The sequence below is a fragment of the Stenotrophomonas sp. VV52 genome (genome assembly GCF_002893095.1).
Taxonomy (GTDB): domain Bacteria; phylum Pseudomonadota; class Gammaproteobacteria; order Xanthomonadales; family Xanthomonadaceae; genus Stenotrophomonas; species Stenotrophomonas aracearum.
The window spans coordinates 57672-114528 of sequence record NZ_PKQQ01000002.1 but is presented as its reverse complement, the minus strand read 5'-3'; the positions used below and the strand labels follow the sequence as shown (position 1 = coordinate 114528).

The following is a 56857-nucleotide window of genomic DNA, read 5'->3' as shown; positions in this document are numbered from 1 at the left end:
GCGGTCGAACGGGCGCGGAATCAGGTAATCGCGGCCGAAGCTCGGGGTTTCATCGCCATAGGCCGAACCCAGGTCGCTGGCTTCGCGGCGTGCCATCGCGGCGATCGCATGCACGCAGGCGATCTTCATTTCTTCGTTGATCGCGGTGGCCCCGACGTCCAGCGCACCGCGGAACAGGTACGGGAAGCACAGCACGTTGTTGATCTGGTTCGGGTAGTCCGAACGACCGGTGCCGATCAGCGCGTCCGGGCGCACGCTGCGCGCCACTTCCGGCATGATTTCCGGGGTCGGGTTGGCCAGCGCGAAGATCACCGGGTCCTTGGCCATGGTCTTGACCATGTCCGCGGTGAGGATGCCCGGGGCCGACAGGCCCAGGAAGATATCCGCGCCGTCGACGATCTCGGCCAGCGTGCGCTTGTCGGTGTCGCGCGCGTAACGTTTCTTTTCCGGATCCAGGTCGGCACGGCCGGTGTGGATCACGCCCTCGCGGTCGAAGGCCAGGATGTTCTCCGGCTTCAGGCCCAGCGAAACCAGCATGTTCACGCACGACACGCCCGCCGCGCCCATGCCGGTGGTGGCCAGCTTCACTTCCTCGATCTTCTTGCCGGTGACCACCATGGCGTTCAGCACCGCTGCACCCACGATGATCGCGGTGCCGTGCTGGTCGTCATGGAACACCGGAATGTTCATGCGCTCGCGCAGCTTGCGCTCCACCACGAAGCACTCCGGCGCCTTGATGTCTTCCAGGTTGATGCCGCCGAAGGTCGGCTCCAGCGAGGCAATGATGTCGACCAGCTTGTCCGGGTCGTTTTCATTGATTTCGATGTCGAACACATCGATGCCGGCGAACTTCTGGAACAGCACGCCCTTGCCTTCCATCACCGGCTTGCCGGCGAGCGGGCCGATGTTGCCCAGGCCCAGCACGGCAGTACCGTTGGAGATCACCGCCACCAGGTTGCCGCGCGCGGTGAGCTCGCTGGCCTGCTGCGGGTCGGCCATGATCGCTTCACAGGCGTGTGCCACGCCCGGCGAATAGGCCAACGACAGGTCGCGCTGGGTCAGCATCGGCTTGGTCGCCGTGACCTTGATCTTGCCCGGCGGCGACATGCGGTGATAGTCGAGGGCGGCCTGTTTGAAATCTTCGTTGGACATCGCTTTCTGCAGATGAATGGGCGAGAGGAACAGGGGATCATACCCCCGTTGGCGTGGGCGGACCTGTCGCTACGCTGTCGCGATGGTGCTGCGACCGCACAAAACAGGCCGTTCGCTGGCGTATGTGCTGCCAGCCTGCCGGGTTCCGATGACAGACGACATCATCAGGATACTGCATTGAAAAAAGCCGGGCCCCGCCGCCCGGGAGGACAGCGGGGCCCGGCCACACACACTCGGGGGGAGGGCGTGTAAGGGGTCAACCTCAGCGGGCCGGGGCCGGCAGCGGCGACGGCAGGTCGTCGGTGGCCAGCGGCGGCAGCTCGGCTTCGCGACCGTCCAGCGCCAGCGCCAGGCGGTCGCGGTCCAGCGCGCCTTCCCAGCGCGAGACCACCACGGTGGCCACCGCGTTGCCAATGAAGTTGGTCAGCGAGCGGCATTCGCTCATGAAGCGGTCCACGCCCAGGATCAGTGCCATGCCGGCCACCGGCACTTCCGGCACCACCGCCAGGGTAGCGGCCAGGGTGATGAAGCCCGCACCGGTCACGCCGGCGGCACCCTTGGAGCTCAGCATCGCCACCAGCAGCAGCGCGATCTGGTGGCCCAGGGTCAGTTCGGTATTGGTGGCTTGGGCGATGAACAGCGCCGCCAGGGTCATGTAGATGTTGGTGCCGTCCAGGTTGAACGAGTAACCGGTCGGAACCACCAGGCCCACCACCGACTTGCTGCAGCCGGCCTTTTCCATCTTTTCCATCAGCGACGGCAGCGCCGATTCGGAGGACGAGGTACCCAGCACCAGCAGCAGCTCGGCCTTCAGGTAGCGGGCCAGCTTGAACACCGAGAACCCGCACAGGCGGCAGACCACGCCCAGGATCACCGCCACGAACAGGAACGCGGTGAGGTAGAACGAACCCACCAGCCAGGCCAGATTGATCAGCGACCCCACCCCGTACTTGCCGATGGTGAAGGCGATGGCACCGAACGCACCGATCGGCGCGGCCTTCATCAGGATGTGCACCAGGCGGAACACCGGGGCGGTGAGGGCTTCCAGGAAGGTCAGCACCGGGCGGCCGCGCTCACCCACCAGGGCCAGCGAAATACCGAACAGCACCGCCACGAACAGCACCTGCAGGATGTTGCCATCCACGAACGCGCTGACCAGCGTGGCCGGAATGATGTCCATCACGAAGCCGGTGAGGGTCAGCTCGTGGGACTTCTCCACGTAGCTGTGCACCGCGGTCTGGTCCAGGTCGGCCGGGTTGATGTTCATGCCGGCGCCGGGCTGCACCACGTGCGCCACCACCATGCCCACGATCAGCGCCAGGGTGGAGAAGAACAGGAAGTACGCCATCGACTTGGCGAACACCCGGCCCACGGTACGCAGGTGGGTCATGCCGGCGATGCCGGTGACGATGGTCAGGAAGATCACCGGGGCGATGATCATCTTCACCAGCTTGATGAAGCCATCGCCCAGCGGCTTGAGCGACTCGGCGAAGGCCGGCTCGTAATGGCCGAGGATGGCGCCCAGCACGATCGCCACCACCACCTGGAAATACAGCTGGCGATAGAACGGCAACGGCTTGGCTGCAAGCGGGGCAGCGGTGGGAACGTGCATGGGAAACTCCGGCAGTGTCACGGGGATGCCGGCCGCAGGCGGCGGCATCGGGCGTGGTCTTTTTACGCCGGCTGCATCGCCACGCAGATAACCTATTGGTACTAGCCCCCCTGTTCAGCCAGCCCCAGTGCCTACACTGCAACGGCACCGCGCCCCCACGGCGGCGGGTGGCCGTGTCGTTCCGGGCCTTGTGGGCCCACAGTTTTCCCGCTCGCGGCCGTTCTTGTACTGCCCCACTTTTTTGAAGCCAGACCCACTCCATGCGCCTGACCCCCCTGTTTGTTGCACTGACCGCCCTTTCCGCCCCACTCGCTGCGTCCGCCGCAGATTGGGACAACTGGCCCACCAAGGTCGCCTTCAACGACGGCACCGAACTGGCCGCCACCGGCAACATCGCCTACGACCTCAACGACTTCTCCGGCAACAACGCCTTTGAAGACGACGACGCCGTGCGCCGCAAGGAATTCGGCGCCACCCTGAAGAAGAAGGGCGTGTACGACGCCATGGTGTACTACGACTTCCAGTCCGACACCTGGCTGGACGTGTTCTTCCGCTTCGAGAGCAAGGCCCTGTTCGGCAAGGACGTTGGCCGCTTCCGCTTCGGTTACATGAAGACCCCGGTGGGCCTGGACGCCAACACCTCCTCGCGCGCCGGCAGCTTCATGGAAACCGCCCTGCCCGTGCAGGCGTTCTACGCCGGCCGCCGCACCGGTGCCGAATGGGTGCTGGAGCGCCCGGCCTACCTGATGCAGGTCGGCGCCTACGGTGGCAAGGACCTGCAGGGTGACAACCCCGGCACCACCCAGGCCGTGCGCGGCGTGTGGACCCCGGTGAAGGCACCCGGCGACGTGATCCACCTCGGCTTGGCCTATTCGCAGGAAAACCCGCGCGGTTACCGCGACGGCCGCGACGTGCACCACGAAGCCAGCGCCCGCCTGCGCGCCCGCCCGGAAGCCGGCCTGACCGACATCCGCCTGGTCGATTCCGGCGCACTGGTCACCGCCGACCAGATTCGCCGTACCGGCGTGGAAGGCATCTGGATCCGTGGCCCGTTCTCGGTGCAGGCCGAAGCGCTGCGCACCACCGTCACCCGTGACGGCAAGCCGGATTACACCGGTGATGGCCAGTACGCCATGGCCAGCTGGATCGTCACCGGCGAATCGCGCACGTACAACGCCGGCGCCGTGGCCAACGTGAAGCCCGCCCACAACTACGGCGCGGTGGAACTGCTGGCCCGTTACAGCCGTATCGACCTGGACGACGCCGACGTGTTTGGCGGCCGCCAGCACGACTGGACCGTGGGTGCGAACTGGTACCTGACCAGCCACTTCAAGTTCCAGGCGAACTACGTGTGGGCCGATGCGAGCCGTCGTGGTGTGCGGACCAAGCCGGAAATCTTCGAGCTGCGTGCGCAGGTCCACTTCTGATATCCCACGGCGGGTGCACGCAACGTGCACCCGCCGGTACACCGTAAACTGACGCCATGTATCGCGTCTCCCGCTACCGCCCGCTGCTTCTGACCCTGCTGGTCATGGTGGGCGGTACGCTGCTGGCCGGCCTTGTTGCCGGCCGCTATGCGCAACAGCGCGCCCTTGCGGCCGAAAGCACCCAGGTGCGCCGCCAGCTCGACCTGTACGCGCAATCCCTGCAGCAGCGCATCGACCGCTTCGGCACCCTGCCGCAGGTGATGGCGCTGGACCCGGACCTGCAGCAGGCATTGCGCCAGCCGCTGGATGATGCCGAGCGCCACCGTCTCAACCTGAAACTGCAGCAGGCCAACAACGTAACCCGCGCTTCCACCCTCACCCTGATCGACCGCCATGGCGTGGCCGTGGCCGCCAGCAATTGGGACCAGCCCACCACCAACGTGGGCGAGGACTACAGCTACCGCCCCTACTTCCAGCAGGCCATGGAAAAGGGCAGCGGGCGGTTCTACGGCATCGGCATGACCACGGCGGTGCCGGGCTACTTCCTCTCGCAGGCGATCCGCGACACCGACGGCAGCGTGCTCGGCGTGATTGCGATCAAGATCGAACTGCGTGCGCTGGAACAGGAATGGCTGCAGAGCCCGGACATCGTGATGGCCAGCGACGCGCACGACGTGGTGTTCCTGTCCAACCACGATGACTGGCGCTACCGCCTGCTGCGCCCACTCGCCCCGGCCGAGCGCCGAGAAATGCTGGCGACCCGCCAGTACGCCGACCGCTCGCTGCAGCCGTTGCGTTCGCGCACGCTGAACCTGCTGGAGGACGGCGGCCGCATGGTGCGGCTGGAGCAACCTTCCCTGCCCCGCCCTGTGCTGTGGCAGACCTATGTACTGATCGACCCGCACTGGAAGCTGCACCTGCTGCACGACGCCGGTGCCAGCGCCGCCGTGGGCCGCAGCACCGCGCTGGCGGCGGGCGGCATCTGGCTGGCGCTGTGCTTCCTTACCCTGTTCGTGCAGCAGCGGCGCCGCCTGGCATCGCACCGCCAGCGCAGCCGGCTGGAGCTGGAAGCGGTGCTTCAGCAGCACGCACAGGAACTGCGTACCGCGCAGGACGGCATCCTGCAGGCCGCGCAGCAGGCCGACAGCGGCCTGGCCCGCAGCCTCGCCCACCTGCCGCAGGGCGTGGTGGTGATCGACAGCGAACAACGGCTGGTGGCGTGGAACGCGCGCTACCTGGAACTGTTCCGCTTCCCGCCGGACCTGATCCAGGTGGGGCGCCCGATTGCCGACGCCTTCCGCTTCAACGCCCGGCGCGGCCTGCTTGGCCCCGGTCCGATTGAAGAGGCCATCGAGCGCCGCCTGAACCACCTGCGCAGCGGCCGCCCGCACATGCGCGAGAGCGAGAAAGACGACGGCACCGTGCTGGAGATCCGCGGCAACCCGCTGCCGGACGGCGGCTTCGTCACCAGCTACGCCGACATCACCGCCTACAAGAACACCGCACGCGAACTACGCTCGCTGGCCGACGCGCTGGAACACCGCGTGGCCGAGCGCACCCGCGACCTGGACGAAGCGCGCCGCGAGGCCGAGCGGGCCAACCGCTACAAGAGTCGCTTCGTGGCCTCGGCTGTGCATGACCTGCTGCAGCCGTTGAATGCCGCGCGCATGTTCGTATCGGTACTGCGCGGCAAGTTGAGTGGCGATGCGCGAGAGCTGAGCGAGCATGTGGATGCCGCACTGGCGGCGCAGGACTCCATCCTCAACAGCCTGCTGGATATCTCGCGGCTGGAGTCGGGTACATTGCAGACGCACGTGCACGCGTTTGCGCTGTCACCGCTGCTGGAAACGCTGGCGCGCGAGTTCGGCATTGCCGCGCAGAGCCGTGGCCTGCAGCTGGACTGGGTAGACACGCGCGCCGTGGTGGTCAGCGATGAAGCGCTGCTGCGCCGCATCCTGCAGAATTTCCTTTCCAACGCACTGCGCTACACCCCGCGCGGTCGGGTGTTGATCGGCTGCCGGCGCGTGGGCGACCAGCTGCGCATTGAAGTGCACGACCAGGGCCCGGGCATTCCGGAAAGCCTGCAGGGTGAGATCTTCGAAGAGTTCCGCCGGCTGGACGATGGCGTGGACCAGGAGCGCGGCGCCGGGTTGGGGTTGGCAATCGTGGAGCGCATCGGCCGCCTGTTGGGCCACCGCATCAGCCTTCGTTCCACCTTAGGCCAAGGCAGCGTATTCGCGGTAACGGTGGCGCTGGGCGATGCGGCCGCGATTCCCGCGCCTGCGCCCGCACCCGTGGCACCCGTGGATGCGGGCGACGACAGCCCGCTGCGCCAGTGCCGGGTATGGAGCATTGACGACGACCCGCGCGTGTGCGCCGCCACCCGCGCCCTGCTGGAGCGCTGGGGCTGCGTGGTGGAGCTGGCAGATGGCCCGCAGGCCGCGCTGGAGATCGCCTCCACCTTCAACGTGCCACAGTTGTTGCTGCTGGACGTACGCATGGGCCAGTGGCATGGTCCGGACCTGTACGAGCATCTGTGCGAACTATGGCAGGCGCGCCCGCCGGTGATCCTGGTCACCGCCGAGCGCGACGACGCGCTGAAGGCGCATGCAGCAGAGAATGGCTGGGGCTTCCTCTCCAAGCCGGTCCGCCCGCCGGCGTTGCGGGCGTTGATGACGCAGTTGCTGGTGCGGCACAGGGCATAACTCCGCAGGGACCGCTTTGGTAGGGTCGCACCCCGGTCGACTGCACGTAACGGTGATACGTGCGACGAAGGCATGACCTGAAACCGAAAACGCGCTTCTCCGCCGCAGGTCATGCCCTACCGACCGCACAACCATGGTTGGCGGTCGATTGGGATGCGACCCTACCAGGCCCCGTCGGATCGGTCCATGCAGCTTCGTGGCCCATCCGGCCAGATGTCCGGAAATCGATCATGCCTCGCCAACCATGCGGCGAGGGCAGGATCGATCCAACCGACGACCATTACGCCTTTGCCATGTTGCTCACTGAGATTTGGCTTCATCCAAAGGAGCGGCTCGTGATGGAAGACGCGATTCCGAAGCGCGCGCACCTGATTCAACGCGCCGCAAACTGTGCGCCGTTTCCGTTCGTCCCGAGGACAGGCCGGAAACGCCAAGCGAAGTTCTTTCCATAGTTCGCCTTGGTAGCTTGCATTGAAGAGAGTGCACCAGAAACCGAACGTGAGCTCAGCCAGAACCTTGTCGGGAATGACTCGTTCTCGACGGGTCGTCAACTTGCTTTTGGCCTCCTCTACCGAGCGCGATAATCGGGCGAACTCGGACCGACCGCTCCACTCAACCCACCAGTCCTCCCTTCGATACAAGCAGGCAAGGCGTTCATAGAGCGCGTTACGGAGTCCAACCTCAAGCACGTTGAGCATCGGCATCATCGACTCTGCCAGGTGCAGGTTCCGGGAGTAGTCTGAAACCGCCAACACTCTGTCGCCCCCGCGAGCGACCTTGTATCGCCCGATCCTTGCGGCCGAGAAGTTGCGCTCCATCTGGTGCCAGTCCATCTTTCGCTTCACTTTGCTCCAGCAGGAGGTTCTGATAGCCTTCGCTTGCCGCCCTAGGAACACGTCCTCTCCCAGCCACCATTACTGGTGATGACACTAGGTACGTACTGGCCCCGTTCGCGGGGCCAGTCTTTTTTCAGGGTGATGCTCTCGAAGACAAGCGCGGTCGATCCGCCCAGTCATTCTGTGGGGAATGACATATCTCCACCATCAGGCGCGCCCTACGGAAAGCGCAGAACTAGTCTGACGAGACTTCTGCCGTAGAAGCGCGGTATGGATCCACAACGTGCATGACCCGCTTGGTAGGGTCGCACCCCGGTCGACTGCACGTAACGGTGATCACCGCGACAAAGGCATGACCCCAAACCGAAACGCGCTTCTCCGCCGAATGTCATGCCCTACCGACCGCACAACCATGGTCTGCGGTCGATTGGGATGCGACCCTACCGATCACATTTGTCCATCGGCATCTGTCGCGCGACGCTTCTTCTTCGGCGCATGATCGCGATACCGGTACGGCACCGGAATCGGCGTTTCATCCAGCGTCAACGTGATCCGCTTCGGCTCCACTTCCACGATCACCTTGCCACCCACCGGCAGCTCAAATCGCTCCATCCACATGCCACGCAACATCAGGCAAGGAATGCGCCCACCGTCGGGCATTGGCACACCGCCAGGGTGGCTAAGCGAGCCAATGCGCAGCGTATCGGGCGCATGCATGCCGATACGGGTCTGGGGTTGCTCGGTTGAGGGAACTTCGGAATTCGAACGACGCATTTGCCACCTCCGTGGAAGTCTCCCTCGCCGGAATGGCGAGGGAGTCGGGAGGCTGAAACCGCTCAAACACACACGGCATGACGTATTTCCGCGAGGGTGTTGTATTTCGCCACCCTCCCGACATTGGACATCCACAGCTGCGTGTTTGAGGAGTTTTCAGGCTCCGAGGCAACACCATGCGCCACGCCGCACGCAAAGTGAAATTGCTTGTTTGGAATGATATTGAGGTTTCGATAGGCACGCACTACTGAACGTCGCGATCAACACATTCCCACCGTAGCGCCGGGCTCTGCCCGGCCGAGCGGATGTGTTATGCGTGCTATGAAGCACTGGCCGCAGCTTGAGGGCAACGTGCTCTTGTTTGAGTGTCCGCGCGGATGCTCGGTGATAGCGGACGGAGAGAAGCCTGTCTTCGGTTTGGGTCATGCCCCATCGCGCTGATGAGCAAGGTCGGCGGTCGACTGGGGTGCGACCCTACCGCCGCCGCCGCCGCCGGTGCCGGTGCCGGTGCCGGTTCCGGTTCCAGTTCCGACGCCGGACGCGGCCGGGCAGAGCCCGGCGCTACGTCGGGCCGATGCGGCCAAGCGGAGTCCGATGTCACGCCGGCCTGAAGCGGACGTGTCGAGCTCGGTGTTACGTCAGGTCTGCGCCTGCGTCACCTTCGGGTTCCAACGCCTTCACCAGCACGGCGGCCTGGGTGCGGCTGTGGCATTCGAGCTTTTTGAGGATGGCGGTGACGTGCACCTTTACGGTGTTTTCGGCCAGGCCCAGTTCGTAGGCGATCTGTTTGTTGAGCAGGCCATCTGCGAGCGAGAGCAGGACGCGGAACTGCTGCGGGGTGAGCTGGGCGAGGCGGGCGGCGAGCAGGGCGTCGGATTCGGAGCGCTCTGCGGCCATGGCGGGGAACCAGAGGCTGCCGTCGAGGACGGCGGCGACGGCCTGGCCGATGGTTTCTGCCGGGGCCGATTTGGGAATGAAGCCAGCGGCACCGAACTGCTGGGCGCGGCGGATGACGCGGGGGTGGTCGTTGGAGGAGACGATCACCACCGGGATGTCCGGGTGCGAGCCTCGTACGTGGAGCAGTGAGGAGAAGCCCCGGGCGCCGGGCATGGTGAGGTCGAGGAGGACGAGTTCGATTTCGGGGTGCTGGTTCAACGCCGCTTCGAGCGACTGCGCGCTGGCGACTTCGATGACCTGGACGGCCGGGAGGGCCTGGCGCAGGGAATGGACCACGGCGGCGCGGAGTAGCGGGTGGTCGTCGGCCACGAGGATGGTGATTTCGCTCATGGGGCATTGTAGGGGGGGGGTTTGGGTTGGCGCGAAGAGCATCCACGCAGGGCGTGGATCTACCGGGGTGAATTACCTGCGAATTCGTTGATGGTCGGCGCGCAACGAAGAGCGGCCGGGCAGAGCCCGGCGCTACCGAGTCAGCGGGGCTGGGTACTGCCCTTCCAGGCGTCCAGGAACTGGCGGCGTTTCAGGCCATCCAGGTAGACCAGCAACCCCGGGCCCAGCAGGATCGGGCGGTAGCTGCGCCCCGGCGTCGGGCTGCGCTGGTTGGGGAGGATCGACATGAGCCTGGCTTCACGGGATAGCACCTGCTGGCCTCGTGGTGACAGCAGGTAATCGAGGAAGCGCCGTGCTTCGGTGGCGTTGTGGGCCGTGCGCGGAATCACGGCGGTGCGCAGGACTACCAGCGTGTAGTCCTCCGGCTCCACTATTCCCAGTGGGGCACCTGCATCAATCCGCGCCTGCGCGTACGAACCCAGCACGTTGTAGACCAGTGAGAGTTGGCCGCTGCTTACCTTGTCCAGCAACACACCCGTGCGCTCTTCCAGCTGCACCTGGTTGTCGCCGAGCGCGCCCAGCAATGCACCCGCCATGCTGCCGCGCTGGCCGTCCTGGGTGGCAAGCAGATACCCCACGCTGCTTCGTTCCACGTCGTACGTGCCCACCTTGCCGGCCAGCGGGGCATCCGGGGCGCGCAGCAGTTCCAGCAGCTGGCTGCGGGTGCGGGGGACGCGGGCGGCTGGCAGGGTGCGGGTGTTGTAGACCATCGCTACCGGTTCGTAGCTGATGCCGAAGGCTTCATGCCGCCACTGCGCCCACGCGGGCAGTGCTTCGGTCTGCGGGGAGCGGTGCGAGAGGGCGTAGCCGTCGTTGACCAGCTTGGCCTGCAGGTCCATGCCGCTGCTGATCAGCATGTCCGGGCCGTCGGGACGGTTCCGGTCGCGCAGGTACTGGGCGTACATGTCCTGGGTGATGACATCTTCGTATACAACCTCCGTGCCCGGGTACAGGCGCTGGTAGTCGGCGATGACGGTGCTGAAGACTTCGATGTCTGTCGAACCGTGGATGCGCAGTTCCGACGTGGCTGTGCCGTTGGCCGGGAAGCGCTGGATGTCGCCGGGTGCAGCCAGAGCATGGCCACTGATGAGCAGCAGGGCCATGCCCGACGGGCGCATCACCCGCGCGAGCGCGCCAGGAATGAGGGTAGTGCGCATCATGCGTGCAGCCTCGGCAAACGAATGGTGGCAACCAGCCCGCCGCCCGGGCGGTTGCTCAGGTCGATGTGGCCGCCGTGGCTATCCACTACGCGCTTGACGATGGCCAAGCCCAGCCCTGCCCCGCCCGCGGGGGCTTCTTCGCCGCGGGCGAAACGCTCGAAGACGCGCTCGGCGTCGCCGGGTGGAATGCCCGGGCCATGGTCGGCAATGGTGATGACGCAGTGCTGTGCTTCTTCGGTGAGCGCCACCTGCAGCGGGCCGTCGCCGCCGTATTTGATGGCGTTGTCGATCAGGTTCTTGATCGCTTCGCGCAGCAGCAGCGCGTCGCCCTGCACGCGGCTGGATGCCACACCTACGGCCAGCTGCACGCGCGGGGCCGGCAACGCCTGCGGCAGCGCTTCATGCAGCGCCTGGTGCACGGTTTCCACCATGTCCACCGGCGCGAAGCGCTGCAGGTTGGAACGGTGGATGACGCTGGCATCGCTGAGCAGCTGGTTGAGCAGGCGGCTCATGTGGGTGGCGTTGCGGTCGATGGCGACCAAACTGCGGTGCATGTCTTCGGGGTCTTCGTCGTCCAGTGCGAGCTGTGCCTGGGCGCGCAGCGCGGCCAACGGGGTGCGCATCTGGTGGGCGGCTTCGGCCATGAAGGCGCGCAGGGTTTCATTGCTGGTGGACAAGCGCGCCATGAAGCGATTCAAGGCGGCCACCATCTGGTCCATCTCGCGCGGCACGCGGGCGTCCAACGGGCTCAGGTCGGACGGCTCGCGCCGCGAGAGTTCGCGCTCCACCTTCACCAGCGGACGGAACGCGCGGTGTACGCCGAACGCGACCAGTGCCAACGACAGAAGCGAAAGAACCACAATGGCGATCAACGCACGGTTGACGATCTCCTGCGCCACCGCTTCGCGCGCCAAGCGGGTCTGTCCCACCTGCACCCGCACTTCAGCCTGGGCCGAGGGCGATGAAACGCGACGCGACACCACTACGAACCGAACGGTTTCCCCGCTGTACTGCGCATCGAACAACTGCGGTTCGTCGGTGGGCGTGCGTGGCGGCGGCGGCAGGTCCGGGTAACCAGTGACCGTGCGGCCCTTCGCGTCATAGACGCGGTAGAACACGCGATCATCCGGCGCCATCGCCAGCAGGTCGAGCGAGGCATAGGGAAGATCCACCTGCCACTGCGCATCCACCAGCGCCACCGAGTCGATGATGGACAAGGCGGACGACACCAGCAGATGGTCGTAGGACCGGTTGGCGGCACGCTGGCCGTAGTCGCGCGCGGCGAACAGCAACGCCACCGCGAACACCGCCAGCAGCACGCCCAGGTACAGGGTGAGCGTGCGCCGCAGCGAGCTGGGGGCGCGGGTTTCAGCCTTGGGCATCGGGCGCGCCGTCGATGGCTTCGAGCAGGTAGCCACTGCCGCGCACGGTGACGATGCGCAGCGGTGCGTCGGCCAACTTCTTTCGCAGGCGGCCGACGTAAAGCTCGATGGCATTAGGACCGGCCTCGTCGTCGAAGCCGAACAAGCCATTGCCGATCTCATCCTTGCCCACCACGTGGCCCAGCCGGCCCATCAGGATTTCCAGCAGGCGGTACTCACGGTTGGGCAGCTCGATCGGCTGCCCATCCAGGCTCACCCGATGCGAGGCGTTGTCGAACTGGAAGCCGCCAATCTGCACCACTTCGCTGGCCTGTCCGCGCGTGCGTCGCAGCAGCACGCGGCAGCGCGCCTCGAATTCGCGGAAGTCGAACGGCTTGCCCAGGTAATCATCCGCACCCACGTCCAGCGCCTGCACGCGGTCTTCAATGCCATCGCGCGCGGTCAGCATGAGTACGGGTGTGGCGTCGCCACGCTCGCGCATGCCGGCCAGCACGCGCAGGCCGTCGAGCTTGGGCAGGCCGATGTCCAGCACCACCAGGTCGAAACTCTGGTAGCGCAGCACGCTGGCGGCGGCCAGGCCGTCGCTCTGCCAATCCACCGCGTGGCCGCTGCGGCGCATGCGGCGAACGATGGCGTCGGCCAGGTCCGGATTGTCTTCGACCAGCAGGATGCGCATGGGGCAGGAATGGGGAACGTTGCGGGAATCCTAGCGCGAGCGGCGTGTTTCGTGGGTTGCGCTGCGCTGCAACAGGCGCCGACAGGTGGATGACAGCTTCCCCGCTCTAGGCTGCGCCATCGACAACCTGCGGGAATGCGCGGCCCCGGTGCCCTGCCCTCCCACGCCATGTACCTGGGAGGGTTCATGCACCACCAACTCCTGCGCTGCCGCGGGCTGGCCGCCTGCACCCTGCTGTTGGCCGCCGCCCCGCTCTGGGCCGCCGACGATACCGACGCCGACCGCCTGGTCACCGCCACCCTCGGCGGTCGCCTGCACCTGGATTTCGCCGACTTCGACAACGATTCGCGCGGCACTCCGAACAAGGACGACACCGAGATCCGCCGCGCCTGGCTGGATGTCTCGGGCAAGTTCTTCGTGGTGGACTACAAGCTGGAAGCGGACTTCTCCGGCGACCAGGTGGAAGCCAAGGACGTGTATGTCAGCCGCGACTTCAGCGGCGGCAAGCTCAGCATCGGCCAGTTCAAGCAGTTCTTCTCGCTGGACGACCGCACCGGTTCCAACTACGGCAGCTTCCTGGAGCGCGGCAATGCCGGCACCACGCTGGCGCCGCTGTACAGGCTGGGTGCCTCGTGGCAGGCCGCCAAGGACGACATGACCTGGGCGGCCAGCGCCTACAGCCTGGAAAGCATCGACGCATGGCAGGTGAAGGGCCGTGCGGCCGGCGGCCGTGCCACCTGGGCGCCGGGCGCCACCGCGGGCAACGTGCTGCACCTGGGCCTTTCGCTGGCGCACGAGCGCTACGACACCCCCGGCGCAAACGGCGTGCCGGCCCTGCGGATCCGCCCGCGCCCGGCCGGGCACCTCTCCGACAACAGCCGCCTGACGTTGATCGACTTCTCGGCTGGCCGCGACACCGACGTGAACAAGTGGTCGCTGGAGTACGCGCAGGTGCGTGGCCCGTTGAGCTGGCAGGGCGAGTTCAGTGGCGCCACCTTCGATGATGGCAGCCAGCGCGGCACGGTGCTGGCCGGCTACGGCATGCTCAGCTGGTTCGTGACCGGCGAGTCGCGCGGCTACGACCGCAAGACCGGTCGCTTCGCACGCATCAAGGACATCCGGCACAAGGCCGGCGCCTTCGAGCTGGCGCTGCGCTACGACCAGATGCGCGGCGAGCAGCACCTGTTCGGCCAGCCGGACCTGATCGACGCACGCACCGAGGCGTGGACGCTGGGCGGCAACTGGTACATGCGCCCGAACCTGCGCTTCATGCTGAACCTGATCGACAGCCGCAACCGCGATTACCTGGCGGCGGCCACCGTGGACCACACCCGCGCGGTCACCGGCCGCCTGCAGTTCGATTTCTAACCCCCCTTGCAAGGAAACCCGCAGATGATGCTGAGCATCCTCGGTTTTGGCATGGTCATTACGTTCATGTACTTGATCATGAGCAAACGACTGTCGCCGCTGGTCGCGCTGATCACCATTCCCATCCTGTTCGCGCTGGTGGGCGGGTTCGGTGCGGGTATCGACCAGATGATGCTCGACGGCATCAAGAAGATCGCGCCCACCGGCGTGATGCTGATGTTCGCCATCCTGTACTTCGGGGTGATGATCGACGCCGGCCTGTTCGATCCGCTGGTGCGGATCATCCTGCGCCTGGTCAAGGGCGACCCGATGAAGATCGTGCTCGGCACAGCGGCGCTGGCGATGCTGATCTCGCTGGATGGCGACGGCTCCACCACCTACATGATCACCGTCTCCGCCATGCTGCCGCTGTACCAGCGCCTGGGCATGAACGCGTTGAACATGACCTGCGTGACCATCCTGGCCGGCGGTGTGATGAACCTCACCCCGTGGGGCGGACCGACCGCACGCGCGGCCACGGCGCTGCACGTGGACCCGGCCGATGTGTTCGTGCCGCTGATTCCGGCGATGGTGCTGGCCTGTGCGTCGGTGCTGCTGCTGGCGTGGTACCTGGGCCTGAAGGAACGCCGCCGCCTGGGCGTGGTGAAGCTGCCGACGGGTGGCAGCTGGATGGATTCCAGCGTGTCAGACGACGGCTCGCTGCCCACCGTGGAAGATGCCGAAGACACCAAGCGCCCGAAGCTGCTGTGGGTGAACCTGGCCTTGACCCTGGCCCTGATGACCGCGCTGGTGATGGGCGTGCTGCCGATGCCGGTGCTGTTCATGGTCGGCTTTGCGATCGCACTGGTGATCAACTACCCGAACCTGGCCGAGCAGCGCCGCCGCGTGGTCAACCATGCCGGCAACGTGCTTTCGGTGGTGTCGCTGATCTTCGCAGCGGGCATCTTCACCGGCATCCTCAACAACACCGGCATGGTGGAGGCGATGTCGCGAAGCTTCCTGGCGGTCATTCCCGATGCCTGGGGCCCGTACCTGGCGGTGATCACCGCGCTGGCCTCGATGCCGTTCACCTTCTTCATGTCCAACGACGCCTTCTACTTCGGCGTGCTGCCGATCCTGTCCGAGGCGGCCGGCAACTACGGCATCACCCCCGTGGAAATGGCGCGCGCCTCGCTGGCCGGCCAGCCGGTGCATCTGCTCAGCCCGCTGGTTCCTTCGACCTACCTGCTGGTGGGCTTGGCCAAGGTTGAGTTCGCCGACCATCAGAAGTTCACCCTGAAATGGGCGGTGATGGTCTCACTGGTGCTGATGTTCGGCAGCCTGCTGTGCGCGCTGTATCCCTTCGCGGCCTGATCCTGGAGATATCGAGATGACCCTTCGCATTGCATACGTCACCAGCGGCATGGGCAGCGTGGGCACCGCCATCTGCCAGAAACTGGCCCGCAACGGCCATACGGTGGTGGCTGGCTGCGCACCGGATTCGCCACGCAAAGCCGCATGGCTGCGCGAACAGCGCGAGCTGGGCTTTGACTTCATCGCCTCCGAAGGCAACGCGGCCGACTGGCAGTCCACGGTGGCCGCCTTCGCCAAGGTGAAGGCCGAAGTCGGTGAGATCGACGTGCTGGTCAACAATGCGGGCGGCAGCCGCGACGTGCTGTTCCGGCAGATGAGCCAGGACGACTGGAACGCGGTGATGGGCTCGAACCTGCATGCGTTGTTCAACATCACCAAGCAGGTGATTGATGGCATGGCATCGCGCGGGTGGGGCCGGATCGTGAACATCGGCTCGGTGAGCGCGCACAAGGGCCAGATCGGCCAGGTGAACTTTGCCACCGCCAAGGCGGCGATGCATGGGTTCAGCCGGGCACTGGCCAATGAGGTGGCCACGCGTGGGGTGACGGTGAATACCATCTCGCCCGGGTATATCGCCAGCCAGTCGATCAGCAGCTTCCCGCCGGATGTGTTGGACCGCCTGGCCGGATCGGTGCCGATCCGGCGGTTGGGGAAGCCTGAAGAAGTGGCCAGCCTGTGTGCGTGGCTGGCTTCGGATGATGCCGCGTACGTCACTGGGGCGGATTATGCGGTGAACGGTGGGTTGCATATGTTCTGAGCGGTCACGCCCCGAACGGCCGGCCGCACCCGACCCTCGTAGTGCCGGCCGCTGGCCGGCTCCAGGCGGTATGTCGAACGAGACGTAGACCACGTGGAGCCGGCCGGCGGCCGGCACTACGTCAGAATTCCGCGCCGAAGGTCAGGAACAGTTGGCGCGGCGCGCTTGCATGAATCGCATACCGAGTTCCATTCGGGTCAGTCGGCGCAAACGAGCTCAGCTGCCCGGCATACCGCTTGTTGGTCAGGTTGGTCGCATTCAGCGCCACCTTGACGTCCCGCAGCCCCATGCCCGGCCCGAACGAGTACCCCATACCCGCATCAAACGTGGTCACGCCCGGTACCGACTGGTCGTTGGTATACGTGTAGTACCGCTTGCCGGTGTACTTGCCGCGCAGGCTGGCAAAGAAGCCATCCCGGTTCCAGCTGATCTCACTGGACACCATCTGCTGCGGCGTATCCACGGTGATCTTCCCGGCCACCGGCACCACTACACCGCCGGAGATGTAGTCATCTTCATAGGTGGTCTTGTTCCACGACACCGCGTTGTACCACTGCAGCCCTTCCACCGGCTTGAGGATGAAGGTCAGCTCCGCACCTTGGCTCTTCACCGAACCGACGTTGATGAAGCGCGTGATGCACTCCGGGCGGGTGCCCATCTCAATGCTGGTACACGGATTGAGCGATAGCAGGCGGTTGTCGAACATCACGTGGTAGGCCGCGATTGAGGCCTGGTACTTCTCGCCAAAGGTGCGGAAGCCTGCTTCCAGCGTCCGCGACTTCTCCGGCTCCAGATCATCCACGCTGGCCGCGAACGACTCCGGCGAGACCTGCAGCGGGCCGCCGCTGCCGCCACCGATGAAGGCAGCGATGTTCTCAGAGTAGGACGCGAACAGCTCATTCCTCGGACTGAGCTTGAAGCCGATACCTGCCTGCGGCAGCACCGATTCCTTCGCAGTGAGCGTGCCCGAGGCGTAGCTGGCCTCGGTGCCCGGCTTTGAAACTGCCGTCATGCGGGTGTTCGGGCTCTTGATACCCACATCCACGGTCAGGCGGTCATCCATGAAGCGCATGCGGTCCTGCACGTAGAACTGGCGCGTGCGGATGTCGTAGTCCTGGTCGAACAGGCGGCGGTTCGGGTAGTTCAGATAGCCGTCGTCCAGGAACGGGCCGGTGATGTAGTAGAAGTTGCGCTCCACGTTGTGGTCGTTGCGCTCGTACCACAGCCCCGCTTCCAGCTCGTGCAGGCCCCACTGCCAGCTCAGCGCGGCGGTGATGCCCTGCCGGTTGATGGTGTAGTTGGTGCTGCGGATGGAGATGGGCAGCGCCTGCGGCGTGCCCGGGTTGGACGGCTGGCCGGGTGCCCACCAGTGGCCCTGGCCGCGGTTCTCATGGTGGTAACCGAGCAGCTTCAGGCGGGCGGTGTCGCCCAGTGCGAAGTCGGCGTCGAGCGAGTACAGGTTGTCGTCGCGCAGCGCACGGCTCTGGTAGTACGCATCGTCGATGCTGTTGACGCCGCCGCTGAACTCACAGCGCTGCGCGTTGTACGTCGCCGGTGCGCAGTAGGCGGCCGCCAGGGCCCGGTCCCAGTCCGGTGCGTAGATGTTCCAGTCCCAGCCCAGGCCACGGGCGAGCATGCTCTTGGAGAGGTAAGCGTAGTTGGCCTGGCTGACCCGCGAGGTGGCCGCGAAGGCGCCAAAGCGATGGTCGCCCACCTGCCACACCGCCTTGGCGTTGAACTGGCGGGTAGTCTGGTTCTGGTTCGGCTCGGCCCACATGTCGGCGTCCTGGTGTACCCCGGAGACATAGGCCGAGAAGCCGTTGAGGTCGCCGGTGTCCACGCGCAGGTAGCCGCGCCGCTGGTTGTCATCGCCCACGGTGACGCTGGCACGCCCACCGAACTCGGTGGACGGGTCCTGCGAGAAGTACTGTATGGTGCCGCCCAGGTTGCTGGTGGAGGCCACGCCCAGCGAGCCGATGCCCTGCGAGAGCTCGGCGCCGGCCAGGTTCTCGGCGATCAGCGCACGCGCGATGCTCAGGCCGTTGTAGTTGCCGTAGCTGTTGTCGCCCAGCGGCAGGCCGTCGAGCGTGTAGCCCAAGCGGCTCTTGTCGAAGCCGCGCAGGCTGATGGTCTGGGATTCTTCGTTGGCGCCGAAGGCGTCGTTCGACTGCACCGACACGCCGGGCAGCCGGTCGAGGATCTTCTGTGCGCTGGTGCCAGGCGGCAACACCTGCTTGTCAGCGATGGTGATGCGCTGCACCTGACGGGTCTCGCCCTGGCCGATGACGGAGACGGCGTCCAGCGTGCGGGCGGTGGCAGCCGAGTCGACGCCAAGCGCGGCATCTACGTCGGCGGCATTTGCATTGGCAGCGCACAGCGCGATCGCCACGGCGATCGTCAGGGGTCGGTTGAGCATGAGGGTCCGTTGCAAGATGGAGATGGCCTGCGGGGTGCAGGTGCGTCGCCATGGTGCTAGCGGAAGATTAAAGGATTCTTACGTGCGAACTCGGGTGTTCCAAATTGCGACATTGATCAAGGAACGTTGAAACTGAGTCGGTCAGCGCGCCAGGTCGCGCGGTAAAAGCTCTATCCGCAGGTATTCCAAGTGATGTTGAAGAAGCTGCACCAGTTGCTCCTTTAGCAGACCAATGAGTGCATCTGTATTCACCAACATCGCGTGCGAGCCGTCTCGTCGAACATCGGAGACACCCTCAAGCCATCGAACTGAATCGCCCAGGCAGGCACCATCCTCACCGGATGTCCACTTTCGCCCACAAGCGGACATCGGCAACACCAAACTTCACGCGCAGGCCAGGCGTACTGCTATCTAGATGCGACATGCACCGCGGCATGCCGAGCTAGCTTATCCACCTGCTGAAGCGTCAAACCGACGATTGCTCGGCCGCGAAGAGCAATCGGACCAGATCCAATGGTTAGAGTGTTTGGCGAAATGGGTGCCGTGAAAGAGTGAAATCAGTCACGTACAGAGAACCTGCGGGCACTGAGCCAAGAATGTTCGCGCTAGGGTTGCTACCCTCCGTGTGGGGTCCAGGGCGATCCCACCACTCGGTTAATTATGGAGGAAACACCGATGATGCTTGCTCCGCTGGTTCTAGTTCTAGCTTCGGCCCACGGGCTTATGGCCGTGCCCCCAGGTGGGACGAACGCAGAAGCTGACGCCGCCGCTAAATCTTACATGGCTAATAGCGGTGTATCGCTGGAGGTGGCAAGAAGACGGCTGCAAATCGAGTCCGAACTTCCCCCCTATATTGACGCACTGCGGTCGCGCTATCGTGATCGAGTTGCGTTCATATCGGTTGAATCGTCCCCCGATCAACACATCCTTGTTGGGCTCAAGGGTGCTGCGATGGAGAGTCGACAACAAATCACTGTGTCAGGATCACTAGTTGGGGTGGAGTTCGAACCGGGCTACCTCTACACCGAGCAAGAGTTCAAGGCGGTGTTGAGCAAGTCCATTTCCAGAATCACGGAGTTGATACCGCGAGCCACCGGAATCATTGGTCGCCCCGAGCTCGGAATGATTCAAGTTCGAATAAGCGGCGGGGATGTTGACGAGTACAAGGATGCCGTCGAGGATATCCAACGTGCGACGAAGCTGAAGGTGGAACTTATCCCTGGCGCCTCAGTCCCGCGCAACCTGGCCTACACCGCCGGCGGCGGAATACTTCAAGCTAACGGCAGAACATGCACTACCGGCTTCGCCGTGATGCATAAGACAACACTGGAGAAGGGGATTATCACCGCAGCGCATTGCGACGATCAATTGATCTATAGCAACTACAGTCAGACCGTAGGTGGTCCGCAAGTGCTATTTCCCCTGAACTTCAAAAGCGGGATCATGGATGCCAACCATGACGTCCAGTGGCATGCGCTGCCCGCAGGAAACCCTGTTATCAGTTGGCGCCCAGAAACACGCGCTTGGCTAGTTTCCCATTTAATGCATGTAGCCAGCCGCCCTCGGACAATGCTCGCAGGGGGAGCGTCAGATGGGGTGCACGAGAGAAGTACCGGCGTCCACCAATGACGCGTATAAATGCCGGCGCATGTCTGCTTTCGGCCAAGAGCGGACATCCAAACGAACGGGTACAGCATTGCGCGTAGCGGCAACTCATTCCGCCGCCAGCTGATCCATCCGTATGCGATTGGCGAACAAGGAGAACGCCAGCATCCCCGCCAACCCATTCGCACGACTCACCCAGTGCGGCAACCAGCGCGGTGGCCGCAGGATGCCCTCTTCGAACAGCGGCGCAAAATCAATTGCATCGGTTAGCGACATCTTCCCCGCGAACAGCCAACGGCAATTCTGCAGGCGGTCCTCAGCCAGCATGTGACGGAAGAAGGTATGCACCGAGACCAGACCACGCAGGTAAACGGTGTCCTTCGTAAACGCCGCGCCACCCGTAGCCGGCACGCCACGGAACACGCGCTGCGCGGACGCAAAGCTCTCTTCGTTGCTCTGCCCCGCATCGCAGAAATAGCGGAACACCTGGATGAAGTCCGCGCCTTCGCGCGCCATCGCAATGGCTTCGGTACGCAGGCTGATGCGCTTGAGCCGCTCGATATCGATGCTGCCGGTGATCTGTTCGGCAAACGTCGCCAAGCCTTCCTGGGTAGCGGTCACGCGCGGCGAGGACAGCGCAAGACTGGGCAGGTGCGGCTGTTCACGCCCATTGAGCGCGGTAAGCGAATGCACCAGCGCTTCGTGATGGAAGAGTTGCGCACGGTCGTAGGCGCTGAAGCGCGCACTGGTGCGCAGGCGGATGCGGGTGGGACCGGCGGCCGCCTTGGAGATCAGTTCCGGGTCCAGCTGCACGCTGATGATGCGCGATTCGAAGAAGGCGTCCAGGTCGCTCTGCAATTGCAGCTGCAGCGCGGTCGCCGAAACCGGTACCTGCTCCTCCGGAGCCAGCAGCTCGTGATCCAGCTCCTGCGCGATCTGGATGAAATGCCGGGCCGCCTCGCGCGTGCTGGGGCCGTTGCCGGGCAACGGCTGCTCGGGTGATCCGAAGAGCTCTACCGAATAGCGGTCCACTTCAGCGGTACCCAGCGATTCCAGCAGGCCGGCGGCCAGGTCCCAGCTGTGGGCCGAACGCTGGATGTACAGCCCCAGCGGGTGGCTGAGGTCGCACTGGGCGCTGAGCGCGGCCAGTTCGCGGCGGGTGTCGGTGAAATCGAGCTTTGGATATTCCAGCACCGGCAGTACCGGTTGCCCACGCGCAACACTGGCGAGAAACGGGGCCTGGAGCGCGGCTGGCCAGCTGGTCAACGTCAGCAGGCGGATGCCGCCAACCGCCTCCACCAGCCGGGCGTCCAGCGCCGTGTGGTGGGCTACGTCACGGTCCATGGTCATGGGCGCGCTGTTCATACAGAGACAGTAGCAGGGTCGGCGCGGGGTGGGCAGGGTACGCGGGCGGCTCGTGCGTCCGGACGGGCGCACTCCGTGCGGGAAGCGTCAGCTCTGGGGCACCAGCTTCCGGTCAAGGTCCGGCCTTCAGGGCCTTGCTACGCGGGGCGCCGCTTGCCAAAGAGGGCTGGATCGAGCGCGATGGCGTGCCTTACCAGGTGGTCAGAGAGCCCATTGATGGGATATTCGACGGCACCGTCACTTTCCAGACCTTCGTGCACAGCCCCAAAGCCGACTCCATCAAGAAGATGCGCGAAGAGTCCCTGTGCGCAGGAACTAACGGGCAGTCCGCGCCCGGCGTGACGGAGCTCATCAACCGCGTTGAAGACATGCTGGCGGCCGAGCCAGACAGAGCTGAGGCCGGCACCTTCGATGTGGAGCGGTGGGTGGGCGACTGGATCCAGCGGCCGCAGCCGGCCCTGGGCGGTCGGGCCCCGGCCGAGGTAATGGACACCCCCGCCGGTCGCGACTCGGTCATGCGGCTATTGAGCGCCATCCAAAGCGGCGCCTACCAATGACGCCAGGCGTTACCGCTTCTTGGTCGGGCGCCACTGGGCGCCCTTGCTCACGTGCTTGCGTTCAATCGCCTGCTGCGCCTGGCGCACTGCCAGCTTGGCAGCGGCCGCCGCCACTTCTTCCTTCAGCTTGAAGTAGTTCAGCAGCCGCTCTTCGTCCAGCTCGCCGGAGTCGATGGCCGCGCGCACGGCGCAGCCGGGCTCGCGCTGGTGGGCGCAGTCGCGGAAGCGGCACTGTTCGGCCAGCGCTTCGACGTCGGCAAAGCCCACTTCGCCCAGCGCTTCTTCACCGGTGGGCTTGAGCTCGCGCATGCCGGGGGTGTCGATCAGGCAGGCGCCGGAGGGCATTGGAATCAGCGCGCGGTGGGTGGTGGTGTGGCGGCCCTTGGAGTCGTTGCCGCGCACTTCGGCGGTCTTCATCAGCTCGTAGCCGAGCAGCGTATTGGTCAGGGTCGACTTGCCGGTGCCGGAGGAACCGACCAGGACCACGGTCTGGCCGGCGCCCAGCCATGGCAGAAGCGCGCTGGCGCTGGCCGGGTCGCGGCCGTTGATGGCCAGCAGCGGGATGTCCTGTGCAGCCAGCTCTTCGAGCACGGCCAGGGCATCTTCGCTGTATTCGGTCTGGTCGGCCTTGGTCAGCACCACCACCGGGCGCGCGCCACCGCCGCCGACCAGCATCAGGTAGCGCTCGATCCGGCGCGGGTTGAAGTCCGAATCCAGCCCGCAGACGATGAACACGGTATCGATGTTGGCCGCGATCACCTGCTGGTGGTAATGCTCGCCCGCTGCACCGCGCTTGATTGCGGTACGGCGGGGCAGCAGCGCCACGATCAGGTTGCCTTCCAGCAGCACCCAGTCGCCCACCGCCGCACGTTCGTGGCTGGGGAAGCGCGGGCGCTGCCATTCGGCGGGCGATTCGGTCTTGATCGCCGCGCCCGGGGCGTCGGCCACCACGTAGCCGGTCCGGTGCTGTTCGACCACCCGGCCCGGGCGGGCCTGCGGGTGGGCGTCGAACAGGGCCTGCCAGGCCGGCAGCTCGGGGGCGCCTGCCCAGGGCCAGCCCATGGTCTGCAGGGCGCGGAAGTCGATCGGTTCGCTCATGGCCCCATTCTAGGCGAAGGGCTGCAACCGCACCGCAGCATTTCCGCTACCATGCGATTTCCATGCCCGAAACCACGGCCCAGTCATGTCAACGCCCCCGCTGAAGCCGCTTGCTACCCGCGAGCGCCTGTCCGAAGTCCGCTACGAGATCCGGGGCGAACTGGCGCGGCGAGCGCGGGAGCTGGAGGCACAGGGGCGCAAGCTGATCAAGCTGAACATCGGCAACCCGGGCAACTTCGGGTTCCGCGCGCCGGAGCACCTGCAGCGCGCCATTGCCGACGACATGGGCCGCACCGACCCCTACACCCACCAGCAGGGCCTGCCCGAGGCACGCGAGGCGATTGCCGCCGCGTATGCCCGCCGTGGCGCCCCCGACGCGCACCCGGACCGGGTGTTCATCGGCAACGGGGTGAGCGAGCTGATCGACCTGTCGCTGCGCGCCCTGCTCAACCCCGGCGACGAAGTGCTTGTGCCCTCGCCCGACTACCCGCTGTGGTCGGCGGCGACCATCCTCAACGACGGCCGCCCGGTGTACTACCGCTGCGCGCCGGAGAACAACTTCCAGCCGGACCCGGTGGAGATCGAATCGCTGGTGTCCTCGCGCACCCGCGCGATCGTGCTGATCAACCCGAACAACCCCAGCGGCGCCAGCTACCCGCGCGAGCTGCTGGAGCGCATTGTCGCCGTTGCGGCCAAGCACAACCTGCTGCTGATGGTCGATGAGATCTACGACCAGATCCTGTACGACGGCGCGCAGTTCCAGCCGGTGGCCCCACTGGCCGGCGAGCACCCGTGCATCACCTTCAGCGGCCTGAGCAAGGTGCATCGCGCCTGCGGCTGGCGCGTGGGCTGGGCGATGCTGTCCGGCGCCGCCGAGCGCCTGGGCGAGTTCCGCGCGGCGATGGACCTGCTCAGCGCGCTGCGCCTGTGTGCGAACGTGCCGGGCCAGTACGCCATCGATGCGGCGGTGAACGGGCCGGACACGGTGTCGGTGCTGTGCGCGCCCGGTGGCCGCCTGTATGAAACCCGGCGTGCGGTGATCGAGGCCTGCAACGCCAGCGAGCACCTTTCGCTGGTGGCGCCGGCCGGTGCGCTGTATGCGTTCCCGGCGGTGGTGGGCGACGCGGCGCGCAGTTTCGACGACCACGATTTCGCACTCGACCTGATGAACCAGGAAGGCGTGCTGGTGGTGCCGGGCTCGAGCTTCAACGTGCCCTACCGCCACCACTTCCGCGTGACCCTGCTGCCGGAGGCCGAGGTGATGCGCGATGTGTTCGCGCGCATCGACCGGGCGCTGGCGCGCCGCGCTGAAGCCAATACCAAGGTAGTGCCCCTCAAGCCGCGCAGTGCGGTGGCCTGAGGTGGCGGTTTCCTACCTGGCGCTGGGCGATTCGTACACCATCGGTGAAGGCGTGGCCCCGGCGGGGCGTTGGCCGGTGCAGCTGGCCACGGCGCTGCAGGAGGCCGGTCACGTGGTGGCCGAGCCGCAGATCATCGCCACCACCGGCTGGACCACCGACGAGCTGGATGCAGGCATCGATGCCGCCGCACCGCAGGGTCCGTTCGGCTTCGTCAGCCTGCTGATCGGGGTCAACGACCAGTATCGCGGACGCAGCGTGGACGACTACCGCCCGCGCTTCACCGCGCTGCTGCAGCGCGCGATCGCGTTTGCTGAAGACCGCCCCAAGCGCGTGCTGGTGCTGTCGATTCCGGACTGGGGTGTGACTCCATTCGCACGAGACAACAAGCGTGATCCCGCGCAGATCGCACGCGAGCTGGACGCCTACAATGCCGCCGCGAAGGCGATCTGCGCCGACCATGGCGTGGCCTTCGTGGACATCACGCCCGTCAGCCGCGAACGCGGTGCCGAACCGGCGATGCTGGTCGAAGACGGCCTGCATCCGTCCGCCGCGATGTACACCGAATGGACGCGCCTGGCCTTGCCAGTGGCGCGCAACCTCTTGGACAACGGAGCAGCACGCTGAGCACGGACGCATCACCACTGGCCAGGAAACAGGCCCACCGCATCGCCGAGGCGTACCGCCCGGCGCACCGCTTCGGCAACCGCCGCGATTACTACTACAGCCGCGGCAAGCTCGGCAGCGACCCGCTGTACCCGGGCGTGCTGGCGGCGCTGGCACCGTGTTCGCGCCCGCTGCTGGACATCGGCTGCGGGCTGGGCCTGCTGGCCCATGTGCTGCGCCAGCATGACCGCAGCCAGCCGTATCTGGGCGTGGATATCGATGCCGACAAGATTGCCCGCGCGCAGCGCGCCGGTGCGCGTGCGGCGCTGGCCGAGGCGCGTTTCGACTGCGTGGACGCCAGTGCTGCCCTGCCCGACCACCACGGCAGCGTGGCCCTGCTGGATGTGCTGCAGTACCTGCCGGCCGAGGCCCAACCGGTGTTGCTGCGCGATGCAGCAGCGCGCGTTGCGCCCGGTGGCCGACTGGTGATCCGCACCACGCTGGCCGACAACAGCGGCCGCGACCGCACCACCCGCGTCACCGACATGCTGGCCCATCTGGTGGGCTGGATGGGCACGCGCCCGCGCCATTATCCGGACGCAGCCAGCGTGCGTGCACCGCTGGAAGCGGCCGGGCTGCAGCTGCAGATGACGCCGCTGTATGGCAATACGCCGTTCAACAACTGGTTGGTGGTTGCCGTGCGCGGGGAGATCGCATGACCAGGACCGGGCCCCGCCATTCCGCGCTGGGTGTTGCCGCACTGGTGGTGAGCCTGGTGGCCCTGGTGCTGTTTGCGGTCACCGCGCACGTAGCGCACCTGCCCCGCTACGCGGACATGCAGGACGTGCCGGTCGCGGTGCTGGTGATGCTGTTCGTCAGCCTGGGCGTGACCATCGTGGGCCTGCTGCTGGGCATCGGCTGCGCGCTGCAGCACCAGCGCCGCCGGGTCACCGGCGTGCTGGCGCTGGGCCTGTCGATCACCCTGCTGTGGGCGCAGGCCTCGCTGGGCAGCTGGGTTCACCAGCAGTGGGAGCAGGCGCATCCGGCAGCACTGCCTGCAGACCGCGCTTCTGCATCGCCTGCAACACCGCTTCAATGATCGCGAGGTTGTGACCGTGCGCAGCGCCTTCATGCAGCAGCACGATCGCGCCGGGTTTCAGGTCAGTCACAACGCGGTCAACGACCTGCTGCGGCTGGCAGTCCACGCCGTCGAAGCCGCGCGCGCTCCAGCCGACCCGGGTCAGGTCCCAGCGCTTCAGCGCCGGGGCGACGAACGGGTTGGTCATGCCTACCACCGAGCGGTACCAGCGCGGCGGGCTGCCGGCGATGTCGGTCAGGGTCTGCTGGCAGCGGGCGATTTCGTCGGCCATCGTCGCCGGGCCCAGCCGCCAGAACCGGGTCTGCGGGTGGCTGTGGCTGTGGTTGCCCAGGTCATGGCCACGCGCCAGCACCTGGCGCACCAGTGCCGGCTGGGCGGCGGCGCGCTCGCCGACCATGAAGAAGGTGGCCTTGGCCTGGTAGCGGTCGAGCAGGTCCAGCACCGCCGGGGTCTCGGCCGAAGGGCCGTCATCGAGGGTCAGCCATACGTGCGGCGCCGGCCCGGGCAGGCGGCTCAGCACCGGCGCGTAGAAACGGCTGTTGGGCAGGAACACCGGCACCATGAACAGCGCGTGCGAGGCCACCATCAGCGGCAGGCCGACGGCCCAGCCCCAGGCCCACCAGGCCAGTACCACCAGCATCTGGGAGGCCACCAGCCAGGGGAGCCAGCGCCACGGGCGGCGGGGAATGCGATGCAACGTTTCCGGGACAGTCATGCCCCATGATGCCATGCGGCGTAGAATGAGCGGTTCGAAACTCCGGACCCTGAACGCCATGTCCCTTGATCCCGCCCTGCGCTCGCGCATCGAATCCATCCTCACCGCCAACCGCGTCGTGCTGTTCATGAAGGGCCAGCCGACCATGCCGCAGTGCGGGTTCTCGGCCAAGGCCGTGGGCGCGCTGCAGGACCTGGGCGTGGAGTTCGCCCACGTCAACGTGCTGGCCGACGCCGAGATCCGCGAAGGCATCAAGGCCTACGGCGACTGGCCGACGATCCCGCAGCTGTACATCGAAGGCGAACTGGTTGGCGGCAGCGACATCATCCTGCAGATGGCCAGCAGCGGTGAGCTGAGCAGCGTGCTCGGCCTGGCCGCCCCGGACCGCACCCCGCCGCGCATCACCGTGACCCCGGCCGCCGTGGAAATGCTGCGCGGCGCGCTGGCCGACGCCCCCGGCGCCGCCCTGCAGCTGGGCATCGACGCGCAGTTCCAGCCGAACTTCCAGCTGGCCCCGCACGACGACAACGCCATCGCTGCCGAGTCCAACGGCCTGCGCGTGCAGTTCGACCTGGCCAGCGCGCGCCGCGCCGAAGGCATCACCATCGACTGGGTGGACGACATCCGCGGCAAGGGCCTGGCCATCGACAACCCGAACGCGCCGAAGGCCGTGCAGGAGCTGTCGGTGCGCGACGCCGACGACCAGCGCCGCGCCGGCAGCGTGACCATCGTGGACGTGCGCCCGGCCGACGAGCGCGCCATCGCCGCCATCGACGGTGCGTTCGAAACCTTCGACGGCGATAACCGCGCCCGCCTGGAAGCCCTGCCCAAGGACACCCCGCTGGCCTTCCTGTGCCACCACGGTGGCCGCAGCGCGCAGGCCGCCGAGCAGTTCCGTGCGCTGGGCTTCAGCAAGGTTTACAACATCACCGGCGGCATCGACGCCTGGTCGGATGCGGTGGACAACAGCGTGCCGAAGTATTGATCGCACAACGCGGAAAAAAAACGCCGGCAGTGCCGGCGTTTTTTTTGGGCGATCCGCCGCAGCGTAGTGACACGCCATGCGTGTCAACGCGCCAACGAATCAGCCGGCAAACCCACCCTCAGCCAGGAAATCCAGTTCCTCCGCCGTAGGCATCCGCCCAAGCACCGCATTCCGATGCGGAAACCGCCCGAAGCGCCGGATGATGTCGCGGTGCAGCTCGGCGTACTGCAGGTACTCCTTGTCGCCGAGCACATCGAACATCGCCACGGACCGCTCCTGGTCCTGCGGATCTTCCGAATGTTCGAACGGCAGGTAGATGAAAGCGCGCAGCTTCGGCACCAGTTCCAGGTCCAGCCCCTCTTCCACCGCGCGCATGGCGTAGTGGCGGGCCAGCCCGTCGGTGGCGTAGGAATGGGCGGTGTCGCGGAAGCAGTTGCGGGGGAACTGGTCGAGCAGGATCATCAGCGCCAGCGCGCCCTCGGACGTGGCCAGCCAATGCTCACGCGCACGCTTTGCCGCCGCGAAGTGCTCCTCCTGGAACATCTCGCGGAAACGCGCATCGAACGCGTCATCGCGCGCGAACCATTTCTCCGGTCCCGCGTCGCGCCAGAACTCCACGATGTTTGCCGCCACGTCCATTCACTGCCCCTGCGGGCGGCGCGCCATCCCGGCGTCCACCCCTGCCAATGCCATCACTCGTCAAAGCGCAGGTGTCGGACCGACTTGCCGTTGCGCCGTATAAGCTTAAGCGCCTCGATGCCGATCTGGATATGGTTTTCGACGAACTGCGAGCTGACCTTGGCGTCGGACGCCTCGGTCTTGACCCCGTCCGGGATCATCGGCTGGTCCGAGACCAGCAGCAGCGCCCCGATCGGGATGTGGTTGGCGAAACCGGCCGCGAACAGGGTGGCCGTTTCCATGTCGATGGCCATGCAGCGCATCAGCCGCAGGCGCTCCTTGAACGCCTCGTCGTGCTCCCAGACCCGCCGGTTGGTGGTGTAGACGGTGCCGGTCCAGTAGTCGTGGCCGAGGTCGCGGATGGTGGTGGACACCGCCCGCTGCAGCGCGAAGGCCGGCAGCGCCGGCACTTCCGGCGGCAGGTAGTCACTGGAGGTACCCTCACCGCGGATCGCGGCGATCGGCAGGATCAGGTCGCCCAGCTGGTTCTTGCGCTTCAGCCCCCCGCACTTGCCGAGGAACAGCACCGCCTTGGGCATCACCGCCGAGAGCAGGTCCATCACGATGGCCGCGTTGGGGCTGCCCATGCCGAAGTTGATGAGCGTGATGCCGTCGTGGGTCACGCTCGCCATCGGCCGGTCCAGGCCCTGCACCGGCGCGCCGGTGAGGTGGGAAAACACGTGCAGGTAGCCACTGAAGTTGGTCAGCAGCACGTGCGGGCCGAACTGGTCCAAGGGCACGCCGGTGTAGCGCGGCAGCCAGTTCTCGACGATTTCCTGCTTGTTCTTCATTGCCCGGTTCCGTTCCGCCTCTGTATTCGTGGGCCAATTGTCATGGGCTTGAACGAATAAGCAAGCCGGAAACGGTCGCACCGTGCGCTTGGTCACTTGGCAACGCCTCGCCCAGCGGCTAGCGTCGCGGAACGATCTTTCACGCTGCATCGGGGACAACATGCGTACACGATTGACCGTCGGGCTGGGCCTGGCGTTGTTTGCACTGGCCGCGCCCTCGGCGCCGGCCGCATCGCGCTTCACCCAAGACCCCTACCCCAGCACCTACGCGCCGATTCCTTCGGCCCCGGTGCTGATCCGCAATGCCACCGTGCTCACCGGCACCGGGCAGCGCCTGGAACGCACCGACCTGCTGCTGCGCGACGGCCGCGTCGCCGCGCTGGGCACCGCGCTGGAAGCCCCGGCCGGCGCGGTGCAGGTGGACGCCAGCGGCAAGTGGGTCACCCCCGGCATCATCGACGTGCACTCGCACCTGGGCGTGTACCCCAGCCCCAGCGTGGGCGCGCATGCCGACGGCAATGAAATGACCGCACCGGTCACTGCCAACGTATGGGCCGAACATTCGGTGTGGCCGCAGGACCCCGGCTTTGCCGCGGCGCTGGCCGGCGGGGTGACCTCGCTGCAGATCCTGCCCGGCTCGGCCAACCTGGTCGGCGGGCGCGGGGTGACCTTGAAGAACGTGCCGGCCACCACCTACCAGGCAATGAAGTTCCCGGGCGCGCCGTGGGGCATGAAGATGGCCTGCGGCGAGAACCCCAAGCGCGTGTACGGCAGCGGCAAGGGCGTGGCGCCGCAGACCCGCATGGGCAGCGTGGCCGGGTACCGCGCGGCCTTCATCGACGCCAGCGAGTACCTTGCCAAGAACTCCCCGAAGACGGTCAAGAAGAAGCGCTGGTTCAGCGGCAGCGACAAGGGCGACAGCGCCGGCGACAGCGGCGGCAAGCGCGACCTCAAGCTGGACACGCTGGCCGGGGTGATCGACGGCGACATCCGCGTGCACATCCACTGCTACCGCGCCGATGAAATGGCCACCATGCTCGACCTGGCCAAGGAATTCGGCTTCAAGGTCGCCGCGTTCCACCACGCCACCGAGGCCTACAAGCTGTCCGACCGGCTGGCGGCCGAAGGCGTATGCGGTGCGCTGTGGGCCGACTGGTGGGGCTTCAAGATGGAAGCCTTCGACGGCATCCAGGACAACATCGCGCTGGTCGACCGCCCGGCCAACAGCTGCGCGATCGTGCACTCCGATTCGCCCGAGGGCATCCAGCGCCTCAACCAGGAAGCGGCCAAGGTGATCGCCAATGCGCGCCGTGCCGGCATGCCGATCACGCCCGAACACGCCATCGCCTGGCTGACCATGAACCCGGCAAAATCGATGGGCATCGAGCAACAGACCGGCAGCCTGGAGGTGGGCAAGATGGGCGACGTGGTGATCTGGAACGGCAGTCCCTTCAGTTCCTACGCACTGGCCGAGAAGGTCTATATCGACGGCCACCAGGTGTACGACCGCCAGGACGCACGCCGGCAGCCGCTGTCGGACTTCATGCTCGGCCAGGAGGCCCGCCCATGAGCGCGCGTTCGAAGGCTTCACTGCTGGCGCTGGCGCTGCTGGCGGCGGCACCGGCCAGCTGGGCGCAGGACCTGCTGGTGCGCAATGCCACGGTGCACACCGCCACGGCGCGCGGCAGCCTGGAGCACAGCGACGTGCTGGTCCAGGGCGGGGTGATCCGCGCGGTCGGCACCGGCCTGGCCGCGCCGGCCGGGGTGACCGTGGTGGAGGCCAACGGCCGCCCGCTGACCCCGGCGCTGTTCGGCGGCATCACCGACATCGGCATCGAAGAGGTGTCCGGCGAGTCGACCACGGTAGACAGCACGCTGAAGCTGGAAGACCAGCCGCTGCGTCCGGAATTCGATGTGACCCTGGCCTACAACCCGTCGTCGGTGCTGATTCCGGTCGCGCGGCTGGACGGCATCGGCTTTACCGCGCTGGGTGCGAACAGCGGCGGCGGCTTCGTCGCCGGCCAGGGCGGGGTGATGCGCCTGGACGGCAGCGCCGACCCGATCGGGCCGCTGGCGCTGTACCTGCGGCTGGGCTCTTCGGCCGCCGAACTCACCGGCAACTCGCGCGCCGCGCAGTGGATGCTGCTGGAGCAGATGGTGAGCGAAGCGCGCGGCCGGGTCCCGGTCGATTCGCCGCATGCCCTGCTCACGCCGGCCGGGCGCGCCACGCTGGCCCGCTACCTGGCCGGCCAGGGACGCCTGGTGGTCGAAGTGGACCGCGCCGCCGACATCCGCCAGCTGCTGCGCTGGGCCGCGCGCGAGAAGGTGAAGATCGCCATCGCCGGCGGCGCTGAAGCCTGGCGGGTGGCCCCGCAGTTGGCGCAGGCCGGGGTGCCGGTGTTCGTCGACGCGCTGGGCAACCTGCCGGCCAGCTTCGACCAGCTGGGCGCCACGCTGGAAAACGCCGCACGCCTGCGCGCCGCCGGCGTGCCGGTCAGCTTCACCCAGCGCGACGACCCCTCGCACAACGCGCGCAAGATGCGCCAGCTGGCCGGCAACGCGGTGGCCAACGGCCTGCCCTGGCAGGACGGCCTGGCCGGGCTGACCCGGGTGCCGGCACAGGCGCTGGGGGTGGGCGACAAGGTGGGCAGCATCGAGCCGGGCAAGCTGGCCGACCTGGTGCTGTGGGAAGGCGACCCGCTGGACGTGGGCCACTATGCCGAGCAGGTCTGGCTGGGTGGCCGGGCCATGCCGATGCGCTCGCGCCAGACCGAGCTGCGCGACCGCTACGCGGCGCCGGCCGGGAGCGAACCGCGGGCATACTCACGCTAAGGTGGGGTGGCGATGCCGGGCAGAATCCGGCATCGCCGAAGCTGACCCGCGCGGTCAGGTAAGCGGACGCGTTTTGAGATAGCTTTCACATTTTCGAACGGACACCCTGCCTGGAGGGGGCAAACAGGATGCGCATCGGAATCGTGGTCGACTCTGCCTGTGATCTACCGCAGGACTTCATCCAGCAACACAACATCGTGGTGCTGCGCATTACCGTCCGGATCGGCGAGGCCGTGCTGGCCGACCACCGCGACGAGCAGGCGACCTTGAGTTTCCTGCATGCCCACGTTGCCGAGAACGGCGCCGAGGCCGAAACCATTCCCTTCAGCGTCGCGCAGATCCGCGACCTGTTCCTGGGCAAGCTGGTGATCGATTACGACCATGTGTTCTGCATGACGATCACCAAGACCCGCAGCCCGATCTATGACAACGCGATGCAGGCCAGCTTCGCGATCCTCAACGACTACAAGCCGGTGCGCCAGGCGGCCGGTTACAACTCGCCGTTCGCGCTGCGCGTGCTGGACACCCAGAACCTGTTCGCCGCCCAGGGCATCACCGCGGTGGAAGCGGTGCGCCTGCGCGACAGCGGTGCCGGCGTGCAGCAGATCCGCGAGCGGCTGGAGCAGCTGTCGCAGAACGTGCACGGCTACATGGTCACCCGCGACCTGTACTACCTGCGCGCCCGCGCCCGCCACAAGGGCGACCGCAGCGTGGGCCTGATCAGCGCCGCACTGGGTAGCGCGCTGGACATCAAGCCGGTGCTGCACGGCTTCCGTGGCGAAACCGGGCCGGTGGCCAAGATCAAGGGCTTCGACAACGCGGTGCAGAAGCTGTTCGAGTTCGTCGGCCAGCGGGTCCGGGCCGGGCTGCTCTCGCCGACCGTCTGCGTCAGCTATGGCGGTGAACTGGCCGACCTGCAGACGCTGCCGGGCTACGCCGGCCTGCGCGAGACCTGCAAGGCGCACGGGGTGGAGCTGTACGAGACGGTGATGAGCCTGACCGGCATGGTCAACGTGGGCAAGGGCGCGGTGACGGTCGGGTTTGCCGACGAGCCGCATACGTTTACGGCTTGATCCGCCCTGCCCTGCACATCGATTCCACCTCGGTTCTGGCAGTCTTGCGCGACTCAAGGAGACCATCATGTCGTCAGTAGTGCAGTACAGCATCAGCCTGCCGGACCCCGCCAAGGCGCGCGGCAGCGACACCGACCTTTCGTTCCACTCCCAGGGCGCCGCCGGATTCGCCGAGGAGCTGCAGGAGGCCCTGCGCTCCACTGCGCTGTTCGAGCGCTGGCGTGCGAAGCAGCCCGACCCGGATGCGGTGGAGCTGCAGTGGGGCGCCACCGACCCCGATGCCACCGTCACCGGTGAGCAGAAGGACCTGCGCGTCAACCTGACCGTCAAGACGAAGATCGACAGCGACGTGTTCAAGCAGCGCCTGCGCCTGCTCGCCGGCCATCATTGGGAAATGCGCGACGTGCGTTGAGGCGTCACCGCCTGACGGTCAGCCGGCCGTCAGGCATTTCACGGATTCTGCGCAGCGCGCTCCGGCATGGTGAGGACGAACCCATTCCGGATGACCCGATGCTGCTGCGACTGCCTGCTTCCGTTTCCCTGCTTGCCCTGGCCCTCGCTGCCGCTTCGCCGGTGATGGCGCAGGCCCCTGCCGCGCTTCCTGCGCCCATTGCAGAGGAGGCCACGCTCGCTACCGGCCCACGTTCGGACCTGCACGCGCAGGTGCTGCTGGATCGCGCGCAGTTCTCGCCCGGGCAGATCGATGGCGTGCTGGGCTCGAACCAGAAGCGCGCGGTGGCGGGATTCCAGGCCGCGAAAGGGCTGAAGGTCAGCGGTGAGCTGGACGATGCCACCTGGCAGGCATTGCAGCCCGACGCTGCGGGGCCGCTCGCGACCTACACGCTGACTGCGGAAGACGTGGCCGGGCCGTTCCTGCCGGTGCCGAAGAAGCCTGCCGACCAGGCGAAGATGACAGCGCTGGGCTATGCCTCGGTCGCCGAGTCGCTGGGCGAGCGGTTCCATGCCGATCCCAAGCTGCTGCAGACCCTCAACCCGGGCGTGGACCTGGGCAAGGCCGGCAGCCAGATCCAGGTGCCGAACATTGCGCCGACGGCGTTGCCGAAGGCGGCCAAGCTGGTGATCGACAAGTCCGATTCGACGCTGCGCCTGTACGACGCGGCGGGCAAGGTGTACGCACAGGTGCCGGTGTCTTCGGGCAGCCAGCACGATCCGCTGCCGATCGGCGAGTGGAAGATCCTGGGCATCTCGCGCGATCCGCCGTTCCACTACAACCCGAAGCTGTTCTGGGATGCGAAGAAGGGCGATAAAAAGGCGACGATTCCGCCGGGTCCGAACAATCCCGTGGGTCCGGTGTGGATTGATATTTCCAAACCGCATTACGGCCTGCACGGTACGCCGGAGCCGGGCCACGTGGGCAAGACTGAATCGCACGGCTGCGTGCGCATGACCAACTGGGATGCCCTTCGGGTCGCCGACGCGGTGGACGCGTCGGTGCCCGTCATCATGCAGGAGTAAACGACAATGCTGACGCGACTGCTGGCGCTGGGCGTGGTGATCGGGGTGGCCGGGTGGTGGTTGCTGGCTTCGGACACCGGTACGCCGTCCGAGGTTGCAGGCGGCCGGGCAGAGCCCGGCGCTACCTCGGGGGTGCCCGTGGCGTCGGAACCCACCCCGCCGGTAGAGCCGGGCTCTGCCCGGCTGGCCGTAGCCCCGGACCCCCACCCGGTAGAGCCGGGCCCTGCCCGGCTGGCGGTGACCCCTGATGCGCCGAAAGGCAGCCAGGCAGGGCCTGGCTCTACCGGGGCCGGGACCACACCCGCGCCCGGGACCGCCGCTGTGGCCGCAGCCCCCGCCAACGCCGTAGCGCCGTCGGCGCTGCTGCTTCCCGTGCAGGGCATCACCGCCGCACAGCTGCAGGACACCTTCACCGACGCGCGCAGCGAGGGCCGGGTGCATGACGCCATCGATATCCTCGCTGCCGAGGGCACCCCGGTGCTGGCGGTGGCCGACGGCACGGTGGAAAAACTGTTCGACAGCGAGCGCGGCGGCCTGACCGTCTACCAGTTCGAGCCCAGCGGCAAGTACTGCTACTACTACGCCCATCTGCAGCGCTACGCCGACGGGTTGGCCGAGAAGAAAACGATCAAGCGCGGCGAGGTGATCGGCTACGTCGGCCACACCGGCAACGCCAGCCCCGACGCCCCGCACCTGCACTTCGAGATCCACCGCCTGGGTCCGGAAAAGCAGTGGTGGAAGGGCGAGTCGCTCAACCCCTACCCGGTCCTGCGCGGCACCCAGGCCCTGCCCTGAACCCGCGCCCATGGGCCCTGGCTGAACCGGCCGGGCCCCGGCGATTGGCCCGGCCGCCGCGAAGGTGCGAGAATCGCCGCCCCTTTCCTTGCTGGCCGGCGTCCTGGCGCCGCCCCCTGACCGAGACTACGTGAAGACCCCCGAAAGCCTGCAGGCGCTGATCGAAGACGGCGTCATCGACGAGGTGCTGCGGCCGCTGAAGAGCGGCAAGGAAGCAGCCGTGTACGTGGTGCGCAGCGGCGACGATGTGCGCTGCGCGAAGGTCTACAAGGACATGGCGCAGCGCAGCTTCCAGCAGCGCACGCAGTACCAGGAAGGCCGCAAGGTGCGCGGCAGCCGCGAGGCGCGCGCCGTGGGCAAGGCCAGCAAGTACGGCCGCAAGCAGCAGGAAACAGCGTGGAAGAACACCGAAGTGGACGCGCTGTACCAGCTGCGCGACGCCGGGGTGCGCGTGCCGGTGCCGTACGGCTATTTCCACGGCGTACTGGTGATGGAGCTGGTGACCGATGCCGAAGGGTTCTCCGCCGCGCGCTTGGGCGAAGTGGAGCTGGACCCGGACCAGGCCCGTGAGTTCCACCAGATCCTGGTGCGGCAGGTGGTGCTGATGCTGTGCTGCGGCCTGATCCACGGCGACCTGTCGCCGTACAACGTGCTGGTGGGCCCGGACGGCCCGGTGGTGATCGATTTCCCGCAGGTGGTCAGCGCCGGTGGCAACAACGCCGCGCGCAGCATGCTGCTGCGCGATGTGAACAACCTGACCGCCTATCTGGGCCGGTCGGCGCCGGAGCTGCTGGACACCTGGTATGGCGAGGAAATGTGGGCGCTGTTCGAGGCCGGCGACCTGCGGCCGGACAGCGAACTGACCGGCACCTTCGTGCATGACGAATCGACCATCGACCTGGACAGCGTGCGCCATGCGATCAATGACGCGCGCGAGGAAGCGTTGATCCGCCAGCAAGGTCGGGAAGCCGCGGAAGAAATGGACGATTGATTGTCCACCGGCGTCGGTTGGGCTGCGTGGGACACGCATGGCGTGTCGCTACGCGATGGGCGACGTAGTGACACGCCATGCGTGTCACGTACAGGCCGACAGAATCAACCGTGCAACGCCTTGGCGTGATACGCGATGTGTTCACCAATGAAGCTGCTGATGAAGTAATAACTGTGGTCATACCCAGGCTGCAGTCGCAGCTGCAGAGGATGCCCCACCGCCGTACACGCCGCCTGAAGCCACTGCGGCTGCAGCTGGCTGTCCAGGAACTCATCGCCGGCCCCCTGGTCGACCAGCAGCGGCAATTTCTCCGCCGCCTTGGCCACCAGCTCACTCGCATCCCACTGCGCCCAGCCGGCGCGATCTTCGCCCAGGTACGCCGAGAACGCCTTCTGCCCCCACGGCACCCGGGTCGGGGCCACGATCGGCGAGAACGCCGAGACGCTGCTGTAGCGCCCCGGGTTGCGCAGCGCGATCACCAGCGCGCCATGCCCGCCCATCGAGTGCCCGCTGATGCTGCGTGCATCGGTCGCCGGCAGGTGCGCTTCGATCAGCGCGGGCAGCTCCTCCACGATGTAGTCGTACATGCGGTAGTGCGCCGCCCACGGCTGCTCGGTGGCATTGAGGTAGAACCCCGCCCCCTTGCCCAGGTCGTAGCCTTCCGCGTCGGCCACATCGTCACCGCGCGGGCTGGTATCCGGCGCGACCAGGATCACCCCGTGCTCGGCGGCATAGCGCTGCGCACCGGCCTTGGTGATGAAGTTCTGCTCGGTGCAGGTCAGCCCGCTCAGCCAGTACAGCACCGGCAGTTTCTGCGTGGTGGCCTGCGGCGGCAGGTATACCGCCACCTTCATCTCGCAGCCCAGCACCGCCGAGCGGTGCTGGTACACGTCCTGCCAGCCGCCGAAGGCGGCGCGGTGTTCAATGCGTTCCATGGAAGGCTCCGCCGGGATCAGTAGTGGACGACCGAACGGATCGACTTGCCTTCATGCATCAGGTCGAAGGCGTCGTTGATCTGTTCCAGTTCCATGGTGTGGGTGACGAACGGTGCCAGCTCGATGTCGCCCTTCATCGCGTCTTCGACCATGCCCGGCAGCTGGCTGCGCCCCTTGACGCCACCGAACGCGGTGCCTTTCCACGACCGCCCGGTGACCAGCTGGAACGGCCGGGTGGAGATCTCCTGGCCCGAACCGGCCACGCCGATGATCACCGACTGGCCCCAGCCGCGGTGCGCGCATTCCAGCGCCGCACGCATCACGTTGACGTTGCCGATGCACTCGAAGGTGTGGTCCACGCCCCAGGTGGTCTGCTCGACGATGACCTGCTGGATCGGCTTGTCGAAGTCCTTCGGGTTGATGCAGTCGGTGGCGCCGAACTGTTTGGCCAGCTCGAACTTGGACGGGTTGGTGTCGATCGCGAAGATGCGGCCGGCCTTGGCCTGGCGCGCGCCCTGGATCACCGCCAGGCCGATGCCGCCGAGCCCGAACACGGCCACCGAATCGCCTTCCTGCACCTTGGCGGTGTTGTGCACCGCGCCGATGCCGGTGGTCACGCCGCAGCCCAGCAGGCACACGTGTTCCGGGTTGGCCTCCGGGTTGATCTTGGCCAGCGAGACTTCGGCGACCACGGTGTATTCGCTGAAGGTGGAGCAGCCCATGTAGTGGTAGATCGGCTGGCCGTTGTAGCTGAAGCGGGTGGTGCCATCGGGCATCACGCCCTTGCCCTGGGTGGCGCGCACCGCCACGCACAGGTTGGTCTTGCCCGAGGTACAGAACAGGCACTCGCCGCACTCGGCGGTGTACAGCGGAATCACGTGGTCGCCCGGCTTGACGCTGGTCACGCCCTCGCCCACTTCCACCACGATGCCGGCACCCTCATGGCCGAGCACGGCCGGGAACAGGCCTTCCGGATCGTCGCCGGACAGGGTGAAGGCGTCGGTATGGCAGACGCCGGTGTGGGTGATGCGCACCAGCACTTCGCCCTTCTGCGGCGGGGCAACGTCGATCTCGACGATCTTCAGCGGTTCGCCAGCGGCGAAGGCAACAGCGGCACGGGATTTCATCGGGAATACTCCAATACAGGGAACAGGATGCTTATTTCAGGTAGGAACGGATCAGCGCGCTCATGTCGCGCACGCGCTCGGCGCGCTGGTCGTCGGACTGGGCCGGCTGGCCGAATTCCTCGCGCAGGTGGGCTTCCATCACTTCGGACATCAGCCCGTTGACGGCCCCGCGGATCGCAGCGATCTGCTGCAGCACCGGGCCGCACGCGGCGCCGGCCTCCAGCGCGCGGTCGAGCGCGTCGCACTGGCCGCGGATGCGGCGCACGCGGGCCAGGACCTTCTTCTTTTCTTCCGGGGAATGCGGCACGGCAGCGCGACCAGAGAACTATACTGGGGGATAGTATACACATCCCACCCACCGGCGCTGCACGAGGCCGTCACGGCGGACCGTGGATGCTCGTTCCACCCCACCACCTCGCGGACCGACGATGCCCGACGCCCCTACCTTCGTTGTCCGCGCCTTCGAGGCGAACTACACCGCCGCCGGCGCCGTCGAACGCATCCTGGCCCTCACCGTGGGCTGCGGACAATGCGGCACCACCTCCTCCTGTGGCGGCAGCCAGCTGATCCACCTGCCCGGCGGAGCCCTGTTCCGCTGTGAGAGCTGCGGCTCGCACCAGGCGATCAGCCACGCGCGGCTGGACGCCAGTGCCCTGCCCGCTGCACCGCGCGCCGAGCTCGCCCGGATGCACAGTCGTACCCCGGTGGTAACGCTCCGCTCCTGAGTCACATGGCCAAGCCATCCGGTTCGCGCCTGGTTGTATACGCCGCCCTGGTCGGCAACCTGTGCATCGCCATCGCCAAGTTCACTGCGGCCGGCATCTCCGGCAGCTCGGCGATGCTCAGCGAAGGCGTCCATTCGCTGGTGGACACGCTCAATGAAGTGCTGCTCCTGTACGGGCTGCACCGGGCCGACAAGAAACCGGACACCGTGCACCCGTTTGGTTACGGGCGCGAACTGTATTTCTGGAGCTTCATCGTCGCGTTGCTGGTGTTCGCGGCCGGCGCTGGCGTATCTGCGTATGAGGGCGTGCTGCATATCCGCAACCCCGAGCCGGCCACCAACCACGCACTGAGCTACACGGTGCTGGGCATCGCCTTCGTGTTCGAGGGCGTTTCATGGTGGGTGGCATTGCGCGAATTCCGCGCCACCAAGGGCACCATGGGCTACTTCGAGGCGTTCCGGCGCAGCAAGGATCCCGCCACCTTCACCGTGTTGCTGGAAGACAGCGCCGCCCTGCTCGGCCTGGCCTTCGCCGCAGCCGGCCTGGCAGCGGCACAATGGTTCGACATGCCCGAGTTGGATGGCGTGGCCTCGCTGTGCATTGCCGGCGTGCTGGCGGTCACCGCGTTCCTGTTGGCGCGCGAGACCAAGGGGCTGCTGGTCGGCGAACCCGCCCACCCCAGTGTCGCCCGGCGCATCCTGGCGGTGGCCAATACGGACCCCGACCTGCGCAACGCCAACGGCGTGACCACCATGCAGATGGGACCGGAGCAGGTGGTGGCCATGCTCAGCGCGGAGTTCGAGGACGACCGCACCACCCCGCAGATCGAGGCCTGCATTACCCGGATCGAGCAGGCGGTGAAGGCGGAGTACCCGGAGCTGGTGGCGCTGTTCGTGAAGCCGCAGACACCCGAAGTGTTCCGTGCCCGGCGTGCAGCACTGGGCGATCCGGGATGAAGCATTCAGCTGCCTGGCCGCGTCCCGTCAAGGCGTGTTCATGGCCGTCAGGCACCTTCGGATAATCTAGCGGGTCCTGCCCGCCCTTCGCCCGCGAGACCGCCTTGAACCTGACGGACCCACCCGACAAGCACAGCCGGCGCGACACCGAGCGCGTGAAAATGGCGATGGCGGCAGGCGCCATCGTAGGCACCTGGTTCTGGGACGTGACCAACGACCAGGTCACGGTGGACGACGGTCTTGTGCAGGCCTTCGGCCTGGAAGCGGGCGCCACCCAGCACGAACTGCCGCTGCAGCAGATCCTGCGTTCGGTGCACCCGGAAGACCATGACGGGCTGGTGGAAGCGATCAACGACGCCATGGCACGCGGCGGGCGCTATTCGCACCAGTACCGCGCCCGCAATACCGAAGGTCAGTACCGCTGGCTGGAAGCGATCGGCCGCGTCGACCTGGCACCGGACGGGCGCCCACTGGGGTTCCAGGGCGTGTTGATCGACATCGACGAGCGTCGCCAGATCGAGACCGAACGCGACCAGGCCCAGACACTGCTGCGCTCATTCGTCGAAGCCGCACCGGGCGTGGTGTATGCCAAGGACCGCCAGGGCCGTCTCCTGATCGGCAACCACGGCACGACTGAACTGATCGGTGTGCCGCCGGAAAAATATGTCGGGCGCACCGACGCCGAACTGCTGAATGATCCGGCCCAGGCCGCTGCGGTGATGGCCGCCGACGAACGCATCATGTCCAGCGGCCGGTCCGAGCAGCTGGAGGAGACGGTGAGCTTCCCCGATGGCAGGCGAGCGCACTGGCTGTCAACCAAAGCCCCACTGCGCGATGCCGACGGGAACGTGGTGGGCCTGATCGGGACTTCGCTGGACATCACCGAACGCAAGGCCGCGGAAGCCCGCCATCACGAGATCGAGGAACGCTACCGATTGGCCGCGCGCGCCACCAACGATGCGATCTGGGACTGGCGCATGGCCGATGGCCAGGTGGTCTGGAACGAAGCGTTGGGGGCGCTGTTCGGCCACGTCCTGATGGAAACCGATGCGCAATGGTGGCTGGACCACATCCACCCGGATGACCGTGCCCGGATCGATGCCGATATCCATCAGGTGATCGACGGCGATGGCAGCGCCTGGTACGGGGAGTACCGTTTCCGCCGTGCCGACGGCAGCTACGCCTCCGTGCTGGACCGTGGCACGGTGCTGCGGGGCCCACGCGGCGAGCCGCTGCGCATGATCGGTGCGATGCTCGACCTGACCGCACGCAGGACCGCCGAGGCTGCACTGGCCGAAAGCGAAGAGCGCCTGCGCTTCGCCACCGATGCGGGCGACATGGGGTTCTGGGACGTGGACCTGGTACACAACGTGCTGATCTGGCCACCGCGCACCAAGGCCATGTTCGGTATCTCGGCTGGGGTCGAGGTTGCGATGGAAGATTTCTACAACGGGCTGCATCCACTGGACCGCGAGGCCACCAGCGCTGCGTTCGCTGCCGCCGCCGACCCTGCGCTGCGTGCGGTGTACGACGTCGAGTACCGCACCATCGGCAAGGAAGACGGCGTGGTGCGTTGGGTTGCAGCCACCGGGCGGGGCCATTTCGAAGATGACCGCTGCGTGCGCGTGGTCGGGGTCGCGATCGAGGTCACGGCCCGCAAGCAGGCTGAAGCCCGCCTGCAGGAATTGAACGAGCACCTGGAAAGCCGCGTAGCCGAAGAAGTGGCCGAACGCACCCGGGTGGAAGATGCACTGCGCCAGAGCCAGAAAATGGAAGCGGTGGGCCAGCTGACCGGCGGCATCGCGCACGACTTCAACAACATGCTGGCAGCCGTGATCGGCCCGCTCGACCTGCTCGCCATGCGCCTGGGCGAAAGCGATCCGCTGGTCACCCGCTACATCGACATGGCCATCGACGGCGCCAACCGTGCCGCCCAGCTGACCCAACGGCTGCTCGCGTTCTCCCGGCAGCAGCCGCTTCAGCCGGTGCCGGTGGATGCCAACGGGCTCGTCGCGGGCATGTCCGACCTGTTCGTGCATTCGCTTGGCAGCAACATCCGACTGGAAACCTCGCTGGCCTCCGACCTGTGGCTGACGTTCGCCGATGCCAACCAGCTGGAAAGCGTGATTCTCAACCTGGTGGTCAACGCCCGCGATGCGATGCCCTCCGGTGGCCATCTGGCAGTGCAGACGTCCAACTGCCCGGTTGACGTCGCCAGTACCGACCTCCACCCGGGCATCCCGCGCGGCGATTACATCCTCGTCACCGTGGCGGATGATGGCGTCGGCATGTCGCAGGACGTCATCGCCAAGGCGTTCGATCCCTTCTTCACCACCAAACAGGTCGGCCAGGGTACGGGGCTGGGACTGTCGCAGGTGTACGGCTTCGTAAAGCAGTCCGCTGGACACGTGAAGCTTTGCTCGGCCATTGGCGAAGGCACAACCGTAAAACTGTACCTGCCGCGCCTGGTTGCCGATGCGGCCGTGGTGGATGCCCCGGTGGCGGTCGAGTCGGCACTGCCCGATGAAGGGCGCGAGCTTGTGCTGGTGGTGGAGGACGAACCGGCCGTGCGCCAGTTCTCGGTGGATGCCCTCACCGCGTTGGGCTACGACGTGCTGTCGGCCGAAGGCGCGGCACCCGCCCTGGCGCTGCTGGACGGCCACCCCGACATCGCGCTGCTGTTCACCGACGTGGTGATGCCCGAGGTCAACGGCCGCGAGCTGGCCGATGAGGCGCTGCGTCGTCGACCCGATCTGAAAGTGCTGTTCACCACCGGCTACAGCCGCAATGCGCTGGAACGCGACGGGGTGATCGAACCGGGGGTGCAGGTGATCGGCAAGCCCTTCAGCGTGGAGACGCTGGCGACGCGGGTGCGGGCGGTGTTGGGGGTGGTGGAGGAACGGTGATGGGGGTGCGTGGTTGCCACGCAGGGCGTGGCACTACCGGGATAGGGCTGCGGCCAGTTCCACCGAGGGCAGGAGGCCGAAGGTGCGGTGGTACATGCCGGCGAATCGGCCTTGGTCCCAGACGCCGAACTGGCTGCAGATGCTGGTGACGGTGTCGCCGGGCCGGGCTTCGCGCAGCGCCTTGCGGATCACATGCAGGCGCTCGAGCATGTAGTACTGCTGTGGGCCCATGCCGAAGGCTTCGTCGAAGGCGCGGTTCAACGAACGCTGTGAGGTGCCGGCGCTGAGCACCAGGTCGCCGATCACCGCGTCCCCGCGGATGGCCTTGTGGATGTGGTCGAGGCTGCGCCGGATGATCTCGTTGCGCGGCACCGGCGGACGCCCGCGCGAACGCCGTACCGCCTCGGGATTGTCCAGCACCATGCAGCGCAGCAACGCGTGGATGACCTGTCCGCTGAAGGCCTTGCGCACGCTGGGCGCCTGGAACAGCGTTGGATCTTCCAGGTCGATCATCAGCGCACGCGTCACCAGCTTGACGATCTCGGCAACTTCCACGCGGCCGATGCTGACGACGTGCGTACGCGCGACATGCTCATCGAACAACCCGGCCACCTCGCGTGCGCGCTGCACCACGGCGGCTGCGTCCATGCTCAGCCCCATGAAGCGCGATATCTTCCGCGTGTGCCCGTGGATCTCGGCACGCGGCGGATACCAGACAAACATATCGTCGGAGGTGTCCTGGCCCTGCATGGCCGTATCGCTGCCGGGCAGCGCCATGTAGGCAAGGTAGCGGTCAGCATGATTGAGACCGTGGTACACGCCGGTCCCACCGTCGCGGCCCAGCGAGGCGGTGACCTCGCCCGCGTCCAGCATATGCAGGATCCACTCGCCCTGGTTGGGCGACAGCGCGCGCAGGATCCCGTCCACCCCGGCGAAGGCGTCCGAATAGGTCTCGAAATCCTTGAACCTCAGCAGCGGCATGGGCGTCGCCGTGATCGGGAGGAAGGTCCTGCACGCGCCGGTTGCCAGGCCGCGGCGATCCCCCCGAGAAGGACGCTGCCTGTTGGAGCGGGCAAGCCCCGGGGCCGACTGTGCCACAACCCGCCCCCGGGGGATATTGGCCCTGGGTCACATATCAGGGCATCGGATCGGCCGGAACGCCCTCATGGGTGATCCTGACCGGGAGGACATGTCCCTGCGCGTCGAAGGACATGCGCTCGATGGCGGTGACGCGATGGTCACGCGCCTTGTCGCCCAACGGACGGCGGTGATAGACGATGTACCAGTTGTCGCTGCCCGGGGCGTGGATCACCGAATGGTGGCCGGCGCTGGTGGCAATGGCCGGGTCCTGCTGCAGGATGCGTCCGATCCGCTTGAACGGCCCGGTCGGCGCGTCGGCGATGGCGTACGCGACCGAATAGTCCGGCCCGCCCCAGCCGCCCTCCGACCACATGAAATAATAGCGGCCGTCGCGCTTGAACATCAGCGAGCCTTCCACGTACTCCGGTGCGGGGGTGATTTCCTTGAACACGGTGCCGTCGGCGAACGGCAGCACGCCGGTGAAGTCATCTTTCAGCCGCACGATATTGGCGTGCTTCCAACCGCCATAGAGCATGTACCAGCTCCCATCGTCGTCCTTGAACACGAACTGGTCGATTGGCTGCGCGCCGTTGTGGAACGCGCCGACCAGCGGCTTGCCTAGCAGGTCTCTGTATGGGCCTTCGGGCTTGTCGGCCACGGCAACGCCGATGCCGCCGAGCTCCTGGTCGTTCTTGATGTCATTGGCGGAGAAGAAGAAGTAGTACTTGCCGTCCTTCTCGACCACCGAAGGCGCCCACATCGCCTCACGCACCCACGAGACCGCTTCCATCTTCAGCACGTCGGGGTGCTTTTTCCAGGTCACCAGGTCCGACGAGGAAAACGCGTCGAACGAGGTCTGGTCGGCGTACTCGCGCGAACTGGTGGGGAATATCCAGTACTGGTTGTTGAACACCGCCGCTTCCGGGTCGGCGTACCAGCCCGGCAGGATCGGATTGCCCGACATGGCCGGCGCGGCGGCCGGTACCGCGAGGGCCGCTGCGGCCCCGAATGAAACGGCTGCCACCACTGCCGCGGCGATCAGCGTGCTGCGAAACGTCATGCCCTGCCCTCCCGAACTGGTCGATGAGGGTTGAGTTTAGATCGATTTAACTTCCGGTGGGGCGAACCGGCCGATCAGAACCGATAGACGAAGCCCAGTCGCAACCCGGCGTCGGTGAAGTTCACGTTACCGGTGAAGCTGGTCTTGTCGGCGTCCGCTTCGATCCGGGTGTAGGTGTAGTCCAGGCTGAAGCCGGCGCGTTCCCACGGGAACCACTCCACGCCCGCACGCCCGAAGTAGATGTCGCCGTCGATATCGTCGACGCTGATGGTGAAGTAGCCGACATCGGCGGACAGGCGCCAGTCGTCCAGCGGGGTCCAGCGCCAGCCACCGCCGATCATCGGCGCAGGTACATCTGCCGACACTTTGCTCTTCGCGGAGGCACCGCCCTGGTTGCCGCCCACGTCCACGTCCAGGTCTATGCCCAGTTCCATGCGGTACCAGATCAGGCCGACACGCGGGCCCAGCGCCCAGCTGCTTTCGTTCGCCGCCCACCAGGTATACGAGGCCTCGTAAGCGTCGACGTCGACATCGGTACGGATGCGGCTGGATGCTTCGTACAGGGTGCCGTCGAACTCGATGTCGCGCTCGATGGTGCGCGTGGCGTCGGCGCTCTGGGTGTAATAGGACACGGCGAACTCGTGGTTCTCCCACGGGCGCCAGGTAAACCCGACGTTGGCGATCAGGTTGTCGTCGCCCAGGCCCAGGTCGCGATGCAGGTCGATCTCGGTGCCGCGTTTGCCTTCGCCATCGGCGCGGATCTCGGTATCGAACGAAGTGATGTACCCGCTGACATGCGCGCTGAAGGTGTCCAGCGGTTCCACCGCATGCGCCTGCGGGGCGAACGCGAGCACGCCGGTGACGGAGGCGCAGAGAGCGATGGCGGTTCTGCGGAACGGCAGGGAGAGCGACATGGTGGATCTCCGGGTAAGCCGGTCTCGGACCGCAACCTCGGGGTCCGCCCGGTGACGCCATGGTTACTCCGTTGTCGTCGATTTGAAAGATGAATTCGTGCGGAAGGCGGCAGTAAATCTACGTAGCCCCAAAGGGTGGGGTATCGTGCGCGCATGGACTTCCTGGTCAACATCGACGTCGACGATCTCGATGCCGCGCTGTCGTTCTACACGCGCGCCTTCGACCTGCGTCCCGGCCGACGCTTCGGCGCCGACGGCGTGGAACTGCTCGGCGGCCCTGCCCCGATCTACCTGCTGGTGAAGCCCGCCGGCAGCGCGGCCACGCCGCAGGTGCGCGACCGCCGCGATTACCGCCGGCACTGGACGCCGGTGCACCTGGACTGGGTGGTGCACGACCTGGATGCCGCGCTGGCGCGCGCGGTCGCCGTAGGTGCACGCGTGGAGAAGGCACCGGCCACGCACGCCTGGGGCCGCATCGCCCTGCTCGCCGATCCGTTCGGCCACGGCTTCTGCCTGCTGCAGTTCCTGGGTCGCGGCTACGACGAAATCTGCGACGCGTAGCCGTCGCGCAGCATGTCCACGAACGCGCGCAGCGCCGAGGACATCTGGCGCTGGCGCGGGTAGTACAGCACCCAGCCGGCGAACGGCTCGCTCCAGTCCTGCAGCACCGCCACCAGGCGACCGTCTTCCAGGCAGGGCCGCGCCGCATCCTCCAGCACGTACGCCAGGCCCAGTCCATCCAGCACCGCCTGCAGCACGGTGTGCTGGTCGCCGAGCGTCAGCCGCCCGGGAACGTCGATATCCAGCGCCTGCCCGTCGCGCTCGAACTGCCATTTGTACAGATGCCCGCTGGCGAAGCGGAAGCGCACGCATTCGTGGTCGACCAGCTCGCGCGGATGCTGCGGAACGCCGCGGTCGCGCAGGTACGCTGGCGAAGCCACGATCAGGCCGCGCAGCGGCGGCCCCAACGGCACCGCCACCATGTCTTCGGGCACGAACTCATGCAGGCGCACCCCGGCGTCATAGCCTTCGGCCACGATGTCCACCAGACCATCGTCCTGCGCCACTTCCAGCCGCACGTCCGGGTGCGCGCGCAGGAAACTGGCCAGGCGCGGGCCGAGCTGCGTGTGCACGGCGGCGCGGGTGGCATTGATGCGCAGCAGCCCGGCCGGCGCCGCGCGGAAGTGGTTCATCTCCTCCAGCGCGTCGTGCACCTGGCCCAGCGCCGGCTGCAGCCGGTCGAGCAGGCGCTGGCCGGCCTCGGTCAGGGCCACGCTGCGGGTGGTGCGGTGGAACAGCCCTACGCCGAGGCGCTCTTCCAGCGCGCGGATCGCATAGCTCACCGCCGAGGTGGAAAGCGCCAGCTCGGCGCCGGCGCGGCGGAAGCTGCGGTGCCGCGCCACGGCGGCAAAGGCAGCCAGGTGGGTGAGGTTGTCAGTGGCCACGATTGTGCAGTCTGCCTTGATGAATCATGCCGATATCCAGACTGTATACCTATCCGATCGGGGCGTATTGTAAAGCGCCTTTCCATAAATCCCAGGATACCCCCATGTCCCTTGCCCATGGCTATGCGGTGCACGACCAGACCGCGCCGCTGGTGCCGTTCTCCTTCGAACGCCGCCCGGTCGGTGCCGGCGATGTCCGCATCCAGATCCTCTACAGCGGCATCTGCCATTCCGACCTGCACCAGGCCCGCGACGACTGGGGCGGCTCCAAGTTCCCGATGGTGCCGGGCCATGAAATCATCGGCCGCGTCACCGAGGTCGGTGCCGGCGTGACCGGGCTGAAGGTCGGCGACTTCGCCGGTGTCGGCTGCATGGTCGACTCCTGCCGCCACTGCGAAGCCTGCGACCAGGACCTGGAGCAGTACTGCCACAACGGTGCCACGTTCACCTACAACAGTACCGAGCGCGACAGCGGCCAGCCGACCTTCGGCGGCTATTCGGACCACATCGTGGTCGAGCAGCGCTTCGTGGTGAAGGTCTCTGAAAAGCTGGACCTCAAGGCCGCCGCACCGCTGCTGTGCGCCGGCATCACCACCTATTCGCCGCTGCGCCACTGGAAGGTCGGCCCCGGCCAGAAGGTCGGCGTGATCGGCCTGGGTGGCCTCGGCCACATGGGCGTGAAGTTCGCCAAGGCGATGGGCGCCACCGTGGTGATGATCACCACCACCCCGGAAAAGGGTGCCGACGCCAAGCGCCTGGGCGCCGATGAAGTGCTGGTCTCGCGCGACCCGGCGCAGATGAAGGCCCACGCCGGCAGCTTCGACTTCCTGCTCAACACCATTCCGGTCAGCCACGACACCAACCCGTACATGTCGCTGCTCAAGCGTGACGCCACCATGTGCCTGGTGGGCGTGCTGACCGAACTGGATCCGCCGCTGATGGGCGCCAGCGTGATGTTCGGTCGCAAGCACATCACCGGCTCGGCGATCGGCGGCATGGCCGAAACCCAGGAAATGATGGACTTCTGCGCCGAGCACAACATCGTCAGCGACGTCGAAGTGATCGATATCAAGACCGTCAACGAAGCCTGGGAACGCATGGCCAAGAACGACGTGCGCTATCGCTTCGTGATCGACATGGCGACGCTGGCCGCGTAAGAAGCGAAATAGAAAAAACCCCGGCAATGCCGGGGTTTTTTTCAATACGCAAACTGCTTGAACACCGGGTCCACGCTCTGGCCCCACTCGCCGTGGTACAGCGCCAGCTTTCGCTCGGCCGGGGTCAGGCCCGAGTCCACGATCTCCTGCAGCACGTCCAGGAAGTGGCTTTCATCCTGGCCGTCGGCATTGCGCGCCGCACGGCGCTGCAGGCCGGCCACCGCGATCTTCAGCGCCTCGCGCGCCAGGTCGCGCACGGTGCCGTTGCGGAACGGCAGGTTCAATGCCTGCTTCGGCACGCCGTCACGCAGTGCGTGGCGTTCGACCAGGCTGAAGTCACGCACCAGGTCCCACGCCGCATCCAGCGCCGCGTCGTCATACAGCAGGCCCACCCAGAACGCCGGCAGCGCGCACAGGCGGCTCCACGGACCGGCGTCGGCGCCGCGCATTTCCAGGTATTTCTTCAGGCGTACTTCCGGGAACGCGGTGGTCATGTGGTCCGACCAGTCGCGCAGGGTCGGCAGCTGGCCCGGCAGCACCGGCAGCTTGCCCACCATGAAATCGCGGAAGCTCTGCCCGCTGGCGTCGTGGTAAACGCCGTCGCGGTAGGAGAAGTACATCGGCACGTCGAGCAGGTAATCCACGTAACGCTCATAGCCGAAGCCATCTTCGAACACGAAGTCGAGCATGCCGGTGCGGTCGGCGTCGGTGTCGGTCCAGATGTGCGAGCGATAGCTCAGGTAGCCGTTCGGCTTGCCTTCGGTGAACGGCGAGTCGGCAAACAGCGCGGTGGCGATCGGCTGCAGCGCCAGCGACACGCGGAACTTCTTCACCATGTCCGCTTCGGCGGCGTAGTCCAGGTTGACCTGCACCGTGCAGGTGCGGGTCATCATGTCCAGGCCCAGCGAACCGACCTTGGGCATGTACTCGCGCATGATCCGGTAGCGGCCCTTGGGCATCCACGGCATTTCATCGCGCGTCCACTTCGGCTGGAAGCCCATGCCGAAGAAGCCGAGCTGCAGCTCCGCAGCCACCTGCGCCACTTCATTGAGATGCGTGCCGGTTTCCACGCAGGTCTGGTGGATGCTCTCCAGCGCCGCGCCCGACAGCTCCAGCTGCCCGGCCGGTTCCAGGGTGACCGAGGCGTTGTCGCGCAGCAGCGCGATGGTGCGGCCGTTCTCCTGTACCGGCGCCCAGCCGAAGCGGGTCAGCCCGGTCAGCAGCGCTTCGATGCCGCGCTCGCCGTCGAAGGTGGGCGGGCGCAGGTCGTCCAGGCGGAAGCCGAACTTCTCGTGCTCGGTGCCGATGCGCCACTGCGCCTTGGGCTTTTCGCCGGAGGCCAACGTGGCGACCAGTTCGTTGCGGTCGGTGATCGGCGTCTCGGCGACGTGGCTGGGGCTCGACAAGGGGGGGCTCGCAGGGATTCTGGTCAGGACGGGGATGTGGGGCTCGGTACCCCGCATCGCAAGGCCGCACTATATCGTGGCCGTTCCAGCCGTCGCGTCGCCGTGACGGTTTTCTGCATCCTATCGGGAACCCCTTGACGCGCCTGGATCAGGCGACGGGCGCGTCCGGTGCTTCGGGTGCGGGCGTGTTGAGGCCGAGCCAGCCACCGATGATGGCGCGCGCTTCGTCCACGCCCTGGCGGGCCGGACCGGAGAAGGTCTGCACGCTCACCGTGTCGCCAAAGGCGGACTGCAGTTCCTTGCGTACCTTCTGCAGGGCGATGCCCTGCTGGCCCCGGCCGAGCTTGTCGGCCTTGGTCAGCAGCGCGTGCGCCGGCAGCCCGCGGCGGACCGCATAGGCCAGCATCTGGCGGTCGTAGTCCTTGAGCGGGTGGCGGATGTCCATCACCACCACCAGGCCACGCAGCGCCTCGCGGGTGCGGAAGTACTGGTCGATGAAGGCCTGCCAGTGCGCCTGCAGGTCCAGCGGCACCTTGGCGTAGCCGTACCCGGGCAGGTCGACCAGCTTGGCCTCCGGGGTGACCTCGAAGAACACCAGCTGCTGGGTGCGGCCGGGGGTCTTGGAGACCCGGGCCAGGCTGTTCTGGCGGGTCAGGGCGTTGAGGGCACTGGATTTGCCGGCGTTGGAGCGGCCGGCAAAGGCCACTTCGGCCCCCACGTCGTCCGGAAGTTGCCGGATATTGTGGGCCGAGAGCAGGTAATGGGCGCGTTCGAGGAGCAATGACATGCGCATAGGATCGCACGCCACCGGTTTTGCCGCACTGCCGCGTTGACCCTGGCGTGAAAGCGCATGGATAATCGGGCGATCCCCGCGTGTGCATCCTGCACATGCCAGGCCGGTCCACACGGAGCTTCCGCATGCGCCATGCTCGCGTTCTTGCCGTTTCCGCTGTTGCTGTATCGCTGTTGGCCGCTGTTGCGGTCGCCCAGACCGCCGTGACCCCGCTGCCGGACAATGCACCGGTGCGCACGGCGTCGCTCGAAGTCGATTTCAGCAAGACCACCTGGGGCGACCCCAAGGCGGGCCAGGCCAAGGCTGCGGCCTGTGCGGCCTGCCACTCGGCCGATGGCAACGCCACCGTGGAGATGTACCCCAGCATCGCCGGGCAGAGCGAACGCTACGTGGCCCAGCAGATCGCGCTGATCGCCAACGGGCAGCGCACCTCCGGGGCCTCGGCGGCGATGGTGCCGTTCGTGCAGGACCTCACCCCGCAGGACATGCGCGACATCGGTGCGTATTTCGCAACGCAGAAGGCCAGCGCCGGGCTTGCCGACGACAGCGCGGTCGGCGATGGTCCCTACAAGGGCATGAAGTTCTTCGAGATCGGGCAGCAGCTCTATCGCGGCGGCGATGCCCAGCGCGGCATTCCGGCGTGCATGGCCTGCCATGGACCGACCGGTGCGGGTAATCCGGGCCCGGCCTACCCGCACATCGGCGGCCAACATGCGTCGTACGTGGCGCGGCGGCTGCAGGAGTACCAGGCCGGGGTGACCCAGGAAACCGACAAGGCGCACTTCCAGATCATGGCCAGCATTGCCAAGTCGCTGACCGAACAGGAAATCCAGGCGCTGGGCAGCTACCTGCAGGGCCTGCACAACCGCGCCGACGACGTCGCTGCGGCCGCCCCGCGGGCTGGCGCGACGCAGTAAGCCTGGACCTGCACCGGGACCGATGACAGATGCACCCCGCCCCGGTGGCGGGTTATGTTCACCACCACGCCGGCACTGGGCCGGCGTTGTTTTTTCCGATGAAGAGGGATGTAGATGTCGCTGATGCCCCGTTTGATGCTGTTGCTGCTGGCCCTGAGCCCCCTGTCGGCGCTGGCCGCGCCCGCCCCCGCCACGCTGGTGGAAGGCAAGGACTACGACGTCATCGAGCAGCCGGGCCCGTTCGCGCCGCTGGCCGGCAAGATCGAAGTGGTGGAGATGTTCGGCTACACCTGCCCGCACTGCGCGCACTTCGAGCCGCAGCTGGAAGCCTGGGCGAAGAAGCTGCCCAAGGACGTGCGCTTCACCCCGGTGCCGGCCGCCTTCGGCGGTGTCTGGGACTCGTTCGCCCGCGCCTACTACGCCGCCGACCAGCTGGGCGTGGCCAAGCGCAGTCATGCGGCCATGTTCACGGCCCTGCATGAAGCAGGCTCGCTGCCGATGCAGAACGTGTCGCCGGACGAACTGGCGGGCTTCTACGCCGCCTACGGGGTCAAGGCCGATGCCTATACCGCTGCGCTGAAGAGCGACGCGGTGGAGCAGAAGATCAAGTACGCCCGCGCCTTCGCCCAGCGCACCAAGGTGCCGGGCACCCCGGCACTGCTGGTCAACGGCAAGTACATGGTCAAGGGCAACTCGTTCGAGGAGCTGCTGCGCAACACCGACGCCCTGATCGCCCGCGAACGGGCCGCCAAGGCTCGCTGAACCGTCACACCCCCTGCACGCGGCGCCCCGGCGACCGCGTGGCATCATGCCCCCCTGGCTGGCGCCCGCTGCGCCGGCCCCACCATGCCCCTGCTGGAGACGCTTCGATGAAGACCCGTTTCGCCCTCATGCTGATGGCCCTGCTGCCGATCCTTGCCGCCTGCAAGGCCCAGGACGGCACCGCCAACACCGCCGCCCCGACCGAACCGGCCACCCCGGCCACCGCCCCGGCCGCCGAAACCGCGCCGGGCCAGACCGAAGCGACCCCGACCGAGGCAGCCCCGGCTGCCAGCGGCGAAACCGCCGCCGCCGAGACCGCCGCCGCCGAAGCCACCACCCCGGCCCCGGCCCCCGCCTCGTCGCAGCCGGTGGGTCCGGCCCCGGTCGAAGGCACCGACTACGTGGTGATCGCCAACGGCAAGCCGTTCGAGCCGGCCACCGGCAAGATCGAAGTGGCTGAAGTGTTCGGCTTCGTCTGCCCGGCCTGCGCCGCGTTCCAGCCGCTGATCGGACCGTGGAAGGCCGGCCTGCCGAGCGATGTGAACTTCGTCTACGTGCCGGCCATGTTCGGCGGTACCTGGGACAACTACGCCAAGGCGTTCTACGCCGCGCAGGCGCTGGGCCTGGAAGACAAGACCCATGAAGCGCTGTACAAGGCGATCCACGTCGACCAGAGCCTGAAGGGCGAGCGCGGCCGCGATACCCCGGAAGAGATCGCGGCGTTCTACGCCAAGCACGGCGCCGACCCGAAGCAGTTCCTGGCCGAAATGTCCGGCTTCAACGTGACCAACAAGACCAACAAGGCCAAGAAGTTCGCCCAGGACAGCCAGATCTCCGGCACCCCGTCGGTGATCGTCAACGGCAAGTACCTGGTCAAGGGCAAGAGCTTCCCCGACATGCTGCGCATCGCCGATCACCTGATCGCCCGCGAACGCGCCGCCAAGGGCAACTGAGTTTCCAGGAACCTGCAACCGTCGTGACTTCCCCCAACACGCGGACCCTGCGCCTGCTCACGGCCAACATCCAGGCCGGCTCGAGCACCCGCCGCTACAGCGACTATGTGACCCGCAGCTGGTCGCATGCGCTGCCGGCGGGGCGCAAGCGGACCAGCCTGGACGCGATCGCCCAGCTGGCCCGTGGCCATGACATCGTCGGCCTGCAGGAGGCCGACCCCGGCAGCCTGCGCTCGGGCTTCACCAACCAGACCCACTACCTGGCCGAGCGCGCCGGCTTCAATTACTGGAGCCACCAGCCCAACCGCCGGATGGGCGGAGTGGCCTCCAGTGCCAACGGCCTGCTGAGCCGGCTGGAACCGGTGGAAGTCCAGGACCACGCCCTGCCCGGCCGCATCGGCGGGCGCGGCGTGCTGCTGGCCAAGTTCGGCGAAGGCGCCGAAGGGCTGGCGGTGGCGGTGGCGCATCTGTCGCTGGGGACCAATTCGCGCATGTCGCAATTGGCCTTTATTGCCGACCTGATGTCCGACCACCCCAACGCGGTGCTGATGGGCGATTTCAACTGCCTGGCCGAGCGCCCGGAAATGCAGGTGCTGTACCAGAAGACCACCCTGCAGCCCCCGGGCTGCGCGGTGCCGACCTTCCCCAGCTGGCGCCCGGACCGGGCCATCGACCACATCCTGCTCAGCGACGGCCTGCAGCAGCGCAGCGCCGAAGCGGTGCCGGCGGCGTTCTCCGACCACCTGGCCCTGGCCATGGCCATCGACGTCCCCAGCCAGGCCCTGCGCTGAGCACGTGAACGCCCTGTCCACAGGGCGTATGCGCTAATTCACCGGTCTGCCGGCAACGGCACCGGGGCCCCATCATGAACACCGTGGAGACACCTCCCAGCGAGGTGCGCACGCTGCGGCCGGTCTTCCTGCTCGCCGCCACCCTCGTGGCGGCCTTCGCGATCCTGGTCACGGCGTTTCCGTCCCAGTCCGGCGTCCTGCTGCTGCAGGCGCAGACCTGGGCGTCGCGCAATGTCGGCTGGTACTACCTGCTGGCGATGACCCTGTACCTGGTGTTCGTGGTCGGGGTGGCGTTGTCCGGCTACGGCAACGTGAAGCTGGGCGCGGACCACGACGAGCCGGAGTTCAGCTACCTCTCCTGGGCCGGCATGCTGTTCGCCGCGGGCATCAGCATCACCCTGTTCTTCTTCTGCGTGTCCGAACCGCTCACCCACTACCTGCAACCGCCGCAGGGCGGTGTCGGCAGCGGCGAGGCCAGCGCGCGCCAGGCCATGCAGCTGCTGTTCCTGCACTGGGGCCTGCATGGCTGGGGCGTGTTCGCGCTGGCGGCGATGGCGCTGGCCTACTTCGCCTACCGCCACAACCTGCCGCTGGCACTGCGCTCGGCGCTGTATCCACTGATCGGCAAACGCATCAACGGCCCGATCGGCTACACCGTGGATGCGCTCGGCATCGTCGCCACCGTGTTCGGGATCGGCGCGGACATGGGCTTTGGCGTGCTGCACCTCAATGCCGGGCTCAACACGCTGCTGCCGGTACCGCATGCGCCATGGGTGCAGGTCGCGCTGATCGTGCTGATGATGGGCGCGGCGATCACCGTTGCCGTGTCCGGGGTGGAGAAAGGCGTGCGGCTGATGTCGGACATCAACATGCTGCTGGCGATCGCGCTGCTGCTGTTCATGCTGTTCGCCGGGCCCACCCAGTACCTGCTCAGCACCCTGATGCAGAACCTGGGCGACTATCTGGGCAACGTGGTCGGCAAGAGTTTCGACGTATACGCCTATGGCGGTCGCACCGACTGGCTGGGCGACTGGACGGTGTTCTACTGGGCCTGGTGGATCGGCTGGGCGCCCTTCGTCGGGTTGTTCATCGCGCGCATCTCACGCGGCCGCACGCTACGCGAGTTCGTGTTCGGGGTGCTGCTGATCCCGCTCGGTTTCACCCTGGCGTGGCTGTCGATCTTCGGCAACAGCGCGCTGGACCAGGTGCTGCACCACGGCCAGGAACACCTGGCGCAGCTGGCCGTGGACAACCCGCCGACGGTGCTCTACGCACTGCTGGAAAGCTACCCCTGGAGCCGCGCGGTGATCGGCGTGGTGGTGTTCGTCAGCTTCATCTTCTTCGTCACCTCGGCCGATTCGGGCACCGTGGTGCTGTCCACGCTGTCCTCGCATGGCGGCGTGCCCGAAGAAGACGGCCCGCGCTGGTTGCGCGTGTTCTGGGGCGTGATGATCGCGCTGGTAACCACCGGGCTGCTGCTGGCCGGCAGCATGGACGCCCTCAAATCGGCGGTGGTGCTGGCCTCGCTGCCGTTCTCGGTGGTGCTGCTGTTGATGCTGTGGGGGCTGACCCGTGCACTGGGCGAAGAGTCGCAGCGCAGGAAGGCCTCGCAGTACTCGCCCGTGCCGTTGATCGGCCAGTCGCGGCACCAGCGCGGCTGGCGCCAGCGGATCACCCAGGCCGTGCATTTCCCCGTGCGCGACGAGGTCTACCGTTTCATGGACAGCGAGGTGCGCCCGGCCATGGAGGCCGTCGCCGCGCAGCTGCGCGAACAGGGGCTGGATGTGGGCACCGACTTCGAGCCCGGCCAGATGACGCTGGAAGTCGACCACGGCGAGCAGCAGGTGTTCCGCTACCAGGTGGTGATGACCGGCTACCTGACCCCTTCGTTCGCCGCGCAGCGCTTCCGCAACCAGCGCTACTACCGCGCCGAAGTGCACC

At 66.8% G+C, this 56857-nt stretch carries 51 protein-coding genes (2 of these 51 only partly in view); 28 read left to right on the top strand and 23 right to left on the bottom strand.

Going from position 1 to position 56857, the window contains the following annotated elements; genetic code table 11:
- Together C2U58_RS06555 and C2U58_RS06550 are read right to left on the bottom strand one after the other, a co-directional pair.
- Nucleotides 1–1152, bottom strand: the 5' portion of a protein-coding gene (locus tag C2U58_RS06555; RefSeq protein WP_102945109.1) for an NADP-dependent malic enzyme. The gene continues 1137 nt to the left of window position 1, outside the view; the window shows 1152 of its 2289 coding nt (coding positions 1–1152); it begins with the start codon at nt 1150–1152; its stop codon lies off the left edge, out of view.
- Between the two features lie 262 nt (nt 1153–1414).
- Nucleotides 1415–2764: a dicarboxylate/amino acid:cation symporter gene (locus C2U58_RS06550; RefSeq protein ID WP_102945442.1), complete on the bottom strand. Its 1350-nt coding sequence runs from the start codon at nt 2762–2764 to the stop codon at nt 1415–1417.
- A gap of 260 nt (nt 2765–3024) precedes the next feature.
- Between C2U58_RS06550 and C2U58_RS06545 the strand changes: the two genes are divergently transcribed.
- The gene (locus C2U58_RS06545) at nt 3025–4191 is read left to right on the top strand and encodes a porin (RefSeq protein ID WP_102945108.1); all 1167 of its coding nucleotides are present in this window, start codon (nt 3025–3027) and stop codon (nt 4189–4191) included.
- A 56-nt stretch (nt 4192–4247) separates the two neighbouring features.
- The gene (locus C2U58_RS06540; RefSeq protein ID WP_102945107.1) at nt 4248–6896 is read left to right on the top strand and encodes a PAS-domain containing protein; all 2649 of its coding nucleotides are present in this window, start codon (nt 4248–4250) and stop codon (nt 6894–6896) included.
- 161 nt (nt 6897–7057) lie between these two features.
- Here the strand turns inward: C2U58_RS06540 and C2U58_RS06535 are convergent, their stop codons facing one another.
- From C2U58_RS06535 to C2U58_RS06505, 6 genes are all read right to left on the bottom strand, one after another.
- On the bottom strand, nt 7058–7729 hold the full coding sequence (locus C2U58_RS06535) for a hypothetical protein (protein WP_102945106.1): 672 nt from the start codon (nt 7727–7729) through the stop codon (nt 7058–7060).
- Nucleotides 7730–8179: 450 nt separating this feature from the next.
- Nucleotides 8180–8506: a hypothetical protein gene (locus C2U58_RS19805; protein ID WP_146033421.1), complete on the bottom strand. Its 327-nt coding sequence runs from the start codon at nt 8504–8506 to the stop codon at nt 8180–8182.
- Between the two features lie 633 nt (nt 8507–9139).
- Nucleotides 9140–9793, bottom strand: coding sequence for a response regulator transcription factor (locus C2U58_RS06520; RefSeq protein ID WP_102945104.1), 654 nt, complete (start codon nt 9791–9793; stop codon nt 9140–9142).
- A gap of 140 nt (nt 9794–9933) precedes the next feature.
- Nucleotides 9934–10971: an ABC transporter substrate-binding protein gene (locus C2U58_RS06515; protein WP_102945103.1), complete on the bottom strand. Its 1038-nt coding sequence runs from the start codon at nt 10969–10971 to the stop codon at nt 9934–9936.
- Nucleotides 10972–11009: 38 nt separating this feature from the next.
- A complete protein-coding gene (locus C2U58_RS06510) occupies nt 11010–12395 on the bottom strand; it encodes a sensor histidine kinase (protein WP_102945102.1) in 1386 nt (461 codons plus the stop codon).
- Nucleotides 12382–13071, bottom strand: a complete 690-nt coding sequence (locus C2U58_RS06505) for a response regulator transcription factor (protein ID WP_102945101.1) — start codon at nt 13069–13071, stop codon at nt 12382–12384. The genes C2U58_RS06510 and C2U58_RS06505 overlap by 14 nt, the downstream gene beginning before the upstream one ends.
- A 186-nt stretch (nt 13072–13257) precedes the next feature.
- Here C2U58_RS06505 and C2U58_RS06500 point away from each other — a divergent pair, with 186 nt between their 5' ends.
- From C2U58_RS06500 to phbB, 3 genes are read left to right on the top strand one after another with little or no spacing between them, the layout of a single operon-like run.
- On the top strand, nt 13258–14439 hold the full coding sequence (locus C2U58_RS06500) for a porin (protein ID WP_253256679.1): 1182 nt from the start codon (nt 13258–13260) through the stop codon (nt 14437–14439).
- 27 nt (nt 14440–14466) lie between these two features.
- On the top strand, nt 14467–15792 hold the full coding sequence (locus tag C2U58_RS06495; RefSeq protein ID WP_102945441.1) for a CitMHS family transporter: 1326 nt from the start codon (nt 14467–14469) through the stop codon (nt 15790–15792).
- Nucleotides 15793–15808: 16 nt separating this feature from the next.
- On the top strand, nt 15809–16549 hold the full coding sequence (gene phbB / locus C2U58_RS06490) for an acetoacetyl-CoA reductase (protein ID WP_102945099.1): 741 nt from the start codon (nt 15809–15811) through the stop codon (nt 16547–16549).
- Nucleotides 16550–16670: 121 nt separating this feature from the next.
- On the opposite strand, the gene C2U58_RS06485 is transcribed toward phbB, so the two are convergent.
- A complete protein-coding gene (locus C2U58_RS06485; RefSeq protein WP_102945098.1) occupies nt 16671–18965 on the bottom strand; it encodes a TonB-dependent receptor in 2295 nt (764 codons plus the stop codon).
- 675 nt (nt 18966–19640) lie between these two features.
- Here C2U58_RS06485 and C2U58_RS06480 point away from each other — a divergent pair.
- Nucleotides 19641–20594 carry a hypothetical protein gene (locus C2U58_RS06480; RefSeq protein ID WP_172448093.1) on the top strand — a complete coding sequence of 318 codons (954 nt, stop codon included), beginning with the start codon at nt 19641–19643 and terminating at the stop codon, nt 20592–20594.
- 84 nt (nt 20595–20678) lie between these two features.
- Here C2U58_RS06480 and C2U58_RS06475 read toward each other — a convergent pair whose 3' ends face one another.
- The gene (locus tag C2U58_RS06475) at nt 20679–21920 is read right to left on the bottom strand and encodes a flavohemoglobin expression-modulating QEGLA motif protein (protein WP_102945096.1); all 1242 of its coding nucleotides are present in this window, start codon (nt 21918–21920) and stop codon (nt 20679–20681) included.
- Nucleotides 21921–22120: 200 nt separating this feature from the next.
- On the opposite strand from C2U58_RS06475, the gene C2U58_RS06470 reads away from it, so the two are divergent.
- Nucleotides 22121–22492 carry an MbcA/ParS/Xre antitoxin family protein gene (locus C2U58_RS06470; RefSeq protein ID WP_216362391.1) on the top strand — a complete coding sequence of 124 codons (372 nt, stop codon included), beginning with the start codon at nt 22121–22123 and terminating at the stop codon, nt 22490–22492.
- Between the two features lie 9 nt (nt 22493–22501).
- Here the strand turns inward: C2U58_RS06470 and rsgA are convergent, their stop codons facing one another.
- The gene (gene rsgA, locus C2U58_RS06465) at nt 22502–23590 is read right to left on the bottom strand and encodes a ribosome small subunit-dependent GTPase A (RefSeq protein WP_102945095.1); all 1089 of its coding nucleotides are present in this window, start codon (nt 23588–23590) and stop codon (nt 22502–22504) included.
- An 85-nt stretch (nt 23591–23675) separates the two neighbouring features.
- Here rsgA and C2U58_RS06460 point away from each other — a divergent pair, with 85 nt between their 5' ends.
- From C2U58_RS06460 to C2U58_RS06450, 3 genes are read left to right on the top strand one after another with little or no spacing between them, the layout of a single operon-like run.
- The gene (locus C2U58_RS06460; RefSeq protein WP_102945094.1) at nt 23676–24950 is read left to right on the top strand and encodes a pyridoxal phosphate-dependent aminotransferase; all 1275 of its coding nucleotides are present in this window, start codon (nt 23676–23678) and stop codon (nt 24948–24950) included.
- A gap of 1 nt (nt 24951) precedes the next feature.
- The gene (locus C2U58_RS06455) at nt 24952–25575 is read left to right on the top strand and encodes an SGNH/GDSL hydrolase family protein (protein ID WP_102945093.1); all 624 of its coding nucleotides are present in this window, start codon (nt 24952–24954) and stop codon (nt 25573–25575) included.
- On the top strand, nt 25515–26273 hold the full coding sequence (locus tag C2U58_RS06450) for a methyltransferase domain-containing protein (protein ID WP_102945092.1): 759 nt from the start codon (nt 25515–25517) through the stop codon (nt 26271–26273). The genes C2U58_RS06455 and C2U58_RS06450 overlap by 61 nt, the downstream gene beginning before the upstream one ends.
- Nucleotides 26274–26531: 258 nt before the next feature.
- Here C2U58_RS06450 and C2U58_RS06445 read toward each other — a convergent pair whose 3' ends face one another.
- Nucleotides 26532–27368 carry a polysaccharide deacetylase family protein gene (locus tag C2U58_RS06445; protein WP_102945091.1) on the bottom strand — a complete coding sequence of 279 codons (837 nt, stop codon included), beginning with the start codon at nt 27366–27368 and terminating at the stop codon, nt 26532–26534.
- 58 nt (nt 27369–27426) lie between these two features.
- Between C2U58_RS06445 and grxD the strand changes: the two genes are divergently transcribed.
- Nucleotides 27427–28353, top strand: coding sequence for a Grx4 family monothiol glutaredoxin (gene grxD, locus C2U58_RS06440; protein ID WP_102945439.1), 927 nt, complete (start codon nt 27427–27429; stop codon nt 28351–28353).
- Between the two features lie 99 nt (nt 28354–28452).
- On the opposite strand, the gene C2U58_RS06435 is transcribed toward grxD, so the two are convergent.
- Nucleotides 28453–28992 carry a DUF924 family protein gene (locus tag C2U58_RS06435; protein WP_102945090.1) on the bottom strand — a complete coding sequence of 180 codons (540 nt, stop codon included), beginning with the start codon at nt 28990–28992 and terminating at the stop codon, nt 28453–28455.
- A gap of 53 nt (nt 28993–29045) precedes the next feature.
- A complete protein-coding gene (locus C2U58_RS06430; protein ID WP_102945089.1) occupies nt 29046–29822 on the bottom strand; it encodes an AMP nucleosidase in 777 nt (258 codons plus the stop codon).
- 160 nt (nt 29823–29982) lie between these two features.
- Here C2U58_RS06430 and C2U58_RS06425 point away from each other — a divergent pair, with 160 nt between their 5' ends.
- The 7 genes from C2U58_RS06425 (at nt 29983) to C2U58_RS06395 (ending at nt 36989) form a co-directional block, all read left to right on the top strand.
- Complete coding sequence (locus tag C2U58_RS06425; RefSeq protein WP_102945088.1) at nt 29983–31392, top strand: amidohydrolase; 1410 nt, start codon at nt 29983–29985, stop codon at nt 31390–31392.
- Nucleotides 31389–32654, top strand: a complete 1266-nt coding sequence (locus C2U58_RS06420; protein ID WP_102945087.1) for an amidohydrolase family protein — start codon at nt 31389–31391, stop codon at nt 32652–32654. Before C2U58_RS06425 ends, C2U58_RS06420 begins: the two co-directional genes overlap by 4 nt.
- 128 nt (nt 32655–32782) lie before the next feature.
- Entirely contained in the window at nt 32783–33727 is a 945-nt protein-coding gene (locus C2U58_RS06415) for a DegV family protein (protein ID WP_102945086.1), read from the top strand.
- Between the two features lie 67 nt (nt 33728–33794).
- Nucleotides 33795–34139, top strand: a complete 345-nt coding sequence (locus C2U58_RS06410; RefSeq protein ID WP_102945085.1) for a hypothetical protein — start codon at nt 33795–33797, stop codon at nt 34137–34139.
- 98 nt (nt 34140–34237) lie between these two features.
- Nucleotides 34238–35203, top strand: coding sequence for a L,D-transpeptidase family protein (locus C2U58_RS06405; protein ID WP_102945084.1), 966 nt, complete (start codon nt 34238–34240; stop codon nt 35201–35203).
- A gap of 6 nt (nt 35204–35209) precedes the next feature.
- Nucleotides 35210–35998: a M23 family metallopeptidase gene (locus C2U58_RS06400; RefSeq protein ID WP_102945083.1), complete on the top strand. Its 789-nt coding sequence runs from the start codon at nt 35210–35212 to the stop codon at nt 35996–35998.
- Nucleotides 35999–36128: 130 nt separating this feature from the next.
- Complete coding sequence (locus C2U58_RS06395) at nt 36129–36989, top strand: PA4780 family RIO1-like protein kinase (protein ID WP_102945438.1); 861 nt, start codon at nt 36129–36131, stop codon at nt 36987–36989.
- A 104-nt stretch (nt 36990–37093) separates the two neighbouring features.
- On the opposite strand, the gene fghA is transcribed toward C2U58_RS06395, so the two are convergent.
- From fghA to C2U58_RS06380, 3 genes are read right to left on the bottom strand one after another with little or no spacing between them, the layout of a single operon-like run.
- Entirely contained in the window at nt 37094–37924 is an 831-nt protein-coding gene (fghA, locus tag C2U58_RS06390) for an S-formylglutathione hydrolase (protein ID WP_102945082.1), read from the bottom strand.
- 17 nt (nt 37925–37941) lie between these two features.
- Nucleotides 37942–39051, bottom strand: a complete 1110-nt coding sequence (locus tag C2U58_RS06385; protein ID WP_102945081.1) for an S-(hydroxymethyl)glutathione dehydrogenase/class III alcohol dehydrogenase — start codon at nt 39049–39051, stop codon at nt 37942–37944.
- A gap of 31 nt (nt 39052–39082) precedes the next feature.
- Nucleotides 39083–39358 (bottom strand): metal/formaldehyde-sensitive transcriptional repressor, encoded by a 276-nt coding sequence (locus C2U58_RS06380; protein WP_102945080.1) that lies wholly within the window; start codon nt 39356–39358, stop codon nt 39083–39085.
- Between the two features lie 121 nt (nt 39359–39479).
- Between C2U58_RS06380 and C2U58_RS06375 the strand changes: the two genes are divergently transcribed.
- The 3 genes from C2U58_RS06375 to C2U58_RS06365 all read left to right on the top strand — a co-directional run bounded on the left by C2U58_RS06375 (nt 39480) and on the right by C2U58_RS06365 (nt 43638).
- Complete coding sequence (locus C2U58_RS06375; RefSeq protein WP_253256678.1) at nt 39480–39776, top strand: hypothetical protein; 297 nt, start codon at nt 39480–39482, stop codon at nt 39774–39776.
- Nucleotides 39777–39781: 5 nt separating this feature from the next.
- A complete protein-coding gene (locus tag C2U58_RS06370; protein ID WP_102945079.1) occupies nt 39782–40732 on the top strand; it encodes a cation diffusion facilitator family transporter in 951 nt (316 codons plus the stop codon).
- 104 nt (nt 40733–40836) lie between these two features.
- Nucleotides 40837–43638: a PAS domain-containing protein gene (locus C2U58_RS06365; RefSeq protein ID WP_253256677.1), complete on the top strand. Its 2802-nt coding sequence runs from the start codon at nt 40837–40839 to the stop codon at nt 43636–43638.
- A gap of 33 nt (nt 43639–43671) precedes the next feature.
- Here the strand turns inward: C2U58_RS06365 and C2U58_RS06360 are convergent, their stop codons facing one another.
- The 3 genes from C2U58_RS06360 to C2U58_RS06350 all read right to left on the bottom strand — a co-directional run bounded on the left by C2U58_RS06360 (nt 43672) and on the right by C2U58_RS06350 (nt 46692).
- A complete protein-coding gene (locus C2U58_RS06360; RefSeq protein ID WP_102945078.1) occupies nt 43672–44619 on the bottom strand; it encodes an AraC family transcriptional regulator in 948 nt (315 codons plus the stop codon).
- 154 nt (nt 44620–44773) lie between these two features.
- Nucleotides 44774–45778, bottom strand: coding sequence for a glycoside hydrolase family 43 protein (locus C2U58_RS06355; RefSeq protein WP_102945077.1), 1005 nt, complete (start codon nt 45776–45778; stop codon nt 44774–44776).
- A gap of 74 nt (nt 45779–45852) precedes the next feature.
- The gene (locus C2U58_RS06350) at nt 45853–46692 is read right to left on the bottom strand and encodes a hypothetical protein (RefSeq protein WP_102945076.1); all 840 of its coding nucleotides are present in this window, start codon (nt 46690–46692) and stop codon (nt 45853–45855) included.
- A gap of 153 nt (nt 46693–46845) precedes the next feature.
- Here C2U58_RS06350 and C2U58_RS06345 point away from each other — a divergent pair, with 153 nt between their 5' ends.
- Entirely contained in the window at nt 46846–47253 is a 408-nt protein-coding gene (locus C2U58_RS06345) for a VOC family protein (RefSeq protein WP_102945075.1), read from the top strand.
- Here C2U58_RS06345 and C2U58_RS06340 read toward each other — a convergent pair.
- Entirely contained in the window at nt 47229–48137 is a 909-nt protein-coding gene (locus tag C2U58_RS06340) for a LysR family transcriptional regulator (protein WP_102945074.1), read from the bottom strand. The genes C2U58_RS06345 and C2U58_RS06340 overlap by 25 nt on opposite strands.
- Before the next feature lie 104 nt (nt 48138–48241).
- Here C2U58_RS06340 and C2U58_RS06335 point away from each other — a divergent pair, with 104 nt between their 5' ends.
- The gene (locus C2U58_RS06335) at nt 48242–49294 is read left to right on the top strand and encodes an NAD(P)-dependent alcohol dehydrogenase (protein WP_102945073.1); all 1053 of its coding nucleotides are present in this window, start codon (nt 48242–48244) and stop codon (nt 49292–49294) included.
- Between the two features lie 41 nt (nt 49295–49335).
- Here C2U58_RS06335 and C2U58_RS06330 read toward each other — a convergent pair whose 3' ends face one another.
- Entirely contained in the window at nt 49336–50700 is a 1365-nt protein-coding gene (locus C2U58_RS06330) for a glutamate--cysteine ligase (RefSeq protein ID WP_102945072.1), read from the bottom strand.
- Between the two features lie 148 nt (nt 50701–50848).
- Nucleotides 50849–51487, bottom strand: a complete 639-nt coding sequence (gene yihA / locus C2U58_RS06325; RefSeq protein ID WP_102945436.1) for a ribosome biogenesis GTP-binding protein YihA/YsxC — start codon at nt 51485–51487, stop codon at nt 50849–50851.
- A gap of 131 nt (nt 51488–51618) precedes the next feature.
- Between yihA and C2U58_RS06320 the strand changes: the two genes are divergently transcribed.
- From C2U58_RS06320 to betT, 5 genes are all read left to right on the top strand, one after another.
- Nucleotides 51619–52410, top strand: a complete 792-nt coding sequence (locus C2U58_RS06320) for a c-type cytochrome (protein ID WP_102945071.1) — start codon at nt 51619–51621, stop codon at nt 52408–52410.
- Nucleotides 52411–52524: 114 nt separating this feature from the next.
- Nucleotides 52525–53172, top strand: coding sequence for a thiol:disulfide interchange protein DsbA/DsbL (locus C2U58_RS06315; protein WP_102945070.1), 648 nt, complete (start codon nt 52525–52527; stop codon nt 53170–53172).
- 107 nt (nt 53173–53279) lie between these two features.
- Nucleotides 53280–54125, top strand: a complete 846-nt coding sequence (locus C2U58_RS06310; protein WP_102945069.1) for a thiol:disulfide interchange protein DsbA/DsbL — start codon at nt 53280–53282, stop codon at nt 54123–54125.
- A gap of 53 nt (nt 54126–54178) precedes the next feature.
- Complete coding sequence (locus C2U58_RS06305) at nt 54179–54916, top strand: endonuclease/exonuclease/phosphatase family protein (RefSeq protein ID WP_172448107.1); 738 nt, start codon at nt 54179–54181, stop codon at nt 54914–54916.
- A gap of 74 nt (nt 54917–54990) precedes the next feature.
- On the top strand, nt 54991–56857 hold the 5' portion of the coding sequence (betT, locus tag C2U58_RS06300; protein ID WP_102945067.1) for a choline BCCT transporter BetT. 113 nt of this gene lie beyond the right edge of the window; only the first 1867 of its 1980 coding nucleotides appear in the window; the start codon lies at nt 54991–54993; its stop codon lies beyond the right edge, outside the window.

What these genes read in the sequence shown, in the direction of transcription:
- C2U58_RS06515 (WP_102945103.1), bottom strand. Translation starts at nt 10,971, where the DNA reads ATGCGCCCGTCGGGCATGGCCCTGCTGCTCATCAGTGGCCATGCTCTG.
- C2U58_RS06505 (WP_102945101.1), bottom strand. Translation starts at nt 13,071, where the DNA reads ATGCGCATCCTGCTGGTCGAAGACAATCCGGACCTGGCCGACGCCATC.
- C2U58_RS06535 (WP_102945106.1), bottom strand. Translation starts at nt 7,729, where the DNA reads ATGGACTGGCACCAGATGGAGCGCAACTTCTCGGCCGCAAGGATCGGG.
- C2U58_RS06460 (WP_102945094.1), top strand. Translation starts at nt 23,676, where the DNA reads ATGTCAACGCCCCCGCTGAAGCCGCTTGCTACCCGCGAGCGCCTGTCC.
- fghA (WP_102945082.1), bottom strand. Translation starts at nt 37,924, where the DNA reads ATGGAACGCATTGAACACCGCGCCGCCTTCGGCGGCTGGCAGGACGTG.
- C2U58_RS06360 (WP_102945078.1), bottom strand. Translation starts at nt 44,619, where the DNA reads ATGCCGCTGCTGAGGTTCAAGGATTTCGAGACCTATTCGGACGCCTTC.
- C2U58_RS06480 (WP_172448093.1), top strand. Translation starts at nt 19,641, where the DNA reads ATGATGCTTGCTCCGCTGGTTCTAGTTCTAGCTTCGGCCCACGGGCTT.
- C2U58_RS06315 (WP_102945070.1), top strand. Translation starts at nt 52,525, where the DNA reads ATGTCGCTGATGCCCCGTTTGATGCTGTTGCTGCTGGCCCTGAGCCCC.
- C2U58_RS06310 (WP_102945069.1), top strand. Translation starts at nt 53,280, where the DNA reads ATGAAGACCCGTTTCGCCCTCATGCTGATGGCCCTGCTGCCGATCCTT.
- C2U58_RS06410 (WP_102945085.1), top strand. Translation starts at nt 33,795, where the DNA reads ATGTCGTCAGTAGTGCAGTACAGCATCAGCCTGCCGGACCCCGCCAAG.
- C2U58_RS06335 (WP_102945073.1), top strand. Translation starts at nt 48,242, where the DNA reads ATGTCCCTTGCCCATGGCTATGCGGTGCACGACCAGACCGCGCCGCTG.
- C2U58_RS06355 (WP_102945077.1), bottom strand. Translation starts at nt 45,778, where the DNA reads ATGACGTTTCGCAGCACGCTGATCGCCGCGGCAGTGGTGGCAGCCGTT.
- C2U58_RS06435 (WP_102945090.1), bottom strand. Translation starts at nt 28,992, where the DNA reads ATGGACGTGGCGGCAAACATCGTGGAGTTCTGGCGCGACGCGGGACCG.
- C2U58_RS06350 (WP_102945076.1), bottom strand. Translation starts at nt 46,692, where the DNA reads ATGTCGCTCTCCCTGCCGTTCCGCAGAACCGCCATCGCTCTCTGCGCC.
- C2U58_RS06540 (WP_102945107.1), top strand. Translation starts at nt 4,248, where the DNA reads ATGTATCGCGTCTCCCGCTACCGCCCGCTGCTTCTGACCCTGCTGGTC.
- C2U58_RS06450 (WP_102945092.1), top strand. Translation starts at nt 25,515, where the DNA reads ATGGACGCGCCTGGCCTTGCCAGTGGCGCGCAACCTCTTGGACAACGG.
- C2U58_RS06345 (WP_102945075.1), top strand. Translation starts at nt 46,846, where the DNA reads ATGGACTTCCTGGTCAACATCGACGTCGACGATCTCGATGCCGCGCTG.
- C2U58_RS06500 (WP_253256679.1), top strand. Translation starts at nt 13,258, where the DNA reads ATGCACCACCAACTCCTGCGCTGCCGCGGGCTGGCCGCCTGCACCCTG.
- C2U58_RS06485 (WP_102945098.1), bottom strand. Translation starts at nt 18,965, where the DNA reads ATGCTCAACCGACCCCTGACGATCGCCGTGGCGATCGCGCTGTGCGCT.
- rsgA (WP_102945095.1), bottom strand. Translation starts at nt 23,590, where the DNA reads ATGAGCGAACCGATCGACTTCCGCGCCCTGCAGACCATGGGCTGGCCC.
- C2U58_RS06510 (WP_102945102.1), bottom strand. Translation starts at nt 12,395, where the DNA reads ATGCCCAAGGCTGAAACCCGCGCCCCCAGCTCGCTGCGGCGCACGCTC.
- phbB (WP_102945099.1), top strand. Translation starts at nt 15,809, where the DNA reads ATGACCCTTCGCATTGCATACGTCACCAGCGGCATGGGCAGCGTGGGC.
- C2U58_RS06385 (WP_102945081.1), bottom strand. Translation starts at nt 39,051, where the DNA reads ATGAAATCCCGTGCCGCTGTTGCCTTCGCCGCTGGCGAACCGCTGAAG.
- yihA (WP_102945436.1), bottom strand. Translation starts at nt 51,487, where the DNA reads ATGTCATTGCTCCTCGAACGCGCCCATTACCTGCTCTCGGCCCACAAT.
- grxD (WP_102945439.1), top strand. Translation starts at nt 27,427, where the DNA reads ATGTCCCTTGATCCCGCCCTGCGCTCGCGCATCGAATCCATCCTCACC.
- C2U58_RS06475 (WP_102945096.1), bottom strand. Translation starts at nt 21,920, where the DNA reads ATGACCATGGACCGTGACGTAGCCCACCACACGGCGCTGGACGCCCGG.
- C2U58_RS06545 (WP_102945108.1), top strand. Translation starts at nt 3,025, where the DNA reads ATGCGCCTGACCCCCCTGTTTGTTGCACTGACCGCCCTTTCCGCCCCA.
- C2U58_RS06400 (WP_102945083.1), top strand. Translation starts at nt 35,210, where the DNA reads ATGCTGACGCGACTGCTGGCGCTGGGCGTGGTGATCGGGGTGGCCGGG.
- C2U58_RS06520 (WP_102945104.1), bottom strand. Translation starts at nt 9,793, where the DNA reads ATGAGCGAAATCACCATCCTCGTGGCCGACGACCACCCGCTACTCCGC.
- C2U58_RS06550 (WP_102945442.1), bottom strand. Translation starts at nt 2,764, where the DNA reads ATGCACGTTCCCACCGCTGCCCCGCTTGCAGCCAAGCCGTTGCCGTTC.
- C2U58_RS06425 (WP_102945088.1), top strand. Translation starts at nt 29,983, where the DNA reads ATGCGTACACGATTGACCGTCGGGCTGGGCCTGGCGTTGTTTGCACTG.
- C2U58_RS06370 (WP_102945079.1), top strand. Translation starts at nt 39,782, where the DNA reads ATGGCCAAGCCATCCGGTTCGCGCCTGGTTGTATACGCCGCCCTGGTC.
- C2U58_RS06430 (WP_102945089.1), bottom strand. Translation starts at nt 29,822, where the DNA reads ATGAAGAACAAGCAGGAAATCGTCGAGAACTGGCTGCCGCGCTACACC.
- C2U58_RS06420 (WP_102945087.1), top strand. Translation starts at nt 31,389, where the DNA reads ATGAGCGCGCGTTCGAAGGCTTCACTGCTGGCGCTGGCGCTGCTGGCG.
- C2U58_RS06375 (WP_253256678.1), top strand. Translation starts at nt 39,480, where the DNA reads ATGCCCGACGCCCCTACCTTCGTTGTCCGCGCCTTCGAGGCGAACTAC.
- C2U58_RS06415 (WP_102945086.1), top strand. Translation starts at nt 32,783, where the DNA reads ATGCGCATCGGAATCGTGGTCGACTCTGCCTGTGATCTACCGCAGGAC.
- C2U58_RS06495 (WP_102945441.1), top strand. Translation starts at nt 14,467, where the DNA reads ATGCTGAGCATCCTCGGTTTTGGCATGGTCATTACGTTCATGTACTTG.
- C2U58_RS06445 (WP_102945091.1), bottom strand. Translation starts at nt 27,368, where the DNA reads ATGACTGTCCCGGAAACGTTGCATCGCATTCCCCGCCGCCCGTGGCGC.
- C2U58_RS06320 (WP_102945071.1), top strand. Translation starts at nt 51,619, where the DNA reads ATGCGCCATGCTCGCGTTCTTGCCGTTTCCGCTGTTGCTGTATCGCTG.
- C2U58_RS19805 (WP_146033421.1), bottom strand. Translation starts at nt 8,506, where the DNA reads ATGCGTCGTTCGAATTCCGAAGTTCCCTCAACCGAGCAACCCCAGACC.
- C2U58_RS06405 (WP_102945084.1), top strand. Translation starts at nt 34,238, where the DNA reads ATGCTGCTGCGACTGCCTGCTTCCGTTTCCCTGCTTGCCCTGGCCCTC.